57 protein-coding genes and 1 tRNA gene (2 of these 58 cut by a window edge) are annotated in these 55992 nt (G+C 56.1%); 38 read left to right on the forward strand and 20 right to left on the reverse strand.

Going from position 1 to position 55992, the window contains the following annotated elements; all coding sequences use genetic code 11:
• Positions 1 to 325: the 5' portion of a SprT family zinc-dependent metalloprotease gene (locus SynNOUM97013_RS12890; protein WP_186480137.1), read on the reverse strand. 224 nt of this gene lie to the left of the window's left edge; only the first 325 of its 549 coding nucleotides appear in the window; it begins with the start codon at positions 323 to 325; its stop codon lies beyond the left edge, outside the window.
• A gap of 92 nt (positions 326 to 417) precedes the next feature.
• On the opposite strand from SynNOUM97013_RS12890, the gene SynNOUM97013_RS12895 reads away from it, so the two are divergent.
• The 4 genes from SynNOUM97013_RS12895 to SynNOUM97013_RS12910 are packed head-to-tail and all read left to right on the forward strand — an operon-like array spanning position 418 to position 4251.
• Positions 418 to 837, forward strand: coding sequence for a hypothetical protein (locus tag SynNOUM97013_RS12895; protein ID WP_186480138.1), 420 nt, complete (start codon positions 418 to 420; stop codon positions 835 to 837).
• Positions 838 to 849: 12 nt separating this feature from the next.
• Entirely contained in the window at positions 850 to 2946 is a 2097-nt protein-coding gene (ligA, locus tag SynNOUM97013_RS12900; protein ID WP_186480139.1) for an NAD-dependent DNA ligase LigA, read from the forward strand.
• A gap of 16 nt (positions 2947 to 2962) precedes the next feature.
• Positions 2963 to 4084 carry a TIGR00341 family protein gene (locus SynNOUM97013_RS12905; RefSeq protein WP_186480140.1) on the forward strand — a complete coding sequence of 374 codons (1122 nt, stop codon included), beginning with the start codon at positions 2963 to 2965 and terminating at the stop codon, positions 4082 to 4084.
• Positions 4081 to 4251 (forward strand): hypothetical protein, encoded by a 171-nt coding sequence (locus tag SynNOUM97013_RS12910; RefSeq protein ID WP_186480141.1) that lies wholly within the window; start codon positions 4081 to 4083, stop codon positions 4249 to 4251. The genes SynNOUM97013_RS12905 and SynNOUM97013_RS12910 overlap by 4 nt, the downstream gene beginning before the upstream one ends.
• Here SynNOUM97013_RS12910 and SynNOUM97013_RS12915 read toward each other — a convergent pair.
• Positions 4236 to 4859 carry a TVP38/TMEM64 family protein gene (locus tag SynNOUM97013_RS12915; protein WP_186480142.1) on the reverse strand — a complete coding sequence of 208 codons (624 nt, stop codon included), beginning with the start codon at positions 4857 to 4859 and terminating at the stop codon, positions 4236 to 4238. The genes SynNOUM97013_RS12910 and SynNOUM97013_RS12915 overlap by 16 nt on opposite strands.
• Positions 4860 to 5063: 204 nt before the next feature.
• On the opposite strand from SynNOUM97013_RS12915, the gene SynNOUM97013_RS12920 reads away from it, so the two are divergent.
• The 3 genes from SynNOUM97013_RS12920 (at position 5064) to SynNOUM97013_RS12930 (ending at position 8793) form a co-directional block, all read left to right on the forward strand.
• Positions 5064 to 6299 carry an extracellular solute-binding protein gene (locus SynNOUM97013_RS12920; RefSeq protein ID WP_186480143.1) on the forward strand — a complete coding sequence of 412 codons (1236 nt, stop codon included), beginning with the start codon at positions 5064 to 5066 and terminating at the stop codon, positions 6297 to 6299.
• Positions 6299 to 7663 (forward strand): mechanosensitive ion channel family protein, encoded by a 1365-nt coding sequence (locus tag SynNOUM97013_RS12925; RefSeq protein WP_186480144.1) that lies wholly within the window; start codon positions 6299 to 6301, stop codon positions 7661 to 7663. Before SynNOUM97013_RS12920 ends, SynNOUM97013_RS12925 begins: the two co-directional genes overlap by 1 nt.
• Positions 7664 to 7785: 122 nt before the next feature.
• Positions 7786 to 8793, forward strand: a complete 1008-nt coding sequence (locus SynNOUM97013_RS12930; protein WP_186480145.1) for a mechanosensitive ion channel family protein — start codon at positions 7786 to 7788, stop codon at positions 8791 to 8793.
• A gap of 126 nt (positions 8794 to 8919) precedes the next feature.
• On the opposite strand, the gene SynNOUM97013_RS12935 is transcribed toward SynNOUM97013_RS12930, so the two are convergent.
• From SynNOUM97013_RS12935 to SynNOUM97013_RS12955, 5 genes are all read right to left on the reverse strand, one after another.
• Positions 8920 to 9708, reverse strand: coding sequence for an ABC transporter permease (locus tag SynNOUM97013_RS12935; protein ID WP_186480146.1), 789 nt, complete (start codon positions 9706 to 9708; stop codon positions 8920 to 8922).
• The gene (locus SynNOUM97013_RS12940) at positions 9708 to 10505 is read right to left on the reverse strand and encodes an ABC-2 family transporter protein (protein WP_186480147.1); all 798 of its coding nucleotides are present in this window, start codon (positions 10503 to 10505) and stop codon (positions 9708 to 9710) included. Before SynNOUM97013_RS12940 ends, SynNOUM97013_RS12935 begins: the two co-directional genes overlap by 1 nt.
• On the reverse strand, positions 10505 to 11479 hold the full coding sequence (locus SynNOUM97013_RS12945; protein WP_186481643.1) for an ATP-binding cassette domain-containing protein: 975 nt from the start codon (positions 11477 to 11479) through the stop codon (positions 10505 to 10507). The genes SynNOUM97013_RS12940 and SynNOUM97013_RS12945 overlap by 1 nt, the downstream gene beginning before the upstream one ends.
• A gap of 4 nt (positions 11480 to 11483) precedes the next feature.
• Positions 11484 to 14228, reverse strand: a complete 2745-nt coding sequence (locus tag SynNOUM97013_RS12950; protein ID WP_186481644.1) for a valine--tRNA ligase — start codon at positions 14226 to 14228, stop codon at positions 11484 to 11486.
• Between the two features lie 95 nt (positions 14229 to 14323).
• Positions 14324 to 14485, reverse strand: a complete 162-nt coding sequence (locus SynNOUM97013_RS12955) for a hypothetical protein (RefSeq protein WP_186480148.1) — start codon at positions 14483 to 14485, stop codon at positions 14324 to 14326.
• Positions 14486 to 14587: 102 nt separating this feature from the next.
• On the opposite strand from SynNOUM97013_RS12955, the gene SynNOUM97013_RS12960 reads away from it, so the two are divergent.
• Positions 14588 to 15817: an ABC transporter substrate-binding protein gene (locus tag SynNOUM97013_RS12960; protein ID WP_186480149.1), complete on the forward strand. Its 1230-nt coding sequence runs from the start codon at positions 14588 to 14590 to the stop codon at positions 15815 to 15817.
• Positions 15814 to 17097 (forward strand): mechanosensitive ion channel family protein, encoded by a 1284-nt coding sequence (locus SynNOUM97013_RS12965; protein WP_186480150.1) that lies wholly within the window; start codon positions 15814 to 15816, stop codon positions 17095 to 17097. Before SynNOUM97013_RS12960 ends, SynNOUM97013_RS12965 begins: the two co-directional genes overlap by 4 nt.
• 1 nt (position 17098) lies before the next feature.
• On the opposite strand, the gene SynNOUM97013_RS12970 is transcribed toward SynNOUM97013_RS12965, so the two are convergent.
• Positions 17099 to 17734 carry a 2OG-Fe(II) oxygenase gene (locus SynNOUM97013_RS12970; RefSeq protein ID WP_186480151.1) on the reverse strand — a complete coding sequence of 212 codons (636 nt, stop codon included), beginning with the start codon at positions 17732 to 17734 and terminating at the stop codon, positions 17099 to 17101.
• A 14-nt stretch (positions 17735 to 17748) separates the two neighbouring features.
• Positions 17749 to 18204: a protein phosphatase gene (locus SynNOUM97013_RS12975; RefSeq protein ID WP_186480152.1), complete on the reverse strand. Its 456-nt coding sequence runs from the start codon at positions 18202 to 18204 to the stop codon at positions 17749 to 17751.
• Positions 18205 to 18272: 68 nt separating this feature from the next.
• Here SynNOUM97013_RS12975 and SynNOUM97013_RS12980 point away from each other — a divergent pair, with 68 nt between their 5' ends.
• From SynNOUM97013_RS12980 to SynNOUM97013_RS13005, 6 genes are all read left to right on the forward strand, one after another.
• Positions 18273 to 18530 (forward strand): hypothetical protein, encoded by a 258-nt coding sequence (locus tag SynNOUM97013_RS12980; protein ID WP_186471219.1) that lies wholly within the window; start codon positions 18273 to 18275, stop codon positions 18528 to 18530.
• Between the two features lie 38 nt (positions 18531 to 18568).
• Positions 18569 to 19489 carry an oxidoreductase gene (locus tag SynNOUM97013_RS12985; protein ID WP_186480153.1) on the forward strand — a complete coding sequence of 307 codons (921 nt, stop codon included), beginning with the start codon at positions 18569 to 18571 and terminating at the stop codon, positions 19487 to 19489.
• 7 nt (positions 19490 to 19496) lie between these two features.
• Positions 19497 to 19892 carry a Fur family transcriptional regulator gene (locus tag SynNOUM97013_RS12990; RefSeq protein ID WP_186480154.1) on the forward strand — a complete coding sequence of 132 codons (396 nt, stop codon included), beginning with the start codon at positions 19497 to 19499 and terminating at the stop codon, positions 19890 to 19892.
• Positions 19893 to 20026: 134 nt separating this feature from the next.
• Positions 20027 to 20230, forward strand: a complete 204-nt coding sequence (locus tag SynNOUM97013_RS12995; protein WP_186480155.1) for a hypothetical protein — start codon at positions 20027 to 20029, stop codon at positions 20228 to 20230.
• A 158-nt stretch (positions 20231 to 20388) separates the two neighbouring features.
• Positions 20389 to 20868: a Nif11-like leader peptide family natural product precursor gene (locus SynNOUM97013_RS13000; RefSeq protein ID WP_186480156.1), complete on the forward strand. Its 480-nt coding sequence runs from the start codon at positions 20389 to 20391 to the stop codon at positions 20866 to 20868.
• 324 nt (positions 20869 to 21192) lie between these two features.
• Positions 21193 to 21435, forward strand: a complete 243-nt coding sequence (locus tag SynNOUM97013_RS13005; protein WP_186480157.1) for a hypothetical protein — start codon at positions 21193 to 21195, stop codon at positions 21433 to 21435.
• Between the two features lie 130 nt (positions 21436 to 21565).
• On the opposite strand, the gene SynNOUM97013_RS13010 is transcribed toward SynNOUM97013_RS13005, so the two are convergent.
• Positions 21566 to 21637, reverse strand: a tRNA-Val gene (locus SynNOUM97013_RS13010).
• A gap of 57 nt (positions 21638 to 21694) precedes the next feature.
• Between SynNOUM97013_RS13010 and SynNOUM97013_RS13015 the strand changes: the two genes are divergently transcribed.
• A complete protein-coding gene (locus SynNOUM97013_RS13015) occupies positions 21695 to 22207 on the forward strand; it encodes a metal-binding protein (protein WP_186481645.1) in 513 nt (170 codons plus the stop codon).
• Between the two features lie 28 nt (positions 22208 to 22235).
• Complete coding sequence (mazG, locus tag SynNOUM97013_RS13020) at positions 22236 to 23069, forward strand: nucleoside triphosphate pyrophosphohydrolase (protein ID WP_255443110.1); 834 nt, start codon at positions 22236 to 22238, stop codon at positions 23067 to 23069.
• Between the two features lie 33 nt (positions 23070 to 23102).
• Here the strand turns inward: mazG and SynNOUM97013_RS13025 are convergent, their stop codons facing one another.
• The 3 genes from SynNOUM97013_RS13025 to SynNOUM97013_RS13035 all read right to left on the reverse strand — a co-directional run bounded on the left by SynNOUM97013_RS13025 (position 23103) and on the right by SynNOUM97013_RS13035 (position 24500).
• Entirely contained in the window at positions 23103 to 23288 is a 186-nt protein-coding gene (locus tag SynNOUM97013_RS13025) for a hypothetical protein (protein ID WP_186480159.1), read from the reverse strand.
• Between the two features lie 69 nt (positions 23289 to 23357).
• Positions 23358 to 23792 carry an alternative ribosome rescue aminoacyl-tRNA hydrolase ArfB gene (gene arfB / locus SynNOUM97013_RS13030; RefSeq protein WP_186480160.1) on the reverse strand — a complete coding sequence of 145 codons (435 nt, stop codon included), beginning with the start codon at positions 23790 to 23792 and terminating at the stop codon, positions 23358 to 23360.
• Positions 23793 to 23813: 21 nt separating this feature from the next.
• Positions 23814 to 24500, reverse strand: coding sequence for a hypothetical protein (locus SynNOUM97013_RS13035; RefSeq protein WP_186480161.1), 687 nt, complete (start codon positions 24498 to 24500; stop codon positions 23814 to 23816).
• A gap of 122 nt (positions 24501 to 24622) precedes the next feature.
• On the opposite strand from SynNOUM97013_RS13035, the gene speE reads away from it, so the two are divergent.
• Positions 24623 to 25486, forward strand: coding sequence for a polyamine aminopropyltransferase (speE, locus tag SynNOUM97013_RS13040; protein WP_186480162.1), 864 nt, complete (start codon positions 24623 to 24625; stop codon positions 25484 to 25486).
• Complete coding sequence (gene speB, locus SynNOUM97013_RS13045; protein WP_186480163.1) at positions 25483 to 26346, forward strand: agmatinase; 864 nt, start codon at positions 25483 to 25485, stop codon at positions 26344 to 26346. Before speE ends, speB begins: the two co-directional genes overlap by 4 nt.
• On the opposite strand, the gene SynNOUM97013_RS13050 is transcribed toward speB, so the two are convergent.
• Positions 26343 to 26723: a cyclic nucleotide-binding domain-containing protein gene (locus SynNOUM97013_RS13050; RefSeq protein WP_186481646.1), complete on the reverse strand. Its 381-nt coding sequence runs from the start codon at positions 26721 to 26723 to the stop codon at positions 26343 to 26345. The two genes, speB and SynNOUM97013_RS13050, sit on opposite strands and share 4 nt — an antisense overlap.
• Before the next feature lie 94 nt (positions 26724 to 26817).
• Positions 26818 to 27087, reverse strand: a complete 270-nt coding sequence (locus tag SynNOUM97013_RS13055; RefSeq protein WP_255442816.1) for a metal-binding protein — start codon at positions 27085 to 27087, stop codon at positions 26818 to 26820.
• A gap of 136 nt (positions 27088 to 27223) precedes the next feature.
• On the opposite strand from SynNOUM97013_RS13055, the gene gcvT reads away from it, so the two are divergent.
• Entirely contained in the window at positions 27224 to 28327 is a 1104-nt protein-coding gene (gene gcvT, locus SynNOUM97013_RS13060; protein WP_186480164.1) for a glycine cleavage system aminomethyltransferase GcvT, read from the forward strand.
• Between the two features lie 30 nt (positions 28328 to 28357).
• On the opposite strand, the gene SynNOUM97013_RS13065 is transcribed toward gcvT, so the two are convergent.
• Positions 28358 to 30481, reverse strand: coding sequence for a PP2C family protein-serine/threonine phosphatase (locus SynNOUM97013_RS13065; protein WP_186480165.1), 2124 nt, complete (start codon positions 30479 to 30481; stop codon positions 28358 to 28360).
• An 86-nt stretch (positions 30482 to 30567) separates the two neighbouring features.
• Positions 30568 to 32421, reverse strand: coding sequence for an alpha-amylase family glycosyl hydrolase (locus SynNOUM97013_RS13070; RefSeq protein WP_186480166.1), 1854 nt, complete (start codon positions 32419 to 32421; stop codon positions 30568 to 30570).
• Positions 32422 to 32842: 421 nt separating this feature from the next.
• On the opposite strand from SynNOUM97013_RS13070, the gene SynNOUM97013_RS13075 reads away from it, so the two are divergent.
• The 7 genes from SynNOUM97013_RS13075 (at position 32843) to SynNOUM97013_RS13105 (ending at position 41020) form a co-directional block, all read left to right on the forward strand.
• Entirely contained in the window at positions 32843 to 33445 is a 603-nt protein-coding gene (locus SynNOUM97013_RS13075) for a DJ-1/PfpI family protein (RefSeq protein WP_255442817.1), read from the forward strand.
• Positions 33446 to 33485: 40 nt separating this feature from the next.
• On the forward strand, positions 33486 to 35315 hold the full coding sequence (locus SynNOUM97013_RS13080; RefSeq protein ID WP_186480167.1) for an AGE family epimerase/isomerase: 1830 nt from the start codon (positions 33486 to 33488) through the stop codon (positions 35313 to 35315).
• 13 nt (positions 35316 to 35328) lie between these two features.
• Complete coding sequence (locus SynNOUM97013_RS13085) at positions 35329 to 35655, forward strand: STAS domain-containing protein (RefSeq protein ID WP_186480168.1); 327 nt, start codon at positions 35329 to 35331, stop codon at positions 35653 to 35655.
• Positions 35656 to 35660: 5 nt separating this feature from the next.
• A complete protein-coding gene (glgX, locus tag SynNOUM97013_RS13090; protein ID WP_186480169.1) occupies positions 35661 to 37769 on the forward strand; it encodes a glycogen debranching protein GlgX in 2109 nt (702 codons plus the stop codon).
• A 39-nt stretch (positions 37770 to 37808) separates the two neighbouring features.
• Positions 37809 to 38135, forward strand: coding sequence for an STAS domain-containing protein (locus SynNOUM97013_RS13095; protein ID WP_186480170.1), 327 nt, complete (start codon positions 37809 to 37811; stop codon positions 38133 to 38135).
• Positions 38122 to 38598 carry an ATP-binding protein gene (locus SynNOUM97013_RS13100; protein ID WP_186480171.1) on the forward strand — a complete coding sequence of 159 codons (477 nt, stop codon included), beginning with the start codon at positions 38122 to 38124 and terminating at the stop codon, positions 38596 to 38598. The genes SynNOUM97013_RS13095 and SynNOUM97013_RS13100 overlap by 14 nt, the downstream gene beginning before the upstream one ends.
• Before the next feature lie 463 nt (positions 38599 to 39061).
• Entirely contained in the window at positions 39062 to 41020 is a 1959-nt protein-coding gene (locus SynNOUM97013_RS13105) for a SpoIIE family protein phosphatase (protein WP_186480172.1), read from the forward strand.
• Between the two features lie 131 nt (positions 41021 to 41151).
• On the opposite strand, the gene SynNOUM97013_RS13110 is transcribed toward SynNOUM97013_RS13105, so the two are convergent.
• Positions 41152 to 42648 carry a carbohydrate porin gene (locus tag SynNOUM97013_RS13110; protein WP_186480173.1) on the reverse strand — a complete coding sequence of 499 codons (1497 nt, stop codon included), beginning with the start codon at positions 42646 to 42648 and terminating at the stop codon, positions 41152 to 41154.
• Positions 42649 to 42971: 323 nt separating this feature from the next.
• On the opposite strand from SynNOUM97013_RS13110, the gene aspS reads away from it, so the two are divergent.
• From aspS to SynNOUM97013_RS13140, 6 genes are all read left to right on the forward strand, one after another.
• Positions 42972 to 44807: an aspartate--tRNA ligase gene (aspS, locus tag SynNOUM97013_RS13115; RefSeq protein ID WP_186480174.1), complete on the forward strand. Its 1836-nt coding sequence runs from the start codon at positions 42972 to 42974 to the stop codon at positions 44805 to 44807.
• A gap of 83 nt (positions 44808 to 44890) precedes the next feature.
• Entirely contained in the window at positions 44891 to 46021 is a 1131-nt protein-coding gene (locus tag SynNOUM97013_RS13120; RefSeq protein WP_186481649.1) for an RNA polymerase sigma factor, RpoD/SigA family, read from the forward strand.
• Positions 46022 to 46057: 36 nt separating this feature from the next.
• Positions 46058 to 46540: a Dps family protein gene (locus SynNOUM97013_RS13125; RefSeq protein ID WP_186480175.1), complete on the forward strand. Its 483-nt coding sequence runs from the start codon at positions 46058 to 46060 to the stop codon at positions 46538 to 46540.
• A 106-nt stretch (positions 46541 to 46646) separates the two neighbouring features.
• Complete coding sequence (locus SynNOUM97013_RS13130; RefSeq protein ID WP_186480176.1) at positions 46647 to 48326, forward strand: CTP synthase; 1680 nt, start codon at positions 46647 to 46649, stop codon at positions 48324 to 48326.
• Positions 48327 to 48340: 14 nt separating this feature from the next.
• Positions 48341 to 48946, forward strand: coding sequence for a 7-carboxy-7-deazaguanine synthase QueE (locus SynNOUM97013_RS13135; RefSeq protein ID WP_186480177.1), 606 nt, complete (start codon positions 48341 to 48343; stop codon positions 48944 to 48946).
• A gap of 34 nt (positions 48947 to 48980) precedes the next feature.
• Entirely contained in the window at positions 48981 to 49589 is a 609-nt protein-coding gene (locus SynNOUM97013_RS13140; RefSeq protein ID WP_255442819.1) for a M23 family metallopeptidase, read from the forward strand.
• Positions 49590 to 49610: 21 nt separating this feature from the next.
• Here SynNOUM97013_RS13140 and SynNOUM97013_RS13145 read toward each other — a convergent pair whose 3' ends face one another.
• Positions 49611 to 50156 (reverse strand): ecotin family protein, encoded by a 546-nt coding sequence (locus SynNOUM97013_RS13145; RefSeq protein WP_186480178.1) that lies wholly within the window; start codon positions 50154 to 50156, stop codon positions 49611 to 49613.
• Positions 50157 to 50183: 27 nt separating this feature from the next.
• On the opposite strand from SynNOUM97013_RS13145, the gene queC reads away from it, so the two are divergent.
• The 5 genes from queC (at position 50184) to SynNOUM97013_RS13165 (ending at position 54645) form a co-directional block, all read left to right on the forward strand.
• A complete protein-coding gene (queC, locus tag SynNOUM97013_RS13150; protein WP_186480179.1) occupies positions 50184 to 50864 on the forward strand; it encodes a 7-cyano-7-deazaguanine synthase QueC in 681 nt (226 codons plus the stop codon).
• Complete coding sequence (locus SynNOUM97013_RS13155) at positions 50861 to 52174, forward strand: anthranilate synthase component I family protein (RefSeq protein ID WP_186480180.1); 1314 nt, start codon at positions 50861 to 50863, stop codon at positions 52172 to 52174. Before queC ends, SynNOUM97013_RS13155 begins: the two co-directional genes overlap by 4 nt.
• Complete coding sequence (locus tag SynNOUM97013_RS13160) at positions 52171 to 53007, forward strand: aminotransferase class IV (RefSeq protein WP_186480181.1); 837 nt, start codon at positions 52171 to 52173, stop codon at positions 53005 to 53007. Before SynNOUM97013_RS13155 ends, SynNOUM97013_RS13160 begins: the two co-directional genes overlap by 4 nt.
• A gap of 73 nt (positions 53008 to 53080) precedes the next feature.
• On the forward strand, positions 53081 to 53485 hold the full coding sequence (locus SynNOUM97013_RS13885) for a hypothetical protein (RefSeq protein WP_370586430.1): 405 nt from the start codon (positions 53081 to 53083) through the stop codon (positions 53483 to 53485).
• Entirely contained in the window at positions 53446 to 54645 is a 1200-nt protein-coding gene (locus SynNOUM97013_RS13165; RefSeq protein ID WP_370586431.1) for an APC family permease, read from the forward strand. Before SynNOUM97013_RS13885 ends, SynNOUM97013_RS13165 begins: the two co-directional genes overlap by 40 nt.
• Here the strand turns inward: SynNOUM97013_RS13165 and SynNOUM97013_RS13170 are convergent.
• On the reverse strand, positions 54611 to 55992 hold the 3' portion of the coding sequence (locus tag SynNOUM97013_RS13170; RefSeq protein WP_186480182.1) for an alpha/beta hydrolase. 238 nt of this gene lie beyond the right edge of the window; only the last 1382 of its 1620 coding nucleotides appear in the window; the start codon falls outside the window, past its right edge — the gene reads right to left on this strand; its stop codon occupies positions 54611 to 54613. The genes SynNOUM97013_RS13165 and SynNOUM97013_RS13170 overlap by 35 nt on opposite strands.

Below are 55992 nucleotides of genomic sequence, written 5' to 3' on the forward strand. Positions count from 1 at the left end.
TCGCGGCCATCCGCTCCCTGAAATGAGGACCATGCCCCTCATCACGCTTGAGCACCAGATCCACCCAGGCATGGATCATTTCGTGGCACAGCGTGCTTTCGGTGGCTTCCCGGGGCAAGGGATCCAGCAATGGCTTGGACAGGACGATCTCCCGACCGAAGGGGGGGGCGATGGCGGGTCCACGGCGATAGAAACCCGCTGTCCGCCGCAGGCGTCCATCACTCCAGCGCACCGCCAGCAACGGCTGATGTCCGCGGGTGAGCGTCCCCTCGAAATGCTCCCGGTTCAAGCGATGGAACAAAGGCAGCAGGGGCTCAAGCGGCATGGCTGGCGCAGGCCTTGCACAACAACGTCGGCCCAGTCTGCCTCCATCCCGCAGTCCGTCAGTCAGACTCACCACTCACTTGGAAGCGGCTGATGGATCTGGGTCTGGTACGTGAGATCGGAAGCAAGGCACTGCTGGCCGGTGGCGGCGCCCTGCTCTTGTATTGGACGGTCACGGCCGTGAAGCTGGTGCTCAGCGCCCGCGGCATCAATCCGCTGATCAAGCAGTTCTTCACGCAGGTGGCGGCAGGCCGCGTTGACGCTGCCTACCTACTCACCACCAAGAACTACCGCCAGCATGTCAATCGCCAGCAGTTCATCCGCTATCTGGCCGGTCTGAAGCTCAACCGCTTCAGCAACCTCAAATCCGGACGTCCTCGCCTCCAAGAAGGCAGCATGATCCTCACCGTGAAACTGATTGCGGAAAACAAAGAGGAGATGCCCCTCGACTTCACCTTCACCAAGGTCGAAGACAACTGGAAGATCGAGCGGATCGCCACTGTCCAGAGCTGAATCCGCTGACCAGTGACCGCATCAGCTCCGCAAACTGCTTCGCACGACGACCACCGACGCGCCGGCGAGCTCAGGCGTTTGCTGACCAGCGCAGCCCACGCCTATTACGTGCTGGATGCGCCTCAGATGGAAGACGCGGTGTACGACCGCCTCTACCGCGAGCTGCTGGAGCTGGAGACCACTCACCCTGAGCTGGTGGTCGCCGAGAGTCCGACCCAGCGCGTGGGTGCGACACCGGCAGAGGGATTCAGCAGCATTGCCCACCGGATTCCCCTGTTCAGCCTCGACAACGCCTTCAGCACCGACGAGCTGCGCAGCTGGTACGGGCGGCTGCTCAAAGTGCTCGATCGCGAGCCGGCAGCGGGCACAGCGCCACCGGCCCTGGCCATGGTCGGTGAACTGAAGATCGACGGCAACGCCCTGGCCCTGAGCTACGAAAACGGTGTGCTGGTGAGAGGCACCACGCGCGGCGATGGCGAGCAGGGGGAGGACATCACCTCCAACGTGCGCACGATCGCTTCAATTCCGCTCAAGTTGCACCTGGACGAGCCGCCGGCTTGGGTGGAGGTGCGCGGCGAGGCCTTGATCCCTGACAGCACCTTTGCAGCCATCAACGAGGAGCGAGCCGCCAGGGAGGAAGCGTTGTTCGCCAATCCCCGCAACGCCTGTGCAGGAACGCTGCGCCAACTCGACCCCAAAGTGGTCGCCGCGCGACGTCTCGATTTCTTCGCCTACACCCTGCACCTCCCCGATGACTGGCAGGGGGCACGACCGACGAGTCAGTGGGAGTGTCTCAACTGGCTTCGCGACGCTGGCTTCCGCGTCAATCCCAATGCAGCGCTGCTGCCGAATCTCCAAGCGGTGGAAACCTTCTTTGCCGACTGGGACAGCCGCCGCCATGACCTCAATTACGCCACCGATGGCGTGGTGGTGAAGCTGAACGACCTGCGCCTGCAGGACGCAGCCGGCTTCACCCAGAAAGCGCCACGGTGGGCCATCGCCCTCAAATACCCAGCCGAGGAAGCACCCAGCAAACTGCTGCGACTCACCTGTCAGGTGGGCCGCACTGGCGTGGTCACACCCGTCGCCGAATTTGAACCGGTTGCGCTGGCCGGCACCAGCGTCAGTCGCGCCACCCTGCACAACGCCGACCGCCTGGCGGAACTGGATCTGCACAGCGGCGACACCATCGTGGTGCGCAAGGCGGGCGAAATCATTCCAGAAGTGCTGCGGGTGCTGCGTGAACTCAGACCTGCAAACGCGCAGCCCCTGGAACTTCCCCACCAATGCCCGAGCTGCGGTTCAGAGCTGGTGCGCGAACACGGCGAAGCCGCCACGCGCTGCATCAACAGCAGCTGCCCCGCGATCCTCCGCGGTGCCCTGCGCCACTGGGTGAGCAAAGGCGCCCTGGATGTGGACGGACTCGGAGGCAAGTTGATCGAACAATTGGTCGATCGCGGCTTGGTGCGATCGATTGCCGACCTCTACCGACTCGACACGGCGCTGCTCAGCAGTCTCGAACGCATGGGCCAGAAGAGCGCAGAGAATCTGATCAGCGCCCTGGAAGCCTCCCGTGATCAGGGCTGGGCCCGTCAGCTTTATGGCCTTGGCATTCATCACATCGGTGAAGTGAATGCCAAGGCGCTGGCGACCAGCTTCCCGGATGCCATCGCCCTGCGCACCGCTGCCTGCGACGCGCCGGAATCGATCACCGCGGTGTTTGGCATCGGCGCTGAAATTACCCAGAGCCTTCAGCAATGGTTTGCCAATCCCTCCAACCTCGACTTGTTGGACGGTCTACGCAACTGCGGCTTCAGCCTTGCCCTCAGTGCTGACGAACAAAGCCTCGTGGAGGCCAACACAAGCGATCGACCATTGAGCGGCAGCACCTTCGTACTCACGGGAACCCTGCCGAACCTCACCCGTTCTCAAGCCAAGCAGCTGATTGAAGCCGCCGGCGGCAAAGTGAGTGGATCCGTGAGCAAAAAAACCAGCTACGTCGTTGCCGGTGAAGAGGCCGGCAGCAAGCTTGCCAAGGCTGAAAGCTTGGGCCTGACGATCCTGGATGAAGCAGGTCTGCAGGATCTTGTGAACGCGTCACAATCCTGATAATTGGATTCACCACATGAGCACCCTGCTCAGGCGTGCCCTCGACAACATCTCCGGCGAGTGGCGGCTGAACCTGGAAAATCGGGTGCCCCTGAAGGAGCTCTACACCGTACGGATCGCCTCCTCGAAGCCTTCCCTTGGCTTTTTTGTGTTGCTGATCTGCTCTGCGGTGATCGCCACCCTCGGCTTGATCTCCAACAGCACCGCTGTGGTGATCGGCGCCATGATCGTGGCCCCGCTGATGGACCCGATCCTCAGCCTTGCCTTTGGACTCTCGATTGCCGACAACCGCCTGGTGAAGCGATCGTCGATCACTGTGGTCATCGGCGTCGCCACGGTGGTGTTCACGTCATGGCTGTTGGCGATGGTGCTCGGCGTCAACGAAATCAACCGCGAGATGACCGCTCGCACAGCACCCAACCTGATCGATCTCGTGATTGCGGTGGCGGCCGCTGTCGCCGGCTCCTTCACCATCACCCGCGACAAGCTGTCGAACTCGATCGCTGGTGTGGCGATCGCGGTGGCGTTGGTGCCTCCGCTCTGCGTCAGTGGTATTGGCCTCAGCCTTGGCCCCGAGCTGGTCGCCGTGTTCGGACGCGGCACAGTCGCTGGACTCACCAATCAAGTGGCGGAAGGATCCTTCTTGCTCTTCCTGGCCAACCTGATCGGCATCACAGTGACCAGCCTGGTGGTGTTCATGGTGCAGCGCTATGGCGACATCCGCAGGGCTTGGCGCCAACTCCTGGTGTGGTTAGGACTGCTGGGATTGCTCTGCATCCCACTGTCCTCGGCGCTGCATGATTTCAGCGTGCGCCAGCAGATCAACAGCCGATTCACGACGTTCAAAGCCGGCCTCATCCAGGAGAGCAAGTACGCGGGTGCCAATGTGAACGCCTTGCGTCGGATTCGCATGCTTTACAGCAATGTGCGGGTCGTCAATAACACCGCCACCATTGACATGGTGTTGAACGTGCCCACCAAACTGGTCGGCAAGATTGGACTTCAAGAGGTTCAAGAAGAATTTCGCAGCAGTGCTATTCAGGACTACGGTCTCAAGGAGGTTGAGATCAATATCAGCGTGATTCCCACCCAGATCCTCAACTTCGACCCTGGCGCCGGCGCTGGCATCTCCCCATGACTGAGCCAAACATTCACCGCTGGATCAAAACCGAGTGTGGCCGCGCCAAGTATCAGGAGCTCTCAGCACGGCCCGGCGCGATCGCCAGAATGCGACTGCTCTGGTTCGTGTTGATCGCGGCTCTCCGCGACGCCCCCTTACCGAATCCCGATCAGCACTCCAACTGATCCGATCCAGACTCCAGGGCCCGCCGGGCGGCTCGGCCGACAAGCCACACCACTGCCACAGTGGCCAAAACCCCCACCACTCGCAGTCCCCATCCGGCAGGGCTCGTCTCGCCACTCAGCACCTCGCCGAAACGGGCCACATCCCCGGCCAAGGCACCGAGGGCACAGAACAGGATCGTCCCCGGGATGATGCCGATCAAACCCAGGTTGTAGTCGCGCAGGCTCACCTCACTCAGCCCATAGGCAAGGTTGAGCAATGAGAAAGGAAACGCCGGCGACAGGCGTGTGAGCAGCACCAGCTTGAAACCTTCACGGCTGACCGCCCGCTCGATGGCCAGCACTTTGGGGAATCCAGCGAGTCGGCGCCGGGACCAATCCCTCACCCCATAACGGCCGAGCAGAAAGGCTGCTTCAGCGCCCAGACAAGCACCAATGAACACAATCAGGCTTCCCCACCAGGTGCCATACAAGGCTCCAGCCAACATGGAAGCCCAGATTCCCGGCAGCAACAGGGTGACCCAGATCGCATACAGCGGGACGAACAGCACAGCCCCCAGAGGCGATGCCAACCAGGTGATCAGCTCACTGGATCCCAGCCAATCAAACACGGTTCCGTTCCTGCAATCCGATCGTTTCTACTGCGGCTGGTTGACCGCTGAATGAACAGCCATCGCGATCCTGAGAGTGCAGGTCTGCAGCGAGTTGGTTGCACTTCGCGGCCAGTGCTCTAGACAACGACAACGCTTTGCTCAGTCCCTGAGCATCCACACGCCTGACCCATGCGTTGTCGAAGCCGTCATCCGAAGCCCTTCATGGTTGTGCAGCGGATCGGACTGCTCGCGGTCGGCATCACTCTGACCGCCTGCAGCAACACAAGCAGCAAGCAACCCACAACGCTGCTGCGGGTGGCACGAACATTGCCAAGCAGCGAAGCCGTCACGACGGCCGACAGCGAACGTGATCGCAAACTGCTGCGCCAATTCCAGGTCAGCGTGCGCGAAGTGGTGCCGGGGCTTCAGCTTCAGCCTTCGCTCTACACCCAAAAATCAATCGAGTCCGAATTGCGGCGTCAGACCAACAGCGGACTCGGCCCCGATCTGGTGATCAGCGATGCAAGCACGATTCACGCGCTGTTCGAAGCCCGTGTGCTCGACCCCGTTCCCCTCACCAAAGAGCAACGGGAGGCCGTCGCTCCGGCACTACTCAAACGACTGACCAACGACCAAGGCCAGGTCACAGGTCTGCCCGTGTCCCAGTCGCTGCAACTGGCCTGCTACGACAAGAGCAAACTGACAACAGCACCGGCTTCCCTGCAAGAACTCGCCAAAGCCAGCGGTGGTGAGTCCGTGTTCGGGATCGCGCAGAACTTCGAAGATCTCTACTGGAGCATGGGCAGCTTCAACGCAGGCCCAGCCCTCGTGAAGTCCTTGCGCGGAGAAACACCAACCGCCACCGAAACGCATCAGTTGGTTCGCTGGCTCGGCTGGCTGCAGAACACGAGCTTTCAGCAGAACGTGGTCTTTCTGCGCGATCAGCCCACCCTGAGACGCCAACTGATCCAAGGACGAATCGACTGGATCAGCTGCTGGAGCACACAGCTACCGCAACTCAGAGAAGCCATGAAAGACCAACTCGGGGTGAGTGTGTTGCCCGCTGGGCCAGCCGGTCAAGCCACTCCCGTGAGCAAACTGCAGGTGTGGGGGTTGGGTCGCAACTCCAGCCAGCGCCAACGCGCCAGCAGCGAAGAACTGATGCAATTCATCGTTCAACCCTGGGCTCAGAAAACCTGGTCACTGCGCTACCGAACCAGCTATCCGGTCAACCCCGTGGCAGCGGCAATCGTGAACAGTCAGATCCCAGGAACCGACGATCTTTATCTGATGAAATCCAAGCAGGGCATTTTGATTGGCGATGAAATCATGGCCAACCTGGATACCAATCCACAACTGAATGCAGGCCTGCAAGACATCATCAATGACGTGATCTTCGGAACGGAATCACCCGCACAGGCAGCCGGAAAGATTCACAACCTTCTGAAGCGAGCCTGATGAATTTCGTCCTCCCCCCACTCTTTGGAACCGTCTCCCCTGGAGACATTGTGGTGGAGATCCTGAGCTGGCTGGCCTTCCTGCAGCGCTGGACCGTCCTCACCCAACTGCTGGTGGTCTTGGCAGTGATGGTGATCGCAAGAACCCGAAGCATGCAGCTCGGGATGAGTCGCTATCGCCATCGCTTTCAGCAACTGGTCCCTGAAGCCTTGCGCGTCCTGATTGGGCCGGCGCTCATCTTGATCACAGCGGGTGGTTTCGCCCTGGCGCAGGCCCCATTTGGCCTGTTGCGTTATTTCGGACTTCTGTGGCTGGGATGGAACCTGTTCACACCTCTCAAGCTGCTCGTGGAGCGGGTCAATCCCCGCTTTCCGATCGGAGAAGTGGAGACCACGCTGTTCAAGCCGATCTATGTGTTTAGTGCCACGCTTTCACTGCTAAGCCTGCTCGGAAGCCGGGAAAACCTGGCGAGAATCGGCATCGCCACACTGTTTGGTGTTGATATCACCCTCGGCAAGATTTACACCGCCATCGTGGCGATTTATCTGATCGTGACCGTTGCCTCAAGACCAGCGGCTCTGATGGCCTGGCTCAGCGGTGTGGTGTTTGGCGTCAAGCAACGGAACCAGCGCGGCCTCGAGCTGCTATTCCGTTACAGCGTGATCGGCATTGGCGTAATCGGCGTTGCCTATTACATCGGGATCACGGGCAACGCCTTTATTGCCATTGCCGGTGGACTCTCAGTGGGCATCGGCTTCGGCACCAAAGAAATCATCTCCAACTTCATCAGCAGCATCTGGCTGCTGTTTGAAGGATCCGTCCGACCAGGAGAAATCCTGATGATCAACGGGGATCCCTGCACCGTGCGCAAACTTGGTTTGCGTGCCACCCAACTGCGGCGAGGGCGGGACGGCGCCGAGTTGCTGATTCCCAACCAGAACTTTTTCACCCAAGAGGCGGCCTCTTACACAGCTACGGAAACCTCCCGTCGCGACAGCGTGGAAGTTGGCACTGCTTATGACCATGACCCCGATCGCGTGATCAAGATTCTGCTGGAGGTCGCAAAAGAACATTCAAAAGTGAAGGAGTATCCACCGGCATCGGCCTTTGTCACCGAATTTGCCGACTCCTCCATCAACTACAAAATGCTGTTCTGGGTTGCCGATCCCCTGGATGCCTTTGCTGTGGGCAGTGATCTGCGACGCGCCATCTGGAAACGTTTTGACAAAGAGAACATCACCATTCCCTTCCCGCAGCGTCAGGTGTATCCGATGGAATGGCCACCCAGCAAGCAGACCAGCCTCCGCCCCCAACTCCAAGCCGAAATCCTTCCAGAAACCGAGAGCCAAGAGGACGTCAGCTAAGTTTTCGGTCGCGTCGCATCAGTCTCATCCCTGATCTCCAAGCAGCCGCAAAGCCCAACATTGAATTTCTGCAGAGCAATGGCGGGCTCATTGCAGGGACGCTGGTCCTGATCGCCGCTTGGATGCTGCTGCAGTTGCTGAGCCGGCATGGACGCAATCTGGGCAGCAGCCTGGCCAAGGCCATTCGCCGACCGGTGCTCATCGGTCTTGGACTCACCTTGTATGTGAGCTGGATCACGCACCAAACCAATCGCCAACTGACTCTGGTGGCGCAATCGGGCGTGGATCGACTGTCGATGACGATGCTGATCGCCAGCATCACCTGGGCCGTGATGAACGTGGGGCAGACGCTGCTGCTCTCCGCATCCATGCGCCACTGGATTCAGATTGAAGACCAGCAGGACGAAGCCATGCTGATCAATGTGTTGAGCAGGCTCTACACAATTCTGGTACTGCTGATCGCGACAGCTGCATTGATGGTGAACTTCGGAATTCCATCAGCAGCGATTGCCACCGTGCTGGGCGGCGCGGGAATTGGCTTCACGTTCGCCACACAGCAGATCAGCCAGAACTTCCTCTCCGGCTTCATGCTGTTTTTCAATCGCCCCTTCAAAGAAGGCGACTGGATCAGTGCCAACAACCTGGAAGGAACGGTGGAAAAAATTGGCTGGTATTACACACGAATTCGCACCTTTGAGCGGCGACCGCTGCACATTCCCAATTCAGTATTTGCCACAACGCCGATCACCAATCCCGGTCAGATGTACAACCGCAGGATCAAGGCCAACATCAGCCTGCGCTACGAAGACCTGGACCGCATCCAGGGAATCACTGAAGACGTGAAAACCATGTTGGAAGAGCATCCTGATATCGACCACAACCAGATCATCCTGGTCAATTTCAATGCCTGGGATTCATCCTCCATCAACATGATGGTTTACTGCTTCACCGACACAACGGTCTGGAAAGAGTGGCTGGAGATCCAGCAAAAGATCTTCCTGCAGATTGCCGCGATCGTGAAGCGCAGTGGCGCTGACTTTGCCTTCAACTGCACCACCCTTTACCCCGCACCAGACGCCAAAGTCACAGCCCTCAAAAGCACCGTCGATCAAATCAGCCAGGCCGCATAAACAGAAACCGATTCAACGGTGCCCGACCTGGTGCAATGGTCACCTGCATTCTCCGCGAGTCAGTGCAACACTCAGCATCAAGCCTTTCGACCGGAGTCCTGGCTGACGCCGTTGTCATCCATTCCTTCAACTGGACGCGGAGGTATAGAAGCGCAGGGCAAACAACCAGAAGGCACGTGCGATCGCAAAGAACAGCAGCGCCAAAGCCAAGCCCGCCAACAACATCGGCACCGCCGCCTCACCCAGCAACACCTGGGCGGGAACAGTCGTGAGAAAGGCCACCGGCAGCACGAACGTGAACAACAGGCGCAGGGTCGGCGGATAGGCACTGAGCGGATAACGACCGGAGGCCAGTAGTGCCCGCAACACCTCAGTGGCATTCCAGGTTTTGACGAACCAGATGCTGGTGGCGGCAATCAGAAACCAGAGCGAATAGAGGATCAGGCCACCGGCCAGCAACATGACCAACACGGCAAACAGGGCAGGCAAGCTGACCACCACACCGGCCTGATGGCTGCCCCAGGCCAAAAGCCCCAATCCAAGACCGATTTCCGGCAGCCCTGCTGGCGACAACGTGCGCAACGACAACCAGAACTGGCTGTCGATCGGTTTGAGCAGCACGAAATCCAAGGTGCCCTCCCGCACATGGGTGACGATCGCCCCGAGGTTGGGTCGGAGCCAGGTGGTGGCCATGCCGTCGAACACCGTGTAGAGCCCCTGCACCATCAGAGCCTGGGCCCAGCTCCAGCCCCCTAACGTCTGATCGGGGCCATAGAACAGCGAGAGCAGCAACAGGCTGCCGCTGAGGCTCATCGCCACCGCTAGCAGCTCAATCAACACATTGGCTTGATATTCCAGCTGCACTGCCACAGCGGTGCCCCAGAAGCGACGCAGGGTTCGCCAGTACCGTCCCATCAGGCCCCCATGGCGCTGTAACGCCGCACGCCAGCCCGCCAGAGCAGCAGCACCAGCGGCAACAACAAGGCGATCCAGGCCAACTGGGCCCCGAAACCCGCCAACAGATCCACGGGTTGGCCCGCCAGCACGCGCGCCGGGAAATCGATCAGATACGGGAACGGCGTCCACTCGGCCACGGCCCGAACCGCCGGCGGAAAAGCCGTGAGTGGCGCCAACAACCCGGAAAGGAACAGGAAGGGGATGAACTGGAGACGTTCCAGGGCGCTGGCCTTCTCACTCCAGAAACAGAGGGCTGCAATCAGGCTCTGGAACAGGAAGGCGATGGCAAAGGCCATCCAGGTGGCCAACCAGGCCAGCAGGAACCCCCCGAACGACGGCAGCCAGAAGGCCTGGGGCTGCACTGCAAAAAACACGGCCGCGATCAGAGCCGCGAAGGGCAAACGTGTGAGCTGCTCGCCCAGGTGGGCTGCCACATAACGCCAAAGCGGATGCAGCGGTTGCAGCAGATAGGGCGATAGCCGACCGAGAAGAGCGTCTTCCTCAAAGGCATACACCACCCACACCACCGAGAACTGGCGCACCAGAAAGGCGCTGAGGAAATAACGATCCAGGGCCACACCATCCAGCCCCAGCCCTGAGCGCGCGTCGCTGCCGCTCCAGACGCTGAGCATGATGAAAGGCAGCACTCCGGAGAGAGCCCAGAGGGCGATCTCGGCGCGGTACTCGAGCATGTGGGCGTACTGGGACCCCAGCAACACCCGGATGATCCGCCGGTTAAGCCCGAAGATCCGCATCAGACCCGGCCCTGGCGGAACAACCCACCGATCAGTTCCTCAATCGGCGGATCAGTCACATCCAAATCGCGCACCGCAAAACGTTCCAGCAGCTGGGCCACCACGACAGTGAGCTGATCGCGAGGTACCAGCAGCCGCACATCACACCCCTCCATCAACTCCAACCGTCCCAAACCAGCCAAAGCTTCCGGCTCCACGGGCGACTCCAACTCCAGCCGCACCTCCCGCTCCGGAGCCAGCTGATCGGCAAGCACTTCAAGGGGGCCGTCGTGGAACAACCGCCCCTGGTGAATCAGCAGCACCCGGGGGCACAGCGCTGTGATGTCAGCCATGTAATGGCTGGTGAGCAGCACCGTTGCCCCCGTGCGCCGGTTGTACTCGGCCAAAAACTGGCGAACCCGGGCCTGGGCATTCACATCCAACCCCAGCGTCGGTTCATCGAGAAACAACACCTCCGGCTCGTGCAAAAGCGCCGCCAACAGTTCGGCCTTCATTCGCTGACCGAGGGAAAGCTTGCGCACCGGCCGGGTGAGCTCCTCCCCCAGCTCCAGCAAATCCGCCAGCTCGTTGATCCGCCGCCGAGCCACACCATCGGGAATGCCGTAGACGGCCGCATTCACCCGCAGTGAATCCATCGGCGGCAGATCCCAGAGCAGCTGCTGCTTCTGACCCATCACCAGAGTGATCCGGCGCAGAAACTCCGCCTGACGGCGCTGCGGCCGGTGCCCCGCCACCTGCACATCCCCAGCACTGGGGTGAATCAACCCGCAGAGCATCTTCAAGGTGGTGGTCTTGCCGGCGCCATTGGCGCCGAGAAAACCCACCATCTCGCCGGGCTCGATCCGAAAGGAGACGTCCTGCACCGCCGTCACATCCCGCGTGCGGCGGCGAACGAAATGGCGCAGGGTGCCGGCCAGTCCGGGCTGCTTCTCGGCAACCCGGTAGATCTTGCTCAGCCCCTCGACCTGAATCACCAACTCAGCTCAGGTCCGCCAGGCGCTTGCGGGCCAGATCCGCCTGGGCCTGCTTCTCCGCCAGGTTGGCCTTGCATTCCGCCACCACCTCCGGCGGTGCCTTATCGGCGAAGTTGGGATTCCCAAGCCGGCCCGCCAGGCCCTTGATCTCCTTCTCGGCCTTGGCGATGTCTTTCTCGAGGCGGCCCTTGAGCGCATCGAGATCCACCAGGCCTTCGATCGGCAGCAGCACCTGCAGCTCACCGCTCACTCCCGCCAGGGCCTTGGCCACCGGAGCCGCATCAGCTTCCGCCGGCGCCATCACCGCCACCGACTCCGCTCGCGTCAAGGCTGTGATGTCGGCCGTGCCCTTGGTGAGCACAGCCGCCAACTCGCCGCGGCCCGTAACGAAACGCACCGGCACCGATTGAGAGGGCTTGAGGCCCGCCACCGCCCGCAGGTTGCGCACGAGGCGGATGGCACCAATCAACTCCGCGAAGGCGGCTTCCAAGGCATCATCCAGAGCGCTTTCATCCAAGGCCGGCCAGGGCTGCAACGCCAAGAAGGTGGTCTCCGGCTCGCCGGTGACGCTGTGCCAAAGCTCCTCGGTGAGGTGGGGCATCAGCGGGTGCAGCATCAGGTGCATCTGACTGATCACCTTGGCCAGCACCTGCTTGGCCACCCGCTGATCAGCCAGGGCCTCGGCTGAGGGGTTCTCACCGGGGTTGAGCCGGCGCTTGCTCAGCTCCAGATACCAGTCGCAGACGTCATTCCAGGCGAACTCATAGAGGCCCTTGGCCGCTTCACCGAGGCCATAGCTGCTGTAGCGCTGGGCCGTCTCGCGGTTCACCCGGGCCAAACGGGAGAGGATCCAGCGGTCAGCCAGCTGCAGGGCCGCAGGGGCGGGCTCCCCAAGTTGAGCCGGCGTTTCGCCACCCAGGTTCATCAGGGCGAAGCGGGTGGCGTTCCAGAGCTTGTTGGCGAAGTTGCGCGAGGCCTCCACCGTGGCGGAGGTGTCCTTCTTGCGGTCGTAGTCCAGGCGGATGTCCTGACCCGCACCCGCCACTTCCCGCACCAGGGCGAAACGAAGGGCATCGGTGCCGTAACGGTCGATCAGCAGCAGCGGATCGATGCCATTGCCGGCGCTCTTGCTCATCTTGCGGTTCTGCTCGTCCCGCACCAGGCCGTGGATGTAGACGTCCTGGAAGGGCATCTCGCCGGTGAAGGCGCCGGCCATCATCGTCATCCGGGCCACCCAGAAAAAGATGATGTCGAAGCCCGTCACCAAAGTGCTGGTGGGGTACCAGCGCTGCAGGTCAGCGCTGCCCGCATCGGGCCAACCCAGGGTGGAGAAGGGCCAGAGGCCGCTGGAGAACCAGGTGTCGAGCACGTCTTCGTCCTGCTCGATCTCCGCCGCCGCGCCGTACTCCGCCTTGGCTTTCTCCAGGGCTTCGGCTTCGTTGCGGGCCACCACGTAGGGCGTGGTGTCGGTGTATTTGCCGTCGGTTTCGCTGATCACGAACCAAGCGGGGATGCGATGGCCCCACCAGAGCTGACGACTGATGCACCAGTCGCGAATGTCGGTGAGCCAGTCGCGGTAGACCTTCTCCCAGCGCTCCGGGATGAAGCGAGGATCCTGCTTCTCCAGCGCTTCACGGCAGCGGGCGGCCAAGGGCTCGGTTTTGACAAACCACTGGGTGGAAAGCAGCGGCTCCACCGGCACCTTGCCGCGGTCGGAATAGGGAACGCTGTGGCGGTAGTCCTCCACCTTCACCAGCAGCCCCAGTTCCTCCAAGCCAGCCACCACGGCCTTGCGTGCTTCGAAGCGATCCAGTCCCTCGAACTGACCGGCCTCCTTGTTCATGGTGCCGTTCTTGCGCATCACCGTGATCTGGGGCAGACCGTGGCGCTGACCGATGGCGAAATCGTTGGGGTCGTGGGCCGGCGTCACCTTGACGCAGCCGGTGCCGAACTCCTTCTCCACGTGGTCGTCGGCCACGATCGGAATCTCCCGCCCCACAAACGGCAGCGTGAGGGTCTGGCCCACCAGGTGGGCGTAGCGCTCGTCGGTGGGATTCACAGCCACCGCCGTGTCGCCCAGCATCGTTTCGGGGCGGGTGGTGGCCACCTCCAGGTGGCCGTCGCCGCTGCTGAGCGGATAGCGGAAATGCCAGAGGTGGCCATCCACCTCCTTCATCTCCACCTCCAAATCACTCACCGCCGAACCAGAGGCGGGGCACCAGTTCACCAGGTACTCACCGCGGTAAATCAGCCCCTGCTCATGCAGGCGCACGAAGGCCTCCTTCACCGCCTCACTCAAGCCCTCATCGAGGGTGAAGCGCTGGCGCTGCCAATCCACGGAATAACCAAGGCGGCGCAGCTGGCCCACGATGCGGCCTCCGCTTTCAGCCTTCCACTGCCAGGCGCGCTCCAGAAAGGCATCGCGGCCGAGATCGTGGCGGGATTTGCCCTCCTCCTTCAGCTGCTTCTCGAGGATCGTCTGCACGGCGATCGAGGCGTGATCGGTGCCCGGCAGGCAGAGCACGTTCTTTCCTGCCAGGCGCTGATAGCGCACGATCGTGTCGATCAAAGCCGTGTTGAACGCATGGCCCATGTGCAGGCTGCCGGTCACGTTCGGCGGCGGGATCACCACAGAGAACGGTTCACCGGGGGCCTTCGAGTCGGGATGGAACGCTCCCTGGTCCTCCCAGGCCTGCTGCCAGCGAGCTTCCGTACCAACCGGGTCGTAGGTCTTGGCCAGTTCGGGCACGGGAGGCATGCGCACACAGCCGCCCATGCTCGCAAAGGGACGGAAGAGCGCACAACACCGTGCGCATCACCCGCCAGCCCACAGTCGATGCTCCTTCAAGCCTCGACTGGTGATCTCTGGCATAGGCACTGATCTTCTGCGGGAAAGCGTTCCAACACGAAGGCATCAGCATTGCCACCCCAGAACAAGGCCTGTGACGCTGCGAGTGCTCCGAACCAACGCAGCGACGCACTCACCGAGCCCCTGCAAGTCGGCATCCGACCGCACGCACCCTCTCCATCAAGGTCAGGGATCTTCCGCAACGTTCAACCAAGACCAACAAAACAACCGACAATGTTGATCAACACGCTCTCTGACGCTTGATCCGAAAGCTCGCCGTCAGTCTGCTGATCACGTCTTGGCTACTCGCAAGCTGCGGGCGCATCGGCAACGAGATGCCGGTGTTGCTGTATCTGGCCATGGCGATCGACAAGGACGCCAGCATCGACACCAGTACGCAGGCCGACTTCCGCAAAAGGATCGAGCTGATTGCTGATGACTACCGCAAGATTCATCCGCACGTTCAAGTGCAGTTTGAGCTCTACGAGCACAGCAACCTGCTCAAAGAGCTCAAGCGACGCGACGCCTCAGACCTGGGACCGGATCTGATCATCACGGACACACTGCAAGCCAATGAATTGTTTGCAGCCCAGCTGACGGAGGCGGTTCCATTGCCAGAGGCCAAACGCCTCGACACCGAAACCTCACTCTGGGAACGGGTGCTGCTCAGCAATGGAGACGTCGTGGGGCAGCCCATCGCGATCTTCCCCCAGATCGCCTGCTTCAACACAACCGTGATTGAGCGAGCACCGGCCACATTGAGCGCCTTGCAGCAAACGGCAACGTCCGGAGCACGCGTCGGGCTGCCGGTGACCTTCGCCGAATTGCTGTGGTCCGCCAGCAGCCATGGTGCCCTTACAAGCCTGGCGCGGGCCGGAGCCGGCGAGACCCTGTCCACGCAAAACACCGAATCAATCCAGGACTGGCTCCTCTGGCTGGAAAACGCCAGTGCCCACAACAACATCACCTTCTTTGAGGACCAGGGCCAGCTGGAGAACTTGCTCAAAGACGAGCAGCTGGACTGGGTGAGCTGCAATGCCAACAGCCTGCCGCGACTGCGCGAGGCCCTGGGCGACAAGCTCGGCGTGGCTGCACTGCCCGACGGTCCAGATGGTGCAGCAAGCCCCGTGAACGACGTCAGAGTGCTCGCGTTGGGCTCCAACTCAAGCGCCCAGCAACGTGCCGCTGCCATCAACCTGACCCACTACATCACCAACGCCATGGTTCAGCGCAATCTCTCTCTGCGCTCCCTGGCCTTTCTTCCCGTCAATCCCAACGTCGATATTTCCGACCCAAGCTCCACCACCCTGACGACGCTGGTGTCAGCCAAAAACGCCGCAACACAACACGAAGCGGATCTGGCAGGGCTCGTCCACCAAGCCGACCGATCTAGCGCTGTGACGCCAACCCTGATCCCCTTGATCTTCGGCGCCTCTAATCCACAATCCAGCGCAGATGCGCTGGTCCAGAGCCTGCAAAGCAGACCATGAATGAGCTGCTCTGGGAAATCGTCGGTTGGTTCGGATACTTACAGCGAAGCGCTGTGGTCAGCCAGGTCCTGCTCATCGCCGGAATCAGTGCGGCCTGGCGACTGAGCGCCCATCAGCGATTGCAGGTAAAAGCCAATCGATCCCTGCGCCTGTTGTTCGGTCCGATCACTGTGCTGCTTATCGCAGGGCTGATCGGTGCCTTTGGAGGTAAAGCCGGATTGATCAGCTATGCCGGGTTGTGCTGGCTGGGCTGGAATTCGCTCAGCCTGCTCAGAAAATTGCTGCAGCGATTGATCCCCGCTGAGCAAGTACGTGCACTGGAAAGCCGTCTGCTTAGGCCGCTTTATCTCGTTGTCGCCGGCCTCAATTTGATCAGTCAATTCGATAACCCAGCCGATCTCGGCGTGATCCAGCTGGGCAACCTTTTCGGGGTTGCCATCACCTTGAACACATTGATTGGTTCGTTGCTGGTGACTTACTTGCTGTTGGTGGCCAACAAGCCACCTGCTGCAGCTCTGGCCTGGTTGCTGAAACAACTGCTGGGCTGCACGGAAAACAGCCGCAAAGCGGTCGAACTCATCATCCGCTACGTGCTGGTGGGCATCGGCGTCTTAGCCGTGAGTTTTCAAATCGGCTTGAACAGCACAGCCCTGCTGACGATTGCTGGGGGTTTGTCAGTGGGTCTTGGCTTTGGCGTTAAAGAAGTGTTCTCGAACTTCATCAGTGGCATCTGGCTGTTGTTCGAAGGGTCCGTTCGCCCGGGTGAAATTCTTGTGGTCGATGGAGACCTCTGCGAAGTCCGCAAGCTCGGCTTGCGCGCCACCTTGCTTTGGCGAGGGAAAGACAATGCCGAACTGCTGATTCCCAATCAGCAGTTCTTCACCGATAAGGCCACCAGTTACACCGCAACCGACCGCATGCGGCGCAGCCAAATCCGAGTGGGCGCGGCCTACCACCACGACCCTGAAAAAGTGATCGCCATCTTGGAACAGTCGGCTCTGGGTATTACAAAGCTGCTCGACTATCCAGAACCCAAAGCACGTTTAGTGAACTACGGGGAGTCCTCCATTGAATACTCCCTGAGCTTCTGGATGGAAGACCCCATGAGCAATGCAGGGATCAAAAGCGATCTCAATCGGGCGATCTGGAACGCCTTCCAACGCGAAAAGATTGAAATTCCATTCCCTCAGCGTGTGGACTACATCCGCGAATGGCCCCCTGGCCAAACCGGCGACCCGCAGCTGAACGATCAGCACCCGAGCGACGCACGCGAGCTGTAATTCAGGACTGTGAAAGCCGCTGGAGGTAGCCCGCACGGGTGCCGGCATTGATCCAGCCCGTGGCGATGGTTTTGCTGTGTTGATGATTCACACGGCCACGATGAATGTGGCTGGGGCCTGCGGGAAAAATCACCAATTTGCCCCGTTCCGCCTCTTCATGATGCTGCTGCCAGTGAAACTCGGTGCCGGCCTCTTCCACGGAATCGCAATAAAGAATCCAAGCCAGAACGCGGTGCACAGGCTCCGTTGCTTCGTCGCTGATGGTCCAATCGCAGTGCCATTGGCGAAAGCCTTCTCCAGGGGCATAACGCTGGAGATTGAAGATCGGCAGCACGAAGAGTTCCCGGTCGGGACACACGTCTCGGAACAACGGGCGCTCCTGCAGGTAGCGCTCAAGTCCAGCCGTCACGCCACGGAGGATCAGCTCGGCGAGAGCGCAGGCTTCCGGATCACTGCGGTCGATCGCAACGAGGCTGATGTCCGTGCTGACTTTGGCGGGCTCCTGATCATTGGCGGAGCCAAAGGCAATGCCAGGACGCTGCAGATCCTGACGACGATCAAAAAATGCCATCACGCCATCGGCCACGGAAGCAAAGCCGGCGTTGCTGTAACGCCCGATCAAATTGGAACCATCCATTTCAGGCCTCGGTCTCAGGACTCGGTCGAACTCCAGGGAATCGTCATCACCCCCTCCAACTGCTGCCAGCGGGCGCGCTCCAGCACCCGTCCAGTCAACCCCACGCGCTCCAGCGCCTTGGCCACTTGGTCTGGATGAAGCACGGAGGCATCCTCAGGCGCCTGGGACAGCACCAACACCTGCTGATCGGCGGGATCCGCCAGCACCTGCAGCTCGAGATCCCCGAGTTCCCGCTCAAAGAACACGCGTCGCAACCGGGACGTCAGAGGATCACCCAGTGCCCTGGCGAACTGCTCAAGGCTGTCGCGTTCCCCAGACAAGCCGCAATTGAGCGCAAGCCAGATCAGCAATTTCGCCCAGCTATCAACCGTCCAAAGCGGCTGGAAACTGTCCCGATGCTGACGGATGAGCTCCATCAAGGCGAAATCAACCAACGTGCCCTGCAGCTGATCGGGATCCGGATGGCTCATGCTGATCCTTACTTGAGGACATCTTCACCCCCGGGGGTCAGACTGGTGCAGCGCCTGTCCGCCTGACCATGACCCTGGATCTCAACGATCCCGAACTCGAGTTCTCCGATCTGGTGTACGCCTATCAGAGCTGGGTGATGGCGATCATCAACGACGAGAAGCTCGAAGGCGAGGACATCCTTCTCACCGATGAAATCGCTGAAGACGCTCTGAATGCGATGCGCTTCCTCCCAGGGGAGGTCACAAGCGCCATCGAAACTTCGCTCGCACGCGTCTACGACGTGGATGCCGATGAACTAGCTGCCTTGCTCTTCCCCGAAGACTGAGCCCAGCAGCGAAACTGCACTCGAGCTGCCATCGCCGCATGGGCTGGACCATCGACGACATGCCTGATCAACGGGGGCGCATTGCCCTTGTGACAGGTGCCAACAGCGGACTGGGCCTGGAGACAACCCGGGCCCTGCTCAAAGCTGGTGCCACGGTGTTGATGGCTTGCCGCAGCCGCCGCAAAGGGGAAGCAGCCCGCTCGCAACTGCTGGAACTGGGCTCCTCTGGCGTTGACCTGCTCCACCTGGATCTTGCTGACCTGGCCAGCGTGGAGGCCTGCATCGATGAGGTGCAATCCCGTTATGGACGACTGGATTTGCTGATCAACAACGCGGGAGTGATGGCACCACCGCGCTTGCTGAGCCAACAGGGCCATGAGATGCAGTGGGCCGTCAATCACCTCGGACACTTCGCACTCACCAACGCCCTGCTGCCTCTGATGGAAGGCCGAGAGCTGGCGAGGGTGGTCACGGTCACGTCCGGCGCTCAGTATTTCGGCGCAATTGGTTGGGATGACCTCAACGGAGAGCGCCGCTACGACCGCTGGAAGGCGTACTGCCAGAGCAAACTCGCCAACGTGATGTTCGCGATCGAGCTGAACGAACGGCTTGAACAACGCGGAAGCTGCGTTCGCTCCCTAGCCGCCCATCCAGGACTGGCCAGAACGAATCTGCAACCGATGTCGGTGGCGGCATCAGGAGCCTGGCAGGAAGCCATGGCCTATCGCCTGATGGATCCGTTGTTCCAGAGCGCTGCACAGGGTGCCCTTCCTCAGTTGCATGCCGCCACCAGCCCCACGGCCAAGGGAGGCGAGCACTACGGCCCAGGACAATTTGGCGGCATGCGCGGCGCCCCCAAGCAACAACCGATCGCACCCAGTGCACGCATTGCCAAGGATCGCGAACGCCTGTGGCAAGTCAGCGAAACGCTGATCGAAACCCGCAGCAACGCGGCCTAAGAGGACCATGGAGCAACCAGGATCCACTGCCACCCAGCGTCAGCAGCTGCTTCTGGACGAACTGCGGCGGAGTGATAGTGAAATGAGCGGGCAACAACTGCATCGGCAGCTGGAAGGCCGCCCCGGCGCGATGGGCCTGGCAACCGTGTACCGAAACCTGCGCAAGCTTCAGCAATGCGGAAAGGTGAGGTGTCGCCATCTGCCGAACGGTGAAGCGCTGTATGCACCCGTGGATCGCGATGAGCACCATCTCACCTGTGTGAACTGCGGATCAACGCAAACACTCGAGCAGTGCCCCATCCATGGCATTCACGTGAATGCGCCGGAGACGAGCAACTTTCACCTGCTCTTTCACACCCTGGAATTTTTTGGACTGTGCGATAACTGCCGCCAGGACCGCTGAAGACAGGCATCCACCAGGCAAACCAAAAAACCGCAACCCAGCAACGCAACAAGACCAAATCGAGAAGCGTGAGATTTGATACGCCATGAACTGCGCCGGGTGAGCCATGACCAAGGCATCTTCGAACCACCCCGATGGCCTCCCAACCCGAACTGATCGCGCTGACACCGCGAGGCTCCTCCATTCACAAACTTGAAAGCGGCGGATACAAAGCCTGCGATCAAGAACACCACTGCCATTTCACCAACAGCCTCTACCGGGCCGAAGAAGTGGTCCGCGAGATGGAACAGGGCTATGGCTACCCCTACGCAACCAGTTTTCACGAAATCACGCACTGAGTGAGCCTCAGGGAGAGCAGACCTCCGCACACGGTGGTGCCCGCAGACTTCATGAGTCTCGGCGGGCAGCCGATCAACACTGCAAAGGGCGTGGCGAGGCACGCAACCTTTCAGTGGCGCTCTGCTGCTGTGACCGCTCAGAAGGTCTGGAGCCACCCATGCCGGCGGAGCAACTGAAAGCATTTCTGCGCCAAGCGAAACAGGACACAGCCCTTCAGAACAAGCTCAAGAACAGCGCCAATCTGGAGACCACGCTGGCCATTGCCAAAGACGCGGGGTTCAACATCTCTGCCAATGATGTCACCGAAATGCAGGCAGAGCTGGAAGACAACGAATTGAAAAATGCTTCAGGCGGCAGGGGATTCGCCGAGTGGTTCGAGGGATTTTTCAGATGCACCACGACGATGGCATCCAGGACGGCTACCTATAAAGAGGTTTCCCCAATCACGATCAACCCAAATCTTGAGGTCGAAAATCGATTTACTTCTGTTCCCATAACGCAACCAGCCACTGATCGAACCTGGAATCGTCATTCGGCGGCGACTGCCTCCTGCGACGGACGGAGTCGATGCATTCACCGAGATCACGTAAGCGATGCAACGGGTGACCGCAGGTTGACAAAGACCTTATCAAAATGATCACTCAAATAACATTAAAATCAAAAAGCCGCATTACAGCAGCTTTGCTTTAAATAAAATCTTACGCCTCACCCGAGCCGCTCGCCCCGTCGCCACAACAAGCAACATCCATACTGCCAATAGACCGAAAATGATGAGTAATTTCATTTCCAATAGAGCCGCGCGAAAACTTTAAACACTCACTAGGAAAGTCAGGTTGAGAACATTTCAACATCCGGCTAAGAACAGGTAATCAGGCCAACCATTCAGCCAACAAGCCTGTAGCCCAGACAACCAAAAGCGCGACAAGGGCTGGATAAAGTCAACTCACATGAGCTCAAGACAATGTCCAAGGCCTCCAAGCTCATCAAGGCAATCGATGAGGCATTGAACCGATTCGACACGTTTGGTGACGACCCGGACTCCTTTGTGATCAACCTCATTCTTGAACTCGAAGTGGAGATAGAAGAGGTTCTTGACAATGGGAAACCAAAACAGTTTCAAACCATTTACGTCGAGCGTGATCGCGCTCGCATCAAAGAAAAGATCCTGAACCACGTCATGGCTCAAAACCATCCCACCAAGTAATCATTGCTCTGACGAGCACACCCTTCAACCCCACACGTCGGCTTGAGAGCATGAAGCCTCAGCCTGATCTCCATAGCAAAGCCCACCGACTGAAGGGCTGAGAATGGCTGAAAAGCCTTGCTGTGGCTGATGGGCGATACTGGGATCGAACCAGTGACAATCTCCTTGTAAGGGAGGTGCTCTACCGCTGAGCTAATCGCCCGTCGGGCTAATTCTGCCTGATCGCGGCAGTCTGGATCTGTTGTTGATCGCTGCGTCCGTGGCCTGCGGCCGAGACCATGACCGCGCCACCGCGGCCTTCTGCATTCCAATCTGGATGATCACCAGCTGGTGGCTGGGCTGGAGCACTGGGAGCATCGCCGCTGTCTCCTTTCTGGTGGGCGGCCTCTGGCTGTCGCCGGATCTTGACGTTCAATCCCGTGCGTTGAAGCGCTGGGGCCTGCTGGCCTGGATCTGGTGGCCCTACCGGCGGCTGGTCCCGCATCGCTCGTTGTGGTCGCACGGTCCTGTGATCGGCATGACGGTGCGCCTGGCCTGGATCCTGCTGCTGCTGGGGCTGGCATGGACCGGACTGGCTTGGATCGTGGAACCCACCATCCCGACCCCCCTCCAGGCATGGCCGGGACTGCTTGCTGCCGCGCGGCAACACCCGCACGCGCTGTGGGGGGCCTTGCTGGGCCTGGAAGGCAGCGTGTGGCTGCACTTGCTGCTCGATGGCGATCCTTTGCCAGCCGAATGGCCCAAGCGATGGCGCCGGCGTCGCCAACGGTGAGAGGGTGGCCACAACCCTTGGCATCACCATGGCCTACGACGTGCCAGTCCCCGAACCCACCGATCCGTTACGCCGCCTCGAAGCCGTGGTGGCTCGTCTGCGCGATCCCAATGGCGGCTGCCCATGGGACCTGGAACAGACCCATGCATCGTTGACGCCCTACGTGCTGGAGGAAGCCCACGAGGTGGCCGACGCGATCCGCCATGGCGATGACCAGCAGCTGAGGGAGGAACTGGGGGACCTGTTACTACAAGTTGTGCTGCACGCCCAGATCGCCAAAGAAGGCCAGCGCTTCAACCTGGATGCCATTGCCAACGCCATCAGCGAGAAACTGATCCGTCGCCATCCCCATGTGTTTGCCGATGGGACAGCAGACAACAGCGCAGCGGTCCGCGCGAGCTGGGAAGCGATCAAAGCGCAGGAACGGGCCCAGCAGACAGGGGCTGCCAAGTCGGCAAGCCCACTGAGCGGTCAACTCAGCAGCAAGGTGCGTGGTCAGCCCGCGTTGGCCGGCGCCATGACCATTTCAAAAAAAGCAGCCAAAGCCGGCTTCGAATGGGACGACATGGCGGGAGTGTGGGAAAAGGTGCACGAAGAGCTCGATGAGCTCAAGGAGGCAGTCGCATCGGGAGACCGAACCCACGCCCAGGAGGAACTGGGGGATGTGTTGTTCACGCTCGTGAATGTGGCCCGGTGGTGCGAAATCGACCCTGAAGACGGATTGGCCGGCACCAATCACCGCTTTCTTGATCGCTTTTCCAGAGTGGAAGCAGCCCTGGGTGGAGACATTCAGGGGAAAAGCATTCGCGAGCTAGAAGCTCTCTGGCAACAGGCCAAAGCGGCAATCCGCGCTGAGTCCTGAACGCAAACGTCGGAGATCACGCCAAGCGAGGCATCACTCGTGGGAGACGATCGTGCCCTCGGTGGTACCCCACAAATGGCGCTTGACCTGATCGGCCTGTCGGATGTAGGCCCGCGCCTGCTCTCGCGACGTGCAACGACGGGCACCTTCTTCAAGACGCATCAGAGCAACAAGCTCTTCGGTTGGGGAGTGCCAGGGCCTTGACGAGTTCTGCTTCATCGGTCCACCTCCGCGACACACTTGAGTTAAACCCACCTTAACCAAAACTTCCAGCCCTCTTAGCAATGACTAATCGTCCAGAGAAGGGCGGCCCTGTCGGCGTCGCTTGAGCTCGCTACGGCGACCTTTGGCATCCAGCCGTCGTTTCACAGCACCGCGTCCAGGACGGGTGGGTTTGCGCTTAGGCGGCGGTGATTTCAATCCCTCCCGCAACAGATCAGCAAGACGCGCCAAGGCCCGCTGGCGGTTCTGCCACTGCGAGCGTTCCTCCGCCGCGACCACCCGCAGACATCCACTCTGCAGACGCGAAGCCAGCTGTTCCCGCAACAGCCGTTGGCGAAACGGGCCAAGCGCCTTGGACTGCTCAAGATCGAAGAGCAGCTCTACGCGGGAGTCGGTGGTGTTCACCCCCTGCCCGCCTGGACCAGAAGCCCGTGAGAACCGCCACTGCAGCTCAGCCGCAGGAATCACCAGCCGGTCATTGATGTGGAGATCTTGAACCATGACAACGCTCCGGCCAATCTCCTAGCGGAACAGATTCATGCCCAGCAGCTGCTGCTTGGCGTCGAGCTTCTGCAGATGCTCAGGAAGCCGCAGATCAATTGCATCCCAGATCGGCACCTCTAGATATGCAGCCAGGGTTCGGGCATCGTCACGAATGGCATGAAGCGAACCGTGGTCAGTCACATTCAGCCGCCGGCCATCGCGACACACCAGATTGAGCTCAAAGCTGTCATAGGAGCCCTCGTTGCCACGCACAAACTCCCGCAGCAACTGCAGGGCATACACCTCCCGCAACGGCGTCGCACGGTCCCGCTGCATAAACACTCCCTTGGATTGATCGAAGCAAACCTGCTGACGACGCATGTGCCAAAAGAACAATCCCCCCATCACTGAAAACACCATTGGCGCCAACCCCATCAGCGGAGCCTGAGCGACTGAGGGCGTGAACAGCAGATGACCGACGGTGAGCACAACACCCAACAGCACGAGTGCGCCACATCCGAACGTCACCAGCGGCGTGACCGCAAAAGTCAGGGTCGAAGCCATCAAGCCCTTGCACAGCTGCGCACGATGGGTGCAGATATTGGTGCCTCCGCGCACCAGCGGCATCCAATCGACCTGCACGGCAATGGGGTCGTCAAAGCAGGCGGGATCCAGCAGCTCCCGCTTGTCTGCGAACACCGACAAGGCCGATTGGATCCAGCCCATAGAAGCTCTGCAGGGATGGGTCCAGTCTGCGCCGAACAACAACCGCCCAACAACAGCCGCCGAACAACAAAGCAGATCGACCAACGCTGGTCTTAGCTAGAGGAGAACCCAAGCGTCCAGCCATGACCCAACCATCTCCAGCCGCAACAGGCTGGATTGATGAACCCCACCAGGGGGTGCGCTACGGCCTCGAGGGTCGCGTACTGGTGGAGGAGCAGAGCAAGTTCCAGCGCATCACCGTGATCGAAAGCGCGCGCTACGGCAAAGGGCTACTGCTCGATGGCTGCTGGATGACGGCTGAACGACAGGAACGCCACTACCACGAATCCCTGGTGCACCCGGCCCTCTGTGGTGCTGAAGGCATCGCCAAGGTGCTGGTGATCGGAGGTGGCGATGGCGGCACCGCACGCGAATGCCTGCGCCACCACGGTGTGCAGCATCTCGACATGGTGGAGATCGACGGGCGAGTTGTGGCGCTCAGTCAGGAACATCTGAGCTCAGTCGGCGGCGACTGCTGGGACGACCCCCGCTTTCACCTCACCGTGGGCGACGGAGTCGCCTGGACCGCAGCCGCACCAGATGCCAGCTACGACGTCGTGATCGTGGACGGCTCTGACCCAACAGGCCCCGCTGAAGGTCTGTTCAACCGCACCTTCTTCCAGCACTGCCGACGCATCCTCAAACCGGGTGGCGTGTTTGCAACGCAGAGCGAATCACCGGAAGCCTTCCGCCAGGTGCACATCGACCTGGTGCGGATGCTGCGGGAGGTGTTCGACCATGCCGATCCCCTCTATGGATGGGTTCCGATGTATCCCAGTGGCTGGTGGAGCTGGACCTTCGCAGCGCAGGGACAACCGCGTTATCGAAATGCTGATCCTGCCCGTACCGCGGCGATAGCGGCGGGCTGTGAGATCTGGAGCCCCCGTTGGCAGGCGGGCGCCTTTGGGGCCATGCCCGTGTTCATGGAGCGGGAGCTGACGCCATGACGGATGACCGCAACAACCTGTTTGACCAGGAAGGCGCCATCTTCATGGGAGCGCGGCGCGAACCGAAAGGCTGCCAAGTGGGACTCTTCGGGGTGCCCTACGACGGCACCACATCGTTCCGGCCTGGCACCCGCTTCGGGCCAGCCGCCGTTAGGGAGGTCAGCACAGGACTGGAGAGCTATTGCCCGCAACTGGATCGTGACCTGGAGGCCATGGCCTACGCCGACCTGGGCGCCGTGGAGATTCCCATTGGGGCTCCGGAGCCAGTGGTGGACGCCGTCAAGAAAGCAACCGCCTGCGTATTGAGCGAGGGTCTCAAACCACTGATGCTGGGAGGCGAACACTCGATTACGTCTGGAGCTGTCGCTGCCGTCGCTGCCCATCACGCTGATCTAGTGATGGTGCAGCTGGATGCCCACGCCGACTTACGCGATGAATGGCTGGGGGCCCAGCACAGCCATGCCTGCGCCATGCGCCGCTGCTTAGACGTGCTACCCAGCCAGATGCTGCTGCAAATCGCCATTCGCAGTGGCACCAAGCAAGAGTTTTCAGAGCTGAACACCAGCGGACGACTCACCCCCATCAAGGAGATGGCTCAACGACTCCATCCGCTCCGAGGCAAGCCCCTCTATCTCACGGTGGATCTCGACTGGTTTGATCCAGCGGTGATGCCAGGAACCGGCACACCCGAACCGGGGGGATTTCTCTGGCAGCACTTCGCGGAACTGATCGAAGAACTGAAGCACCACAACCTGGTCGGAGCAGATGTAGTGGAGCTGGCACCTCAGTTGGACCCCAGTGGCATCAGCAGTGTGCTGGCCGCCAAGGTGACGCGGAGTTTGCTGCTCCTGCTGGGTTAGTAGAAGTGCGTTGCGTCCAGACGCTGCTCCCGCAGCCGCCGGTGCTGACCACTGAGCAACGTGAGCACGAGCGTGGGATGGGTGTGGATCAGCTCCAGGAAACTCTTGCGATCCAGACGCAACGCGTGCACCGGTGTGATGGCCTTGGCGGTGCGGCTGTGGCGAGCGGCATCCGCCACAAGATCCTCGTAGAAAAACACCTCGCCATCCTGATAACGGAGGCGATCACGACCATCAGAGGTCAACTCCACCAATCCACGCTGGATGGCGTAGAGAGCGCTTGCCGTTTCACCACGCTCAAACAGGATGCTTCCTGTGGGCAGCAACAGCTGCTCCACGTTGCGATGTTCAGCGATCAGCTGAACGGCAGTCGGCATGGACTGAGGAACCGGCACACGAACAGCAACAGGACATTCCCATTGTTGCCAACGCGTCAACGTTCTGACGTCATCTCAACACTTGCTCGTGGTACTACAAAACCCGCACTGGCGTGTCCTGAGAATGAGCGGCCTCGACGGAGGCTCCAAGATCCAACTGGCGATCACCGCTGATCAAGGCCTGATCAACGGAAACCAGAGGGGGAAGCACCGGAGCGCGGGCCGTCCAGTGATGGCAAAACAGAATGCGGGCCAACTCTGGGTGCACATGCAAACGCCGTAGACGACACCAACCACCAGACGAGCCTGAACCGGCGGCAACGCAATGAAGGCAGGACTGGCAGGTGGTCTGAGACAGAAGCAAGAACTGAAGTGAAGCTCAAGCTAAGGACGCTTGCCAAAGCGGGCGACATTCATGGCGCAATCTGCGGCTTTGCTTCCACTTCCGACGAAAAACGGAGGTGCGTTCATAGGATCACGATCAAGGCAGCAAATGCACCATGGGCAATCTCAAAACACCTCTCCATAGCCGCTGCCTAGAAGCCAACGCAAAGATGGTTGATTTCGCTGGGTGGGACATGCCACTGCAGTTTGATGGAGTTCTGCAAGAACACAAATCAGTACGCGAACGCTGTGGGCTATTTGATATTTCGCACATGGGCATTTTAAGCCTTAGCGGAAGGCAAGCAAAAGAAGCACTCCAAGGATTGGTTCCCACTGACCTCTTCCGAATCGGGAAAGGACAAGCCTGTTACTCAGTTTTAACCAATGAACATGGCGGAATCATTGATGACTTGATTGTCTACGACAATGGATGGAACGAAGACATCGATAAAGAAGAAATGTTTATTGTCATCAATGCCGCAAGAGCCGAAAAAGATGCTGAATGGATCAAGAATGGCGTCAAAGCCTTTGAAATAAACATCACCGATAAAAAGGGAGATGGTGTTCTACTGGCACTTCAAGGGCCGGAAGCAGAAGACAGATTGAAAGAAATAACCGAATTAGATCTACATGAAATGCCCCCATTTGGGCATCGCACATTCGATACGCGAGATTTTGGGGAAGTGATGATAAGCAGGACTGGTTACACAGGTGAAGACGGGTTTGAATTGCTTTTCAATACGGAAGCTGGTGGGCTTTTTTGGGATCAATGCTGCGAACGTGGAATACAGCTTTGCGGCTTGGGTGCACGCGACACTCTCAGACTTGAGGCGGCAATGCATCTCTATGGAAACGATATGACAGAGGAAACAACACCAATTGAAGTTGGCCTGGGGTGGCTAGTCCATCTAGAAATTCCAAGAGATTTTATCGGACGTAAACAGCTCGAGCAGCAAGCCCAAAACAACACCAACCGAAAACTAAGATGCATCAAAATGGAAGAGAAAGCAATACCCCGCAAGGGATACAAAGTTCAAGATGCAAACGGCAAAGTTGTCGGAACGATTACCAGTGGAGGGTGGTCCCCAACATTAGAAGCAGGAATAGGACTCGCACTAGTCAATCTCAGCAGCAGCAAACTAGGCACGCAACTTAGTGTAGAGATCCGAGGCAACAAAAATGCTTGCAAGATAGTAAAGAGACCATTCATACAAAAGTAAGGCAGCAAACAAACTCCTATCAACGAATGGTTATGGACCGTTCCATTTCCAAACCATGACAGTCAAATCGTCAAATTGTTCTTCATCGCCCTTGAAGTCGTCTACGTCACTGAGAATAGAATTCATTAAATCTGAAGGACTGAAATCAGCACTCTTCATCAATAGCTTCAGAAGCCTCTCGAGGCCCCAACCCTCGTTGGAAGGACCACGAGCATCCACAAGACCATCGCTATAAATCACTAATGAATCACGTGGCTGCAACTGTAAAGACGATAAAGAGTATTGAGCACCATCAAACAATCCAATGGCTGGACCACCAGTCGCATCTAACTTGGATAAGCCAGAAGAACCAATCAAAAGAGGTGGTTCATGACCGGCACCAATATAAGAAACATAGCCCGTCGTCGTATTGATCGCAGAGATAAATACGGTGGCAAACATCATTGAGGAATTCTGATTCGAAGCCATATAGCTATTAGTTTGCTCAATCGCCAGACGAATGCACTCGGAAGCGATTTGATCAGCTTGAGCGTGGCAAACACCATGCATAGATTCACCTTCATTAAGACGAACCGAGAGGTCTAACAATTTGGAACGAATCAAGCTCCGAAAAACTGACATATACAATGCAGATGGGACGCCTTTATCGCAAACATCAGCAACAACAAGAAAAACATGCTGACCCGCTTGAACCATGTCGTACCAATCCGCGCCGATGGTCAACGCAGGACGTGAGAAAGCTTCAACCTGGTAGTGAGATGATTTGGGGAGATCAGTCAATAGGAAGTCAGCCTGGATAGCCTTGGCGGTATCCAACTGCGTTTCGGTGACGGCAAAAGAGGTTGCTTGAGCCAGAAAAACTTTGAGCCGATTAGCTGCACTTTGAATATCGCGAAAGAGGCCACCCATCTCGTCATTGGCAGTAATCGGAAGCTCAACATCAAAATCACCGTCACTAATGCGATGCAATGCTTGGCCAGCTAATGAAATAGGAGAGGTGATAGCACAGGCCCTAGATCTAACAATCAAAAACGCAAGCAGAATACTCGTAAGGCCAATTGACAAGAGAATAATCCCCAAATTGCGCATGGCAGTCAAGTAACGATTCTCATTAAGGAGAAGAACGATTGACCAAGCTGAATCAACTTGAGAAGTGAGGACAAGATATCGGTCGTCTTCAATACCGATCGATTGAAATACATCCTTCCCTCTCATTGCGGTTGCAATGACGGGATAAAGGCTTGCATATTTAGAGGATTTAATGTCTTCAATATCAGGAATTGACAGTGGCTGAGACCTATCTCCTGGAAAAAGAAGTTGACCTGTAGTATTGCTAACTAAGATCAAAGCACTTTCAACTCCATCGGGATCATTTAGAAAATCATTCTGTTGTGATTCGCCGGATAAAAGTGCAAGACGTTGATCTGTAAATAATTCATAGAGTCCAGTGTCTGCGGCAAGCTTTTCAAGTGGAATGCACATCACAAGGATGCCAGAAAGATCATTCCGAACAGGAACCGACATCACAGCTGTTTGATCGATAAGATCTTGAACAGGTGCGACTACATTTATATCTTTCTGTAGAGTGCCTTTCTTAAAAACCGGCTGAGCAATATTTAAACACCCCTGATCAGTCGTGCGAGACATCACGCTCTGATAAGTCGGATAGCCTCGTAATGCAGCCTGAAAATAAAAACGATTCAACTGATTGGCTTCAGATGCAAGCTTTTGTGGAGGACTAATCGTGCCGGTATAGGCAAGAAGTTGAGGCGCCAATGAGCTTGCGGTCCAAAAACGCCAAAGCCGCCCTGGTTCTGAAACATTCAGACGATCAAAGCTAGCTTGAATATCTTCGGCACGTGCTTGACGAAGTGCGGGAGCCTGAGACAAATAGTTTAAAGAAAAAGAAACTCCAGTTCCCCATTCTTTAAGGCCATAAGATATCAGCTCAGCTTCAGCCTGCAGGCGTCTCTGACCAGCTTTATAAATTCGAGCAAGGACAAGCTGATGAACAAGTACAAAGCCAATTCCCAACGTAGGCACTAATGCAACAGCAATACCTACTGTCAGTTGATCTCGAATTGAGGAAACATGCAGCCGTGAGAAGAGGCTATCTAGAAAACGATGACGTTCTTTTGGTTGCAGCTTAGTCATCCCAAAAGTGTAAGATCAGAACAAAAGTCATGCAACACTCTCGTATCAATGTCGCAGCTTGAAAACAAGAAGATTGACACCATGCATTAACGAAAAGACCAAAGAGCGTCAACTTTTTGTCGTCCGGACGATCCCAGCAAAAAGCGCCTAGGGAGGATAGCTTCATAAGCAGGATCAACCGAATCACCAATCAATACAAACTTGAATTGGATTTGCTGGCCAACACTGGCGTTAAAGGCGACTTCACAAATCCAAGTGTTCTGATTGACATATTCCATTCCATAGCCGCAATCAAGATCCCAGATTCCAAGTTCAGGACAATCACCTAACAAAATCACAGACTGGCCAGGTAACGTCTCCAATCCATTGAGCTGAAAGGTCACCACGAGAGTACCGTCGACACGTTGCCCCGCGGAACTGAAAAGATAGGCACCAGCGCTTGGGACGTTGAGATGGATTTTTCCATCCACAGCAAAGAGTTGCTCATTCGTTAAAATACAAGACAATTGCTTGGAACGAAGAGGGCCAGGCAAATCCAAGACAATATTAGTCTGCGGGCCTTTATTCAATACACATAAAGCAAATGAGTCACGATAAGAACGAAGAAATGCGTAAATATTCTCAGATAAATACAACTGGCGATGTGACCCAAAAGTAAGAGCTTGATTGCTTCTTCGTGTAGAGATTAATTTCTGAATCAGAGAAAAGCCTGAACTTGTAATGTCCCACGATTCCATCATAGGTCTGTTATATGGATCACCCCCGCCATCTGTTTGATTGACAAGATATTGCTCTGTACCATAAAAAATACAGGGAACTCCGCGAAGACAGAAGAGCAATATCAAAGCTTGTTCTAATGAGCGCTCATCATCACAGACAGACAAAAATCGAGGCATATCATGGTTATCAATAAACGTCACAAGCTCGTTCGCTCTGTGATAGACATGGTCATACGTCAACAAAGTTTCTATTAACTGGAAACCACCTGGCTCTTGACCAGAAAAAGCAAATCGAATCGCATCACATAAGCCAAAATCAAGAATTGACATTCCTGATTGATTGGCATAATCCACAGTTCTCTGCTCCCAAGGCTTTCCGAAACCATATTCGCCGAACAAAAACAACTCTGGCTTGTAAGCCTTCATATCAGCTGTAAATTCCTGCCAAAACCAGATAGGCATGTGCTTGATAGTATCAATACGCAATGCGTCAACGCCCAAATCAAGCCATTCAATAATTGCAGATTTAATATATTTCCTGTATTCCGGGTTGCGCTCATTAAAGGTGGCAAGTCCGCACATCTCGCCATTGATCAATTGATACTCATCCTCCCAATCGGTAATCTCAGCGTTATGGTGATAAAATCCACTAACGTCATTATTAAAATCGCACAAAAGATTACCATCATCAAACACAATACCCTTGGATCCGTTCACATCAGGTGAGCTGTGGTTACAAACGACATCAAGAACAAGCTTAATGTCATTGGCATGAAGAGCATCAACAAGTTGACATAATGTAGAGGAATTATGAAGACTATTAGGCTCATCAGTAGGCAAGAATCTAGGATTAATTCGCTTGAAGTCTTTTGTCCAATAACCATGCATTGGTGCACGGTCAAATTGCATATCGTCAACCTGCTCAAACAGAGGTGAAAGCCAGACTGCTGTAATTCCAAGCTGTTTAAGATATGGAATTTTTTCGATAATTCCCTTAAGATTTCCACCCCAATATTTTCCCCATTGCGTCCAAGTCTTGTCATATAAGCCCTGTTTTGAACCTCGGTCCCAGACTCCTTGTCTCTCCTCTTCATCGCTGGTAGCGTCATAAAAGCGATCGACGATAAGAAAGTAGATCACCTCCTCTCGAAATTCACGCTCAGTGATGAACAGACCACGCGTGGTCTGATCAAGCCCAGATGTTGAAAATTGAAGATTCATTGTTCAAAGCAAATGGGTGAAAAGATAGAGAAGGCGCGGGAATGCTCTGACAGTTACAATGATTCAAAACAAATCAAGCTGTCAAATTAAGAGGATAAAGACATCACATGTAAAGAAGACATCGTAAAGAGTCGCGTGGAACTACCAAGAATAGACGAGTTGCACAAGTAGCACATTAAAAATCACCTGGCAAACGTGAGAGTACGCTTAAAGACAATTGTATTCTCGCAATCATGGCAATTACCGAAGCGTTAGACACAAGCAAGAGGTAGAGGCAAGGCTCCTCTACTTATTTTTAGATTTGAACGAATAAAAAAGAAAACTGTATCAACGTCAACACAAAGAGACCATGCCAGAAGTGTCTATTAATTTTTTTTGCAAACAAGTCGCCAGCAGAGTCTATCGCTAATGTTGAATTGGCTTGGTCATTTGGAGCATTAAATTGACCCACAAAGTTCTAGTGCTAATTGAAGAGCATTATGACGAAACTGAGTTTAATGTCTTCAATGACTTCTTCCCAAGCAATGGCATCGAAGTTGAATATGCTTCGTACCTATGGGGAAATGATTCATTAACGTTTGAAGGGAACGACAAAACGAGCAAAGTCGAGGTTACGCAATGCGTTAGCAAGACCAATTTAAGTAACTACAAAGGTCTGATTCTCATTGGTGGATATGCCATGGATCGACTGCGCTACGAAGAAAAGTGCAAAGCAGTCAATCAAGCACCTGCTGTTGTTCTGCTACGCAAAGCAGTTGAGATGATGGATCAAGGATCAATAGCAATTGGGACCATCTGCCATTCGCTTTGGCTATTTTGTGCAGATCCGAGACTAATTAAAGGAAGAGAAGTGACATGCGCACATAATATTGTCTGCGATGTCGAAAACGCCGGTGGAAAAATAATTAATACGTCTGGGACCAATGTTGAGTTACATCAACAAGGATTATTGATTACAGGAAAACATCCAGGCTGCGTTGATGTTTTCGTAAAAGCTTTTAAGGATGCTATTGAAGCGATCTGATTTTCGACGAGAAGTCTAAAGCCACATTCACTCTCAAACAATGAACGACCTTTCCTTCACTTTCTCTGATCTGATCTCTGGGTACGTCACCTCGTACAACGAGAATGAAAAACTCATCGGAATTAAAACTTCAGATGGAAGAGAATTTGAGGCAAAGCTCACAGGTAATTCGTACGCGAAATTAAGCCAAAACTTAGGTGAAAGCTGGCCTGATCGATCAGGTCAACTAGACAAGCTCTTAGTTCCAGGGCAAATGATCTTTGTCTATGGAACTTTCTTCCCAGAAGACAAAGTCAAATTTGAAGTGAATTACATCATCTTTGCAGGTGATGCAAGGGATGAGTATCGCTATGCCGATGAGCAAGGCTGGTGGATCAAACAAATCGATCAAATCGCATCATCCTATTGTGAGTGGCAATTCAATGCTCCAGAACAGGATATTGATTACAATAACTATCGAACAATCATTAACCTGACAGGGGGGAAAGAAGAAGAGGACTATCTCCAGGAAACAGACACAATTTCCAGGATGGTTTACGGCATGGCATGCGCATATATGTTGACTGGAAAAGATTTATATTTAGATGCAGCTGAAAAAGGAACCGAATATTTACGAGACAAGATGCGCTTCACGGACACTGATACAGGTTTAATCTACTGGTATCACGGTCAGAAAGTCAGCAGTGGCGGTGAAGAGCAAAAGTTATTAGTTTCAGAATTCGGTGATGACTATGACTGCATTCCGGCTTACGAACAAATCTATGCTTTAGCTGGTCCAGTTCAAACCTATCGAATCACTGGAGATCCACAAATTCTCCGAGATGCTGAAAAAACCGTTGATTTGTTCGACGAATGTTTTAAAGACAAAGAAAAAGGTGGATATTACTCGCATATTCATGCTGTAACACTCAGTGCGCACGATAAAAGCTTAGGCCGCAATCAGGCGAAAAAGAACTGGAACTCCGTTGGTGACCATGCGCCCGCGTATCTCATCAATTTATGGCTGGCGACTGGCGAAGAGCGATACAAGACGATGCTCGAGGATACATTCGATACGATTACGAGTCATTTCCCAGACTACGACGAAAGTCCCTTTGTCCAGGAAAAATTCTTCGACGATTGGAGCAAAGACCAAACATGGGGATGGCAACAGAATCGCGCGGTTGTTGGGCACAACCTCAAAATAGCCTGGAATTTAATGAGGTTTTATGCCGAAATGGGCAAAGACAAGTATGTTGAGATCGCACAAAAAATAGCGTCTTTAATGCCTAAGGTGGGTTACGACGCTCAAAGGTTTGGATGGTACGACGTTGTTGAAAGAGTACTTGGAGAAAACGAAAAGTATCACCGTTATGCATGGCATGATCGCAAAGCATGGTGGCAACAAGAGCAAGGAATTCTTGCTTACTTAATACTGCAAGGACATATGCCAGAGAATCAAGATTATAAAAAGTATGCGGAAGAGTCCGCAGCTTTCTATAACGCTTTTTTCTTAGACAATAACGATGGGGGCGTCTACTTTAATGTACTTGCGAACGGTGTTCCGTACTTAGTTGGAACAGAAAGGTATAAAGGGAGTCATTCGATGAGTGCTTATCACTCAACTGAACTGTGTTTCCTTTCAACAGTCTATATCGATCTAATGATCAAAAAACGACCACTTGATCTTTACTTCAAGCCAATGCCTAATGGCTTCAAAGACAGATTACTAAGGGTAGAACCGGACATCCTTCCTAAAGGTTCTCTGTATATCGGTAAATGCGAAATTGATGGACAAGAACATACAGATTATGATTCACAGTCAATGACGATTAAGCTTCCCGAGGCCGATCATCGACTAAAAGTCAAAGTCACAATCAGCACAAAGTGAGGAGGATCTAATCATGGATATTCAAACTGAAACGTTTAAAAACTGGCAAGTGATCAAGGTTAGTGGGCAAATTGACTCAAAAACAGTGGTCAAACTTAGAGATTTCATCGATTCAGAGCTTAAGACTAACCAACCCGTTGCTCTAGAACTCACAGACGTGCCATTCATGTCGAGTGCTGGCTTACGTACACTCTTAACTCTTCAACGAAAAACAAAAGAGCTTAATCTCGATCTGGCTCTGATCGGCCTAGGAGAGGGGATTGCTGACACGATGAAAGTGACTGGTTTTTATCAGTTTTTCACCGTCTACGAGTCACTTGAGGCAATTCCTGGAGCCTAAGAGAGATGAATCACGAAAGAATTGACAATCTACCGACTGATACGCTTCAAGGTTTTCGGACCAGGCCAGGAAAACCTTTGCCCTTCGGTGTTTCTCACGTTCCAGGTGGCCTAAATTTCTCAATCTATACTTCTGCAGGAACGGCCTGTACATTGGTACTTTTCAGTCGAGAAAGCAACACATGTCTGACTGAAATCAAAATCCCCGATCACTATCGAATTGGTGATGTTTACTCGATTATTATCTATGATCTTGACGATGAAGATATTGAATATGGCTTCAGAATAGATGGCCCCAATGCACCACAAGATGGCTATAGGTTTGATCCAGAAAAAATCTTAATGGATCCATATGCAAAAGTCATTTCAGGAAGAGATCGGTGGGGAGAAGAGCCCCATTGGGACAATCCATACCAGTATCGATCGCGTATTGCATTTGATGACTTTGACTGGGAGAGTGATCATCCGCTTGAAATAAATGATGCTGATCTTATAATTTATGAGCTTCACGTACGATCATTTACCAAAAGTGAATCTTCCAAGAATAAATTTAGAGGTACCTATGCAGGTATTGTAGAAAAAATCCCCTATCTCAAATCACTGGGCATTAACGCTGTTGAATTAATGCCAATTTTCGAATTTGACGAATTTGAAAATTCGAGAATTCATCCAGATACCGGAGAACGGCTGTACAACTACTGGGGCTATAGCACGGTTGGATTCTTTGCTCCCAAAGCCGGACTCGCAGAGTCAGGACGTTTTGGTATGCAAGTTGATGAATTCAAGCAGTTAGTGAAAAAGCTCCATCAAGCGGGTATTGAGGTCATTCTTGATGTTGTTTTTAATCACACGGCCGAGGGGAACGAGCGAGGTCCGACAATCTCTTTCAAAGGGTTAGACAACAAAATATACTACATGCTAACGCCAGAAGGATATTATTTTAATTTTAGCGGAACAGGTAATACTCTTAACTGCAACAACCCAGTCGTAAGAAATTTAGTTCTTGATTGCCTAAGATATTGGACATCTGAATACCATATCGACGGATTCAGGTTTGACTTGGCAAGTATATTAGGACGCGATCCGTGGGGTGCACCCCTCAGTAATCCACCGCTACTAGAATCGCTCGCCTTTGACCCAATTTTATCGTCGTGCAAATTAATTGCAGAAGCCTGGGATGCTGGTGGCTTATATCAGGTCGGTACATTTCCTGCATTTGGACGATGGTCTGAGTGGAATGGAAAATATAGAGACACCCTAAGACGCTATTTAAAAGGTGATGACGGCCAACTGGGTGAAATGGCTCAAAGAGTTCAAGGATCCCCTGATCTCTATCAATGGAACGGTCGGTCACCGGCGACATCGATTAATTTCATTACCTGCCACGATGGATTTACTTTGGCAGACTTAGTTTCCTTTAATGGAAAGCATAATGAAGCAAATGGAGAAAATAATCAAGATGGTGGGAATGACAATTACAGCTGGAATTGTGGCGCTGAAGGTTGGACAGATGACAGCAATATCCTCTCACTGCGAAGCAAACAATGCATGAATGCTCTCAGCATGCTGATGACAAGTAGAGGAACACCCATGTTACTCATGGGGGATGAATTTGGAAGATCACAACAAGGAAATAACAACGCTTACTGCATTGATTCACCACTCACATGGGTTGACTGGAATTTATTAGAAAGCAATCACTTGCTTTTTGAATTCACACAAAAACTAATTCGCTTCAGGCATGTGCATCCATGCTTGCGCATCAACGACTTTACCCATCATGGAAGTAAATACTTTCCAAGCTGTAGCTTCCATGGCACATCGCCTTGGCAGGTCAATTGGTCTGATGATTCAAAACAACTTGCATGGCTTATGAGCTGCGACAAATCAGAAAATGATGACACTGACACTGTTTATGTTGCCACAAACACCGCTCACTATGCGACATGGTTTGATTTACCCTCATTACCCAATGGCTATGAATGGCATTTAAATTTCAATACTGGGGACAGCAAAACTCCCATGATTAATAAGTCCTCGCCATTCAGAGATCAAGGCATCCTAGTCGGTGAAAGATCCGTCGTTATTTTTTCTGCGTCTCGATCCGAGACGTAATCTCAAAAAAACCATCAAGCAATTTCAGGATTTTCAACCATGACACTTGCAATTAATGTCACCAAAGCTGAGAATTACGTGACCATGACTCTGAGTGGTGAAGTTGATACAAAAACAGCCCCAGATCTTTTACAAGAGCTGACCGCACTTGATTTACATACTCTTAGTCAATTACGTCTGGAGCTTGCAGAGGTTGGCTTCATGAGTAGCGCAGGACTCAGAGCTCTTGTTTTTGCAAAACAAAAAATGCCTCATAGCTCAAGTCTGTATGTCATCGGAGCTTCAACAGTAATTCGAGACACCATCACAAAAACCGGACTGGCTCAAGCAGTTGTCATGGTGGGCGCAGAGGGTGAAATTAAATGATATGGATAACACGATAAACAAACAAAAGCCAGAGAAATATGAAGCACCAGCATCAATGGAATTTTGGGATAATTTTACTGATTTCGCAACTGATCAGATCAAGCATTCTCCACTCGATGAATCACGTGCCTACAAATTGAGGCTGGCATATGAGGAATTAATTTCTAACATTATTCGATATGCAAATAATGCAACTGATCAGGAAGGTGACTTCGCCAGGCTAGAAGTGTCTTTGAGTATCAAAACCATTGACTCTAAGCCATGGCTGATCTTACAGACCAAAGACAATGGTGTTCAATTCAATCCAAACTTTTACAATCGATCACCAATTGATACCGAGCAGCCAGTAGCCGAACGACAGATTGGCGGGCTCGGAATTTTTCTGATTGAGCAATCAGTGGACAAGGCCACATACGAGTGGAGAGACAACAAAAACGTATATCAACTAAAAATGAGTTGCTGAACAACTTAAAATAATCGATTTAAATTGATTGCTTGACAATGCCAACAAATTAGTCGTTAAAGCCAGCCAGTCAGTCAGCAATAGCAAAGGTCATATTTTAATTTTTTGAAAGTACGCAATCAATGGTTAGCCATAATGAGTTGCAGGATTACACTTGGAGCCAGCATTATTTAATTCTCTGAGGATGCAAAAATTAAAGCCCGAAAATTCATAAAAGACTAATTAATTCATTATTGGTGATTTAAAAACGTCCATGTCAGCAAATTAATATTTCAGGGGGAAATCAAACAAGCTTGTTCAGGCATTTATTCCTAAGCTGTAGATAAAGACACGGGAAATGCTCTTTAACACCACCCCGTCCGTGCGCCAAAAGTATTGGCTCGTCGTTGTGGCGGGCTGTCTAGGTGCTTTCGCCAATCTGCACCCATACGAGCTGTACGTCAATACGAGTTTGACGCTTGGGATGAGTATCGGACTTTTTATCCTCTTCGTCGCCAGAGGCTGGTGGGGATTCGCGGTGGCAATCCCTGCAGGTTTAATGAATATAGATTTTCTAGGACGTTATTACTCATTCATTATCTACATGATTGAGATATTAGTTCTAACACTATGCATCAATAGTCGCCATGGAAATCGCTTACTAGAAAAAGGTCATATTATTATTATTGGTTTTCTATTTTGGCTGGCAATAGGAGCCCCTTTACATTATCTGTCTCACTACTTTCTGGTTGGACTAACCCACAATGAAGCCTTTACACTGGCAGAAAAAGCACTGTTGAATGGTGTCGTCAATATATTGATTGCATTCATTGCTTATTCAGCTATTTCCTTATTTAAAAATCAACGGAAATCCAAAAGAGCGCAAGTCTCTATTCAGGCCTTAACACTTTCAACCGTTTACAGCCTGATTGTGTTTATTTCATTATTCACAGCTTCTGCACTCTTTAATAATGTCAATACAATGCAGGCTAAAAATCTTTCAATATTCTTTCGCGACCAAGCTGCATACATTTTCGACACATTGAGCCTAAGCAGCTCACAAGAGGAGCAAGAAAAAATTATTCAGTATATGGAGTCGCAAAATGTATTTTTCCGTTGGGAGAATTTAAATTCTCCAGGTCAAGTCGTAACGACAAACAATCAAGATATCGATTCAATTATGGAATCTTATAAGCCTTCATCGGTTCGCACACCACTCTCGAGGCTTGCTGCTGAACTAGCAGAGCCACCGAACAAAATTAGGTTGTTGATGCCTCCAAGTGATGACAAAGCACGGCTACTTAAAAAAATTGAGATGAGCTATTGGAAAGTAAGACTCTACAACGAAAATGAAGCTGTCACAATCATTCAGCGCGCTCTACCGAGTTTTAATGCTCTCATTAGTTTTTACCGCAGCATGCTAAATATATTGATCATCAGCCTTGTGATCGGAATCGTTATTAGTGTTGTTATATCAATCACAATACAAAGAGAATTCGTTTCTGTCCTAAAACCAAAAAGCAAGCATGCAAGCGCTAGCATCAAAAAGGAAAGAGCTGCTAATGATGAGGATATTTATCTACAACTTTCACCCATATGTGAAGTTAGTGAACTTGCGAGCAAAGTCAACGAGAGAACAGCAGTCATTGAGGCTAGTAAGGAGCAAATCGAGGAGCTCAACAATATTGCACAACAGCAATTGAGTACAGCTGGTGAAATCCAGCAATGCTTTCTTGGAGTTCGTGACGAATGTGCTGAAGAACCTGATGTCAGTCTCTTTATGCGCCCTGCATACAATGCAGGTGGAGATTGGTACGATATATTTGAGGTTAACAGTAAGACCTATATTGTTGTCGCAGATGTTTGTGATAAAGGAGTGGGTGCAGCACTCTTTATGTCTGTGTTTCGAAGCCTCATTCGATATTCTGCAGAGTCACTCTGCATTCAAAATCCCGAAACGACAGAGCCACTGGATCAAGTCATAGAGAGCGTCAATAATTATATGAGCACGAAACATGCTGCTACTACTATGTTTGCCACTGTATTTTTAGCCTGTATCAATAGGGATCTCAAACAACTTGATTACGTACTAGCAGGCCATGAACCACCTATCCTCCTGAGCTCGAAAGGAGACAGCTACGAATTTGAATATTCTGGGCCAGCGATTGGTTTATTTCCAGACACAGATTATTCAATTGGAACCACTAAATATGATACTGGTTCAATACTAGTGGGCTACTCCGACGGAGTTGTCGATGCTCGGAACACCGAGGATATTTCTTACGGACACGAAAGGTTGATGCAGCTAATTTTAAAACTCAAAAAAAGTGACTCGAATCTAAAAGCCAAAACAATCACTGATACTCTTGTCCATGAACTTGATGAGCATATTGGTGAAGCAGCTCAATTTGATGACATAACTGCTGTGGCAGCTATCCTGTAATTATATTAATCAAGTGTGCTTTGATTGAAGACAGTATTTAGAAGGAAAGTTAGCTTCAAACATATCAGTTCTCACCCATTAGAAGCCAGTCTCAAACAACTTTCATTGCCAATAGAAAGCCAAGGTACGCGCTAGAAAAACAACCAAACCTGAAATCCTGCAACAAATGCAGGTGAGGCATCAGGATCTCCACCACGATTCATAATTAATTGGACATTAGGCATCAGTTTGATACTTTGGTTCAGGTTAAAACTATAGTTAACTTCAGTAGACCATTCAGTACCGGGTTGATATGTATCTGGATCCAAACCAGGCAAAAAATAATCACTATTAAAGGAGGCATAGCTCGTTCCAACACTGAATGTGTCGAAAGGTCTTTGAGGGAACAAACCCTCAATCACAAGACCCGCTTGTCCACCTGAGAGAAAATCTTGGACATTGGGATTCAATCCCACACCGCCACTCAAGAAAACACGATGATCCAAACCCAAAGAGAACCCTGGAATCTTCAAGCTAAGAATTCCATAGGCACCATTATTTTGAGATTCGGCAGACCCTAGATCAGCCACAGCCTGATAAGATCCTGACCCAAACCAACCACCAAGAGTCATCGTCCCGGCCGGCAAGTTGGACTGATAAATTGCATTCGCTTGATCGCGAGAGGAGACCTTTAAAGCGCGGGTTTGCTGATTGAGTTGAACAGGAATTTGTGCATCTATAACGATTGGGACACGCAATTCCGCAAAGTGAGCAACTCCATTTCCTTGGTTGAACCGAAAATCCATACCATGATATTTAGGAGCAAATGTGTTCGGAGCAATCTGATAAATTCCATATCTTAAGTTCGCTTTGTTTGAATCGCCAAACGCAACAACTGCACCGTAGCTATTGAAAGGATTGCCAGGTATGTCAATCATCGAGGGGACCCCTTCTGCCCAACCACAAAGACCAAAACTAGAAAAATAACATTGGATGGGATTAACAGTAAAATCTTGAGCTTGCATCAATTTTCCTAATTTGACCATAGAGATGAGCTCACCTTCCGCTTGATATTCCAAATTCAAATAATTGAGCCGTGCGATCGGGCCATTGCCAAAATTCCACTGTGTGTTGAGCTGATTCGGAATCGATGACGAAAGGATCTGACCTGCACGCTGCGTAAAAAGAGCGTTGATAGCAATCTTCGATTCAAAAGGTTGATGATCGTGCTGTTCATGCACACTCGATTTTTGCTGCTGAGGAGAAAGATTGCTTACCGCCTTCAGAGGCATCAAACGAAAACCTAAATTAATCAGATTTGACGACGTTGGCTGAACCGGAGGAGAGGAAAACGACGCGTTATTTTGGCTCAGTATCGACGCATTAAGTTCAAACCAATCCGGTGTCGACAAAGCTCGGTTTAAATTCCATCCCTCTTTCAATGAAATAATCGGAAGCACTTGGCTCGATTGCCGATCTTTAAGACGTTCAGATTTGTTTTCTTGATCCGTTGTTAGATCCGCCTCAATCTCACCGCGATGCTCCCGACCAGAGTGACCTTGCTGATCGCTATAAAAAGCATTCTCAGCACGAGAATTCTGTGCTGCTGAAACAGTTCCCGCCACACCCAAGGCAAAAAGCCAAGCCAACAATCGACCTCGAGGGATGCAGGCGAGCTTGGAATCATTCAGGCCAAGAAAAAACAAATCATTCTCCGATGATTCGGATTAATTTTAGACCGTTTATTGATGAAAAGGACGACTAAATCAAGCAAGTTCAAATTCTCTACTGGCAACACTTTTGAGGCGTCCAGGGCTATTGAGACGCGGTCATGTCACGTTCAGCTTCAAGGGATGCCCCAATAGGAAAGTGCCGCTCAGCGATGAGCCACCCAGCTGCTCAGCAACCAGCCCACTCCATCAAGCAGCCAGCAAGGTGGGACAATCGCCAACTAACTTCACCTGTTTTCACCATGCGCAGCAACGGTTGCGGCGACCTGCGCGAGCAGACCATCGACAAGCAGGTGCAACTGTGCGGCTGGGTGGACCGACGCCGTGATCACGGTGGAGTGATCTTCATTGACCTCAGAGACCGCAGCGGCACGGTGCAGATCACTGTTGATCCTGATCTGGGAGCAGAGGCGTTCGCGGTCGCCGAGCATCTCCGCAGCGAAACCGTGCTGCTGGTTGAGGGGAAAGTCCGCGCCCGTCCTGCCGAATCCCTCAACGACAAGCTGGCCACGGGGGCCGTTGAAGTGCTGGCCAGCAGCATCTCTGTGCTGAACAGCGTCAAGGGCAACCTGCCGTTCCCCGTCTCGGTGCACGACGAGGAAAACACTCGCGAAGAGTTGCGACTGCGTCACCGCTATCTGGATCTGCGCCGCAAGCGCATGAACGACAACCTACGCCTACGGGCCCAGACCATCCAGGCCGCCCGTCGCTTCCTGGAGGACGAAGGCTTCATCGAGGTGGAGACCCCGGTGCTGACTCGTTCCACCCCGGAAGGTGCACGTGACTACGTGCTGCCAAGTCGGGTCTGCGGCGGCGAATGGTTCGCCCTGCCCCAGTCCCCTCAGTTGTTCAAGCAGCTGCTGATGGTGGGCGGCATCGAGCGGTACTACCAGGTAGCCCGCTGTTTTCGCGACGAGGATCTGCGCGCTGACCGCCAGCCGGAATTCACCCAGCTGGACATCGAAATGAGCTTCATGGATCAAGAGCAGATCCTGGAGCTAAACGAAGCGCTGATCTGCTCCATCTGGAAGGCAGTCAAAGGCATCGATCTGCCGCGGCCCTTCCCGCGCATGACCTGGCATGACGCCATGGAGCGCTACGGCACAGACCGGCCCGACACCCGCTATGGCATGGAGCTCACCAACGTGAGCGACATCGTCAAGGACATGGGCTTCAAGGTGTTCAGCGGCGCCGTGAAATCCGGTGGCGCGGTGAAGTGCATTGCGGTTCCCGGCGGCAATGACGCCCTTTCCAACGTGCGCATCAAGCCTGGCGGCGATGTGTTCAGCGAGGCTCAGAAAGCCGGTGCCGGTGGCCTGGCCTTCATCCGAGTTCGGGATGGCGGCGAAATCGACACGATCGGCGCCATCAAGGACAACCTCAGCGATGCGCAGAAGCAGGAGCTGCTCAGCCGCACCGGCGCGGAACCCGGCACCTTGCTGCTGTTCGGAGCCGGCGACACCGCCACGGTGAACAAAGCCCTCGACCGGGTGCGCCAGTACTTGGCCAAAGATCTGGGCATGGTCAAGGCCGACCGGGACAACGACCAGTGGAACTTCCTCTGGGTGGTGGACTTCCCGATGTTCGAGTTCAACAGCGACGAGAACCGCTACGAGGCATTGCACCACCCCTTCTGCGCCCCCAATACCGAGGATCTCGGCAGCGATGCGTCGAAGTGGGCCGACACCCTGCCGGGTGCCCGGGCCCAGGCCTACGACCTGGTGCTCAATGGCCTTGAGCTCGGCGGTGGCTCCCTGCGCATCCATGACTCCGCCCTGCAGCGCCAGGTGTTGCAGACCGTTGGATTACCTCTTGAGGAAGCTCAGGAGCAGTTCGGCTTCCTGATGGACGCTCTCGATGTGGGTGCACCTCCCCACGGCGGCCTGGCCTTCGGTGTGGACCGAATGGTGATGCTGCTGGCCGGCGAGGAATCGATCCGCGACACCATTGCCTTCCCCAAAACCCAGCAAGCGCGCTGTTTGATGACCAGTGCACCGGGCGGCGTGGCCGACAAGCAGCTCGAGGAACTGCATGTGGCCAGCACCTGGGTCAATCCAAGTGAGGAAGACCAGAACTAGAACCCGAACAGAAACCGGCGTTTCCGAGCACTGAGCCTCGGATGGATCAACCCTGGAAGAGCAGTCAGCCTTCCAGGGTTTTTTTGTCCGACAAACCACGATCGACGGGACATGCCCCGATCCGCTGGAGCGGCGGCAATGACCTGCTCCGCCTGTATCTGCAGGACATTGGTCGGGTGGATCTGCTCACCAGTGAGGAGGAGGTGACCCTCTCGCGCCAGGTGCAGCAACGGGAGAAGCTGCTGGTGCAAGAACGTGATCTGAGCACTCGGCACGCAGCGATCCGGGTGCTCCTGGACCTCGAGGAACTTCAGCTGCGTGAAGCCAATCAGGTCAGCCACTGGCCCACCCGGCAGGAATGGGCACGGGCTGCTGCACTGCCACTGGAGGAACTCAACCATCAGCTCAATGAGGGCTACACCCTCTGGGCGGATGAAGTTGGGCTAGAAGCCAAGGAGCTTCAGCGACGACTGCGGGAAGGCCGCCGAGCCAGGGATCGAATGATCCAGGCCAACTTGCGCCTGGTGGTGGCCGTGGCCAAGAAATATCAGCAACGGGGCATGGAGCTGCTTGACCTCGTGCAGGAGGGCACCCTCGGCCTGGAACGGGCGGTGGAGAAATTCGATCCCACCCGCGGCTTCCGCTTCAGCACCTACGCCTACTGGTGGATCCGCCAGGGCATCACCCGGGCCATTGCCACCCAGAGCCGCACCATTCGCCTGCCGGTTCATGTCACCGAAAAGCTGAACCGAATCAAACGGGTGCAGCAGGAAATCGCTGCAGAAAAAGGGCGTCTGGCCTCCGTGAGCGATCTGGCCAAGGAGCTCGGACTCAGCGAAGAGACCGTGCGGCAGACCCTCGCGCGCGTTCCTCGGTCTATCTCCCTCGAAACCCGGGTCGGCAAAGACCAGGACACCCAGCTGGGAGATCTGCTGGAAGACGGCAAGGCCACACCAGAGCAAACACTCACCCGTGATGCCCTCCACGACGATCTAGAACTGCTGCTCGACGAACTCTCACCGCGGGAGGCGGAAGTAATCCGCAGTCGCTTCGGCCTGGAAGACGACCATCCCCGCACCCTGGCGGAAATTGGCGAAGCGATGGCACTGTCACGGGAACGGGTGCGTCAGATCGAGACGCGCGCCCTGCTGAAACTGCGGCAACCGCAACGACGCTCCAAGGTGCGGGATTACATCCAGGGCCTTGATTCCTGAGCCCACGCCTCTCCATCCACCGCACAGCCCACCACCATGTCCAGCGCACCCCAAATCGACATCGGCATCGACCAGGCTGAACGTGAGCAGATCACGGCCGGGCTGAGCCGACTGCTCGCTGACACATACGTCCTCTACGGCAACACCCACGGGTTCCATTGGAACGTCACCGGTCCGATGTTCAACACCCTGCATCTGATGTTCATGGATCAGTACACCGAGCTCTGGAACGCGCTGGACGTCATTGCTGAGCGCATCCGGTCCCTTGGTGTGGTGGCACCGCACGGTGGGTCGACGCTGGCGTCCCTGGCCTCCATCAAGGAAGCCCCGCAGCAACCGGCCGCCCTCGACATGGTGCGTGAACTCGTGGCTGGCCATGAAGCCGTGGCCCGCACGGCCCGCAGTGTGTTTCCCCTGGTGGAAGCGGCCAGTGACGAACCGACGGCCGACCTGCTGACTCAACGATTGCAGGTCCACGAAAAAACGGCCTGGATGCTGCGCAGCCTGCTGGAAAGCTGAAGCCCGGGCTCAACAGAACGCAAGGCACGTGCGATCGCAGGCTGGAGGCCTTCAGCACCGCCAGATCAGAGGGTCCTCGGTAGATTGAAGAATCGCCCGAGGGTTCATGGCCAAGTTCGTCTTCGTCACCGGTGGAGTGGTCTCCAGCATCGGGAAGGGCATCGTGGCCGCGAGCCTGGGACGGCTGCTGAAATCACGTGGATACAGCGTTTCCATCCTGAAACTGGATCCGTATCTCAACGTGGATCCGGGCACGATGAGTCCGTTCCAGCACGGCGAAGTATTCGTCACCGAAGACGGCGCCGAGACCGATCTCGACCTGGGGCACTACGAGCGTTTCACCGACACAGCGATGTCACGCCTAAACAGCGTGACCACGGGCTCGATTTATCAATCGGTGATCAACAAGGAACGCCGTGGCGACTACAACGGCGGCACGGTTCAGGTGATTCCACACATCACCGGTGAAATCCGCGATCGCATCCACCGCGTAGCGGCCAACAGCAATGCCGATGTGGTGATCACCGAGATTGGCGGCACCGTCGGTGACATCGAATCGCTGCCGTTTCTGGAAGCCATTCGTGAATTCCGTGGTGATGTGGGTCGCCATGACCTGGCCTACATCCACGTCACCCTGCTGCCCTACATCGGCACCTCCGGAGAACTGAAGACCAAGCCCACCCAGCACTCGGTGAAGGAGCTGCGTTCGATCGGCATCCAACCCGACGTGCTGGTGTGCCGCAGCGACCGGGAGATCAACGACGAGCTCAAGCGCAAGATCGGGGGCTTCTGCGGGGTGCCGGAACGGGCGGTGATCCCGTCGCTCGATGCCGACAGCATCTACGCAGTCCCGCTCACCCTGGAAGACCAGGGGCTCTGTCGTGAGGTGCTGGATGTGCTCCAGCTGGAGGATCACGACAGCGACATGACCCGCTGGGCGCAGCTGGTGCACAAACTGCGCAACCCCGGACCCACCGTCAAGGTGGCCCTGGTGGGCAAATACGTGCAGCTCAACGATGCCTACCTTTCGGTGGTGGAAGCGTTGCGGCATGCCTGCATCGCCCAGGACGCTTCCCTGGATCTGCACTGGATCTGCGCCGAACAGATCGAAGCCGATGGAGCTGACACGCTGCTCAAGGGCATGGATGCGGTGGTGGTGCCTGGCGGCTTCGGCAACCGCGGCGTCGACGGCAAGGTGGCAGCGATCCGCTGGGCCCGCGAGCAGCGGGTGCCCTTCCTTGGCCTTTGCCTGGGCATGCAGACAGCCGTGATCGAATGGGCCCGCAACCAGGCCGGGCTCAGCGGTGCTTCCAGCGCCGAACTCGCCCCCGACACCACCCATCCGGTGATTCACCTGCTGCCGGAACAGCAAGATGTGGTCGACCTGGGCGGCACGATGCGCCTTGGGGTCTACCCCTGCAGGATCGCCGAGGGCTCCATGGCCGAACGGCTCTATGGCGATGAAGTGGTGTATGAGCGCCATCGCCACCGCTACGAGTTCAACAACGCGTACCGCAATCTGTTCCTGGAGTCGGGCTACCGCATCAGCGGCACCTCCCCGGACGGACGCCTCGTGGAACTGATCGAACTGCCAGGCCATCCCTTCTTCACCGCTTGTCAGTACCACCCCGAGTTCCTGTCACGGCCCGGACAACCGCACCCGCTGTTCCGAGGTCTGATCGAAGCGGCGCAGCAACGACTCCCCTCCAGCCCCAGTGAAGCGTTGCGGCAGCAGAGCAATGCCAGCGTCGTGAGCAGCACCCCTCAAGGCAGCCTCAACCCTTGAGTGTTGAGCGATCCATGACCAGCCTGCCTGTGGTGGAGACCTTTCACTCCCTGCAGGGAGAGGGTTTGCATGCAGGTCGCAGCGCCTTTTTCATCCGCTTGGCCGGCTGCAATGTGGGCTGCAGCTGGTGCGACACCAAACACTCCTGGCCGGCAGAATCCCACCCCCAGCAAAGCGTCGACAGCCTTGCCACAGCAGCTGCCCAGGCTGGGAAGGCCGGCGCTGCCTTTGTGGTGATCACAGGAGGAGAACCGCTGCATCACAACCTTGATGCCCTCACCGCTGCCATTCGGCGCGGCTGTGATTTGCCGGTGCACATCGAGACCAGTGGCGTCGACCCACTCAGCGGAGCAATTGACTGGGTCACGCTCTCTCCGAAACGGCATCGCCCACCGCTGCCGGAGCTACTTACCAGTTGCCATGAGTTGAAGGTGGTGATTCATGAACCGGACGATCTGCTGTTCGCTGACGTCGTCTCCGCTCAGGCTCCACAGGCGCAGTGGCTTCTGCAACCGGGCTGGGACAGCCAGGAAGGACAGCAACTGGCTGTCACCAAGGCACAAGGCGATGGCCGCTGGCGCTTGAGTCTGCAAAGCCATAAGTGGCTCGGCGTGCGCTGAATCGATACAACAAGCGCGAGCCATTGTCGTCGTCATGCAGGGCATCCATCGGCCGCTGTTCCCAGCACTGACGCTGGCGTTAGCACTCAGCCCTGGCATCGGCGCACTGAAAGCGCAGCCACTGCCACCGGAACGCATTCCTGACCGCACCGGAGTCTCGAACCTGGCCTTGCTCAGCAGTTCCCGTCCCCGGCAGCTACCGCCCTCACACCGACCCTTCCTTGCCGGACAGACCCTGCAAATGGTCTATCCACTACCGTTTCCAGCTGAGGAGGTGCAGCCCTACGGATGGCGCTACTCCAACCAACGCCAGCGCTGGCGCATGCATGTCGGACACGACCTGATTGCGCCCGCAGCAACACCAGTGTTGGCGATGCTCTCGGGACGCGCACAATTGGTGCAAGCGATCGATGGCTACGGCCTGACGGTGTTGCTGGACCATGGTCGCGGCTGGCAGACGGTGTATGCCCATCTGCAATCGGCTGAGGTGCGACCCGGTGCACTGGTGAAAGCGGGCGAACCGATCGGGCGCGTCGGACGCAGCGGATTCGCCAGCACCGACCACCTGCATGTGGAGCTGCGAAGGCTGGACGGTCAGCAGGCTTACGCCTTGGATCTTGGACCGCTACTGCCCCATCACTGACAGCACGGTGAGCACCGTCCCTCAGAGCTTCACTGCCTCCTGCTGGCGCGTTTCCGCTTTCCAGACACGCCAACGCAGCTCAGCACCCTTGGGGAGGTCAACCACGATTGGCCAGGAGGCGTTGTAGGGAACCAGATAGGGCTGCTTGCCCAACGACAGGAAAGAACGCTTGGTGGGTTCGTCTGCAGGACAGGCCTTGCGCGTGCTGACCACCGCCATCGGTCCCTGCACCTCAAACAGCGCCTTGCCGGAAGCCTCAGGAAGCATGCGCATGGTCATCCCTGGGCCTGAGAGCCGCTGCACGTTGCAATCCAGGTCAACCTCCTGGCCGACGATCAGCTGGATGCGCCAGTCGATGGGCCGAGCGGAAATGATCGGATCCGAACTTTTGGGCAACAGACCCGAGGGCTGAATCACCCAACGCTGCAGCCCCGGTGCCGGTGCGGGATAGCCGCTCAGATCGAGACGAGGAACCGCTGCCGCAACCGTCGGCGTCAGCAGCAGCAGGGCCAGGCCGGATCCCGCGGCGGTGATCGGGGTCAACGGAACATGCGCGGACTTCGTCATCCCCTTCCGGGCAACAGAATGCACAGCATGACCGATTTCTCTGCGATCGCCTTGCTCTCCGGCGGGCTGGATTCCGCCACAGCGGCGGCGCTGGCGCAGGAAGCCGGCGGACGGGTGATCGGATTGTCGTTTGACTACGGCCAGCGACACCGACGCGAGCTGCAGGCGGCAGCAGCAATCGCTGACGATCTCAAGCTGGCGGAACACCACACGATCAGCGTGAACCTGGCCAGCTGGGGGGGGTCCTCACTCACGGACAGCGCGCAGGATCTGCCGGTTGATGGCGTGCAAGACGGGGTGATTCCCAGCACCTACGTACCCGGCCGCAACACGGTGTTCATCAGCATCGGGCTGAGCCTGGCGGAAGCCCGCAGCGCTGATCGTCTGGTGCTGGGGGTCAACGCCGTGGACTACTCCGGTTACCCCGACTGCCGGCCGGACTACCTGGAGGCCTTTCAGACCCTGGCGGATCTCAGCAGCAAGGTGGGCCGCGAAGGGCGGGGCCCGCGCCTGTGGGCACCACTGGTGGAGTGGAGCAAGCAGAAAATTGTGGAAGAGGCACTACGCCTGGGGGTCCCGATCGAACACACCTGGAGCTGTTACAGCGGCGGTGATCACCCCTGCGGCGTCTGTGACAGCTGCCGGATCCGCGATGCCGCGCTGCGGGAGGCTGGTCGGCCTGATCTCTGCAGCACCGCCAGCCGATGACACTGCTGCGCAGGCGATTGCCATGGCGTGAACCGGCTGAAGTCGCGGCTGTTCTGGCCCGCCTGCATGGAGAGCAGGGCCTCATCTGGCTGGACGGCGATGGCGGCGAACTTGGACGGCGCATCACCCTGGCGGCGGACCCTCTGGAGCAGCACTGCTGCCGCGGCCTGCCTGGCGATCCCGAGGCCACCAACCCCTTCAGCAGGCTGCGACAACTGAGCCCTGGTCACTGGACGGGCTGGCTGAGTTACGACGCCGCGGCCTGGACCGAACCGACCAACCCCTGGCGGCCTGATGCCATGGCCAGCCTCTGGATCGCGCGTCACGACCCCGTTCTGCGCTTTGACTTGCAGAGCAAAGAACTTCACCTCGAAGGCATCGACCCCATCCGCCTTGCCGCGATGGCGCTTCGACTGGAGACCCACCCAGTCGAAGCGATTCCACCCGAAACGACCGCAACACAACCGCTGGGTTGCCGATGGCACCGCCACAGCGACCGCGACGCGTTCATGGCCGGGGTGACGCGCATCCGCGAGCTAATCGCCAGCGGAGATCTCTTTCAGGCGAACCTCACCGCTTGTGCAAGCGCCACTCTTCCAGAGCACACGAGCAACCTGGCGCTCTACCAACGCCTGCGCCACCGTTGCCCCGCCCCCTTCAGCGGTCTGCTGGTCGGCAGCGGCGGCGCCGCAGGCGAAGCCGTGCTGTCCACCTCACCGGAGCGGTTTCTGGAAGTCTTGCCTGATGGAGCCGTGCAGACGCGACCGATCAAAGGCACCCGTCCACGCCATCCCGATCCAGGCATCGACGATGACCTGGCTGCCGAACTGGTGTGCAGCGCCAAAGACCGTGCCGAGAACGTAATGATCGTGGATCTGCTGCGCAATGACCTCGGCCGTGTGTGTGTCCCAGGATCCGTGCAAGTGCCGGATCTGGTGCGCCTGGAGAGTTACGCACGCGTGCACCACCTCACCTCCGTGGTCACCGGTCAGCTGAAAGCCGGCACCACCTGGGTGGATCTGCTGGAAGCCAGCTGGCCGGGCGGCTCCATCACAGGAGCACCCAAGCTGCGGGCCTGCCAACGCCTGCAGGAGCTGGAACCGCTGGGACGTGGTCCCTACTGCGGATCAATCCTGCACATCGACTGGGACGGCCGCTTCGACAGCAACATTCTGATTCGCACCCTGCTGCGCAAGGAGGCTGACCTGCGCTTGCATGCCGGCTGCGGCATCGTCGCCGACTCGGATCCCGCCGCCGAAGCCGACGAATTGGACTGGAAACTGCTGCCGCTGCTGGAGGCGCTCACATGACCCCTGAAGCACTGGCGTGGCATGACGGCCAATGGGGAGACAGCCACAACCTCCATCTGCCGCTCTCCGATCGCGGCCTGCAGCTGGCGGATGGGCTGTTCGAAACCGTGCTGATCCTTCACGGCAAAGCCCAACTGCTCCCGGCCCACCTGCAGCGCTGGCATCAGAGCGCGGCGCTGCTGGGGATGGCCACACCGCCAGATCAGGCCGTGCTGGACCCCTTGATCGACGACGCCATTGAGCGGGTCAATCTCAATCTCGGCAACAGCGCGGGTGCCCTGCGACTGAACTGGAGCCGGGGCAGCGTCGCCGGTCGCGGCATCGGCCTGCCCCAGGAGCCGCCTGATGCCACGCAGCATCGCTTCTGGTTAACACTGCAGCCCCATCAGCTCTGCTTCTCGCTGGCAAAAGCCTGGATCTGCACGCAGGAGCAGCGCAACGATCGCAGCCTGCTCAGCCGTTGCAAAACCCTGGCCTACGGCCAATCGATCCAAGCCAGGCGGGAAGCGCAGCGCCATGGAGCCGAGCTGGCACTGCTGCGCAACACACGTGGAGACCTCTGTTGCGGCGACAGTGCCAACCTGCTGGTGCTCCGTGAGGGCGAATGGATCACACCGCCACTCAGCAGTGGCTGCCTGCCTGGTGTGATGCGCGCGCAACTGCTCCAGCGTGGGTTGGCTCGGGAAGCCACGCTGGGCGCTGAACTGCAATCCGGCGATCAGGCGCTGCTGATCAACAGCCTCGGCTGCCGAGCCCTTCAGGCGGTCAATGGCCAAGCGATGACCGCTGATCTCCCGGCAGAAACGCTGTGGCGCCAATTGATCAGCTCCTGACACGGACGGCTGCCACGCGTTGACTTCATTGCCAATCTGATGCCGAGCGGCACGGCATCGGAGCGACGGGTCTGTGGCAACAACACTGCGACGCGAGCTGGGCATCACTTCCTTGATCCTCACGGTGGTCACCGGCACCATCGGCTCCGGATGGCTTTTGGCGCCGTATTTCTGCGCGCGCATCGCAGGTCCTTCGAGTCTGCTGGCCTGGCTGCTCGGCGGAGCCATGGCCTTCCTGCTGGCCATGGTCTTCGCCGAGCTGGGGAGCCTGGTGAACAGCTCTGGTGCGCTGGCCCAGATCCCCCTGCTCAGCCATGGCCGGTTCTCAGGCTTCGTGGGCGGGTGGAGCGCCTGGATCTCCTACGTCGCCCTACCAACGATCGTGTGCTGGCCCTGCTGCAGTACCTCTCCAGCGTCCTCCCCTGGCTCACCCGTGACGTGGGCAAGACCCAGATGCTCAGTGGTGCCGGTCAGCTGACGGCTGTGGCCCTGCTGGTGCTGTTCACCTGGATCAACCTCGCGGGCGTCAGCCGCCTGGCGCAGTGGATCGATGGACTGACGTTGTGGAAACTCCTGGTGCCACTACTGGTCTCCATCACCCTGATGCTGATCGCAGGCCACTGGAGCAATCTCAGCCTGGCGATGCCGGCCAGCGGCACGGTGGTGGAGGCGATCGGCAGCGGGGGCATTTTGTTCAGCCTGCTGGGCTTCCGTTCCGCCATGGACATGGCCGGAGAAGTGCGCAATCCGCAGCGCAACGTGCCGCTGGCGATGGCCGTTGGTCTCGGCATCTGCCTGCTGATTTATCTGGTGCTGCAGCTGAGTTTTCTGGTGAGCGTGCCTCCGGAGTCACTCCACAAGGGTTGGAGTCAGCTCAGCCTCACAGCCCATGGCGGACCGCTGGTGGCGCTGGCCGTTGGCCTGGGGCTGAGCTGGGTCGCCCTGGTGCTGTTGATCGATGCCGTGGTGTCACCGAGTGCTACAGGGATGGCTTATCTCGGCATCTCGGCACGCGTGAGCTGGATGATGGGCGAATGCCGTCTGCTTCCCGGCGCGCTCGGACGCCTGAACAGCCGCGGCGTTCCCCACTGGGCGTTGCTGAGCAGCCTGATCATCAGCATGCTCCTGCTGTGGCTCACACCCAGCTGGCAGGGGCTGGTGAGCTTTCTCACATCCACCCAGATCATTGCCCTGGCCATGGGACCGGTGAGCTTGCTGGCGCTGCGGCGTCAGTTGCCGGACGCTGAGCGGAGATTTCAGGTGCCCTGCCCTCGGATGTTCTGCAGCCTTGCCTTCGTGATGGCCACGTGGGCCACCAGCTGTACAGGCCGTACAGCCCTGGAAGGTGCCGTGCTGGTGATCAGCATTCCCAGCCTGATGTATGTGCTGGTGCGCAGTGTCCAGGGCCAAGCCATGGACCTCAAAGCCGGGCTGTGGTGGGGTCTTTATTTGGGTCTGTTGACCCTCGACATGGAACTGTTTTCCCAAGGGCAACGCTGGGCCTTACCCACCGGCTGGCACCTCGTTCTTCTGGCGGGTCTGGCGCTAGCGGTGATGCCGATGGCCGTCAACAGCGCGTTGCCGCGTGCCTCAGCCCATGCCCTCACCAACCTGACGCAGCCGCCTGATCCAGATTGAGACCGGGTGCAACCCGTTCCAGCTGCTGACGGCTGAGGCGAGGCATCACTAGCAGCTTCAAAGGATCACGGCCCGCACCCACGAAGGGATCCGTCGGGGTGGGGAGCCACGACGGCAACACCGGCTGCGAGCGCAGGTGGTAGTCAAAGAAGCCACGCGCCATCCCCTTGAGCTGCGTCCTGGCGAACGACAGATCGGGGCCGAGAACCGCGGGAGGCAGGTCTGACGTGCCCTCCAGAAACGACAGATGCGTGCCGTTGTTCTGCAGCACCAGAAGCGACCCCTGCTGCTGGATCCAACTGAAGGGGATCAACTGCTGAGAGAGGGAGGGAGCAAAAATGTCGTGAGTCCCCGACACCACCAGGATCGGAACGGCCAGTGCCTGCATCGAGGAGGCACTGAAGATCGGATTGGTTACAGGATTGATGGCAACGGCGACCTTCACGCGCGGATCGCGAAAGCTCTGGCGTTGAATCACTTGGTCGTACCCGGAACACTGCCAGACCATGGCGGGATTGAGCACCACGACCTTCGGATCCGACAGCTGACGGCACTGACGTTCGAGGGCCGCCCAGTCGAGCTCTGCCCCTGCCAACGCCATGACGGTGTAACCCCCGAGAGACTGACCCAGCAGACCTACCTGTTGGGTATCCACGCGAGCACCCCAACGTTGCTCCACCTGATCGATCAGCGCACTCACATCCAGGGGCTGAGCAAACCAAGCCTTCACCGGTGGAATCAAGCCAGTGCCCTGAATCACTGCCTGAACGGCATCGGCGCTGGTGAATGGAAAGTTCAGCGACGCCACGGCGTAACCATGGCTGGCCAGATGTCGCCCCGCATAGAGCAGCGCATTCATGTCGGTGTTGAGACCAGGGGCGATGGCCACCAACGGAGCAGGGCTGTCTGCGGTCGACGTCTCCGGCAGGTAGGTGATGGCGCTAATGCGCTCGCCTTCAGGACCCTTGTATTGAAAAGGGATCTGACGGAACGGGATGGATCCCTCAGTCGTCAAAGGCGTGAGCTCGTCTCCTGCAAAAGGGATCGCCGTGCCGCTGGTCAGGGTGTCGAACATTGCCCCCTGCTGAGCCAGCCCCAACGTGAGGGATTGCGCGAGGGACAACACCGCTGCGACGTTCACGGGAAGCCGCTGGGTGGGATAAGCCTCCAAGACATTCACCAACCGCAGTCCTCCGGGCTTTGCCGCACCAAGCACCAGAGCCGAGGCCAGCCCTGGCTCAGCGACCGTCACCGGTTGGTCCAGCACCTTCACCAGCTGCTGGAGTGACCGACGGCCCAGCGGCGTGCTCAGCAGATTGGACACCGACACCACATCCACCGGTAACG

Origin of the sequence: Synechococcus sp. NOUM97013, from assembly GCF_014279815.1 — a bacterium.
Taxonomy (GTDB): Bacteria; Cyanobacteriota; Cyanobacteriia; order PCC-6307; family Cyanobiaceae; genus Synechococcus_C.

What these genes read in the sequence shown, in the direction of transcription:
- SynNOUM97013_RS13105 (WP_186480172.1), top strand. Translation starts at nt 39,062, where the DNA reads ATGAGTATCGGACTTTTTATCCTCTTCGTCGCCAGAGGCTGGTGGGGA.
- SynNOUM97013_RS12995 (WP_186480155.1), top strand. Translation starts at nt 20,027, where the DNA reads ATGGCCTCCCAACCCGAACTGATCGCGCTGACACCGCGAGGCTCCTCC.
- SynNOUM97013_RS13080 (WP_186480167.1), top strand. Translation starts at nt 33,486, where the DNA reads ATGAACGACCTTTCCTTCACTTTCTCTGATCTGATCTCTGGGTACGTC.
- SynNOUM97013_RS13095 (WP_186480170.1), top strand. Translation starts at nt 37,809, where the DNA reads ATGACACTTGCAATTAATGTCACCAAAGCTGAGAATTACGTGACCATG.
- arfB (WP_186480160.1), bottom strand. Translation starts at nt 23,792, where the DNA reads ATGGTTCAAGATCTCCACATCAATGACCGGCTGGTGATTCCTGCGGCT.
- SynNOUM97013_RS13155 (WP_186480180.1), top strand. Translation starts at nt 50,861, where the DNA reads ATGACACTGCTGCGCAGGCGATTGCCATGGCGTGAACCGGCTGAAGTC.
- SynNOUM97013_RS12895 (WP_186480138.1), top strand. Translation starts at nt 418, where the DNA reads ATGGATCTGGGTCTGGTACGTGAGATCGGAAGCAAGGCACTGCTGGCC.
- SynNOUM97013_RS12955 (WP_186480148.1), bottom strand. Translation starts at nt 14,485, where the DNA reads ATGCCGACTTGCAGGGGCTCGGTGAGTGCGTCGCTGCGTTGGTTCGGA.
- aspS (WP_186480174.1), top strand. Translation starts at nt 42,972, where the DNA reads ATGCGCAGCAACGGTTGCGGCGACCTGCGCGAGCAGACCATCGACAAG.
- SynNOUM97013_RS13065 (WP_186480165.1), bottom strand. Translation starts at nt 30,481, where the DNA reads ATGACTAAGCTGCAACCAAAAGAACGTCATCGTTTTCTAGATAGCCTC.
- SynNOUM97013_RS13025 (WP_186480159.1), bottom strand. Translation starts at nt 23,288, where the DNA reads ATGAAGCAGAACTCGTCAAGGCCCTGGCACTCCCCAACCGAAGAGCTT.
- gcvT (WP_186480164.1), top strand. Translation starts at nt 27,224, where the DNA reads ATGGGCAATCTCAAAACACCTCTCCATAGCCGCTGCCTAGAAGCCAAC.
- SynNOUM97013_RS12975 (WP_186480152.1), bottom strand. Translation starts at nt 18,204, where the DNA reads ATGAGCCATCCGGATCCCGATCAGCTGCAGGGCACGTTGGTTGATTTC.
- SynNOUM97013_RS13035 (WP_186480161.1), bottom strand. Translation starts at nt 24,500, where the DNA reads ATGGGCTGGATCCAATCGGCCTTGTCGGTGTTCGCAGACAAGCGGGAG.
- SynNOUM97013_RS13070 (WP_186480166.1), bottom strand. Translation starts at nt 32,421, where the DNA reads ATGAATCTTCAATTTTCAACATCTGGGCTTGATCAGACCACGCGTGGT.
- mazG (WP_255443110.1), top strand. Translation starts at nt 22,236, where the DNA reads ATGGCCTACGACGTGCCAGTCCCCGAACCCACCGATCCGTTACGCCGC.
- SynNOUM97013_RS13125 (WP_186480175.1), top strand. Translation starts at nt 46,058, where the DNA reads ATGTCCAGCGCACCCCAAATCGACATCGGCATCGACCAGGCTGAACGT.
- SynNOUM97013_RS13050 (WP_186481646.1), bottom strand. Translation starts at nt 26,723, where the DNA reads ATGCCGACTGCCGTTCAGCTGATCGCTGAACATCGCAACGTGGAGCAG.
- speE (WP_186480162.1), top strand. Translation starts at nt 24,623, where the DNA reads ATGACCCAACCATCTCCAGCCGCAACAGGCTGGATTGATGAACCCCAC.
- SynNOUM97013_RS12940 (WP_186480147.1), bottom strand. Translation starts at nt 10,505, where the DNA reads ATGCGGATCTTCGGGCTTAACCGGCGGATCATCCGGGTGTTGCTGGGG.
- SynNOUM97013_RS13135 (WP_186480177.1), top strand. Translation starts at nt 48,341, where the DNA reads ATGACCAGCCTGCCTGTGGTGGAGACCTTTCACTCCCTGCAGGGAGAG.
- speB (WP_186480163.1), top strand. Translation starts at nt 25,483, where the DNA reads ATGACGGATGACCGCAACAACCTGTTTGACCAGGAAGGCGCCATCTTC.
- SynNOUM97013_RS12970 (WP_186480151.1), bottom strand. Translation starts at nt 17,734, where the DNA reads ATGGATGGTTCCAATTTGATCGGGCGTTACAGCAACGCCGGCTTTGCT.
- glgX (WP_186480169.1), top strand. Translation starts at nt 35,661, where the DNA reads ATGAATCACGAAAGAATTGACAATCTACCGACTGATACGCTTCAAGGT.
- SynNOUM97013_RS12930 (WP_186480145.1), top strand. Translation starts at nt 7,786, where the DNA reads ATGCTGCTGCAGTTGCTGAGCCGGCATGGACGCAATCTGGGCAGCAGC.
- SynNOUM97013_RS13160 (WP_186480181.1), top strand. Translation starts at nt 52,171, where the DNA reads ATGACCCCTGAAGCACTGGCGTGGCATGACGGCCAATGGGGAGACAGC.
- SynNOUM97013_RS13130 (WP_186480176.1), top strand. Translation starts at nt 46,647, where the DNA reads ATGGCCAAGTTCGTCTTCGTCACCGGTGGAGTGGTCTCCAGCATCGGG.
- SynNOUM97013_RS13005 (WP_186480157.1), top strand. Translation starts at nt 21,193, where the DNA reads ATGTCCAAGGCCTCCAAGCTCATCAAGGCAATCGATGAGGCATTGAAC.
- SynNOUM97013_RS12925 (WP_186480144.1), top strand. Translation starts at nt 6,299, where the DNA reads ATGAATTTCGTCCTCCCCCCACTCTTTGGAACCGTCTCCCCTGGAGAC.
- SynNOUM97013_RS13000 (WP_186480156.1), top strand. Translation starts at nt 20,389, where the DNA reads ATGCCGGCGGAGCAACTGAAAGCATTTCTGCGCCAAGCGAAACAGGAC.
- SynNOUM97013_RS12910 (WP_186480141.1), top strand. Translation starts at nt 4,081, where the DNA reads ATGACTGAGCCAAACATTCACCGCTGGATCAAAACCGAGTGTGGCCGC.
- SynNOUM97013_RS12985 (WP_186480153.1), top strand. Translation starts at nt 18,569, where the DNA reads ATGGGCTGGACCATCGACGACATGCCTGATCAACGGGGGCGCATTGCC.
- SynNOUM97013_RS12980 (WP_186471219.1), top strand. Translation starts at nt 18,273, where the DNA reads ATGACCCTGGATCTCAACGATCCCGAACTCGAGTTCTCCGATCTGGTG.
- SynNOUM97013_RS13085 (WP_186480168.1), top strand. Translation starts at nt 35,329, where the DNA reads ATGGATATTCAAACTGAAACGTTTAAAAACTGGCAAGTGATCAAGGTT.
- SynNOUM97013_RS12905 (WP_186480140.1), top strand. Translation starts at nt 2,963, where the DNA reads ATGAGCACCCTGCTCAGGCGTGCCCTCGACAACATCTCCGGCGAGTGG.
- SynNOUM97013_RS13145 (WP_186480178.1), bottom strand. Translation starts at nt 50,156, where the DNA reads ATGACGAAGTCCGCGCATGTTCCGTTGACCCCGATCACCGCCGCGGGA.
- SynNOUM97013_RS12935 (WP_186480146.1), bottom strand. Translation starts at nt 9,708, where the DNA reads ATGGGACGGTACTGGCGAACCCTGCGTCGCTTCTGGGGCACCGCTGTG.
- SynNOUM97013_RS12920 (WP_186480143.1), top strand. Translation starts at nt 5,064, where the DNA reads ATGGTTGTGCAGCGGATCGGACTGCTCGCGGTCGGCATCACTCTGACC.
- SynNOUM97013_RS12990 (WP_186480154.1), top strand. Translation starts at nt 19,497, where the DNA reads ATGGAGCAACCAGGATCCACTGCCACCCAGCGTCAGCAGCTGCTTCTG.
- queC (WP_186480179.1), top strand. Translation starts at nt 50,184, where the DNA reads ATGACCGATTTCTCTGCGATCGCCTTGCTCTCCGGCGGGCTGGATTCC.
- SynNOUM97013_RS13140 (WP_255442819.1), top strand. Translation starts at nt 48,981, where the DNA reads ATGCAGGGCATCCATCGGCCGCTGTTCCCAGCACTGACGCTGGCGTTA.
- SynNOUM97013_RS12965 (WP_186480150.1), top strand. Translation starts at nt 15,814, where the DNA reads ATGAATGAGCTGCTCTGGGAAATCGTCGGTTGGTTCGGATACTTACAG.